The following is a 56017-nucleotide window of genomic DNA, read 5'->3' on the forward strand; positions in this document are numbered from 1 at the left end:
CCATATCCGCTTCCGCGCCCAGGACGCCGACATCGACGAACTCGGCAATGTCAACAATGCTGTCTGGGTGACCTGGATCCAGGATGCGTCGGTGGCGCACTGGCTGACGGCCGCGAGTCCGCAAGATCGCGACCGGTTCGTCGCGGTCGTGCTGCGCCATGAGGTCGACTATCGCGGCAATGTCCGGGCGGGAGACGCGGTCAGCGCGATCACCTGGGTCGTCGGAGTGCCGCGCGGTGCGCGCTATGCACGATGCGTCGAATTCCATGATGAAGACGGGCGGACGCTCGTCGCCTCGCTGACCCAGTGGGCCCTTGTCGATCGGGAAACCGGCAAGCTGGCCCGCGTCCCGGTGGAGGTGGCGGCTCCGTTTCTTGGTGACGATACCGCGCAGAAGGAGATTGGAATGAGCGATATCAGGAAAGTGGCGGTTCTCGGCACGGGCGTCCTCGGGAGCCAGATAGCCTTCCAGACCGCCTATAGCGGCTTCGACGTTACCGCCTACGACACCAGCGAGGAGGCGCTTGAACAGGCAAGGCAGCGTTTTGCCATGCTCGTCAAGACCTATGGCAAGGAGGTGGCCGGTGCGGCCGACGGCAAGGCCGCCGAGTCCCTGCAGCGCATCACCCTGTCCGCCGATCTCGGTTCGGCCGTCGCGGACGCGGACCTCGTGATCGAAGCGGTTCCGGAGCTTCTCTCGATCAAGCAGGCGCTCTACGAGAAGCTCGCGGGGCTTGCGCCGGAAAGGGCGATCTTCGCTACCAATAGCTCGACCCTGTTGCCGAGCGACCTCAAGGCCTTCACCGGCCGCCCGGACCGGTTTCTGGCGTTGCACTTCGCCAACAGCATCTGGAAGTTCAACACCGCCGAGGTGATGGGCACCGACGACACCGATCCGGCCGTGTTCGATGCCCTGATCGCCTTCGCCTCGGCCATCGGCATGGTGCCGATCCCGGTGCGCAAGGAAAAGGCAGGCTATGTCCTCAATTCCCTGCTGGTGCCGTTCCTGAACGCGGCGGCCGATCTCGCCGCCGGCGGCTATGCCGAGCCGGAAGATGTCGACAAGGTCTGGCGGATCGCCACCGGCGCGCCGATGGGGCCGTTCCAGATCTACGACATCATCGGCTTGAACACCCCCTACAACATTCTGTCGCATGGCGATGAGCACGCCCAGTCGCTCGCGGCATGGCTGAAGGAAAACTACATCGACAAGGGCAGGCTCGGCATCGCCTCGGGCGAAGGCTTCTACAGCTACAAACCCTCCGCAGACTGATCCCAACAAGAAGAACAGGAGTTCGCCATGCACTATAGCAGTGGAAACTATGAAGCCTTCGTGCGTCCCCGCAAGCCCGAGGGGGCCGACAAGAAGACGGCCTGGTTCGTCGGCTCGGGGCTGGCGGGGCTCGCCGGCGCCGCCTTCCTGATCCGCGACGGCGGCGTTTCGGGCGATCGCATCACCATATTGGAAGAGCTGGGAATCCCCGGCGGCGCGCTCGATGGTCTTGATGTGCCGGAGAAGGGCTTCGTCATTCGCGGCGGCCGCGAGATGGAGGAGCATTTCGAGTGCCTGTGGGACCTCTATCGCTCGATCCCCTCGCTGGAGATCGAGGGTGCCAGCGTCCTCGACGAATTCTACCGGCTCAACAAGGACGACCCCAACTTTTCGCTCCAGCGTACGACGCAGAACCAGGGCCAGGACGTGCCCGACAAGGCGCTGCTGACGTTGAACGACAAGGCCCAGAAGGACCTGCTCTCCGTTTTCCTGGCGACACGCGAGGAGATGGAGAACAAGCGCATCAACGAAGTCTTCGGCGAAGATTTCCTGAAGAGCAATTTCTGGCTCTATTGGCGCACCATGTTCGCCTTCGAGGAATGGCATTCGGCGCTGGAAATGAAGCTCTACCTGCACCGCTTCATCCATCATATCGGCAGTCTCGCCGACTTCTCCTCGCTCAAGTTCAATCGCTACAATCAGTATGAATCCATGGTCCTGCCGCTGGTGAAGTGGCTGACCGATCACGGCGTCACGTTCCGCTACGGCGTCGAGGTCACCGACGTCGATTTCGACATCCAGCCCGGCCGCAAGCAAGCGACCCGCATTCACTGGAAAGAGCGCGGCGTCGAAGGCGGCGTCGATCTCGCGCCAGACGATCTCGTCTTCATAACCATCGGCTCATTGACCGAGAATTCCGACAATGGCGATCACAAGACGCCGGCGAAGCTCAACGAAGGACCGGCGCCGGCCTGGGACCTGTGGCGGCGGATCGCGGCGAAGGATCCGGCCTTCGGCCGCCCGGACGTATTCGGGGCCCATATCCCGGAAACGAAATGGGCCTCGGCATCGATTACCGCCCTCGATGCCCGTATTCCGGCCTATGTCGAGAAGATCACCAAGCGCAACCCCTTCACCGGCAAGATCGTCTCGGCGGGTATCGTCACGGTGAAGGACTCGGCGTGGCTGCTGAGCTGGACGGTTCATCGCCAGCCGCATTTCAAGAAGCAGCCCAAGGACCAGATGATCGCCTGGTTCTACGCGCTCTTTGTCGACAAGCCCGGCGACTATGTGAAGAAGCCAATGCAGGAATGCACCGGCGAGGAAATCACCCAGGAGTGGCTCTACCATCTCGGTGTACCGGTCGAGGACATTCCGGAGCTCGCAGCCTCCGGCGCCAGCACCGTGCCCACGATGATGCCCTATATCACCGCCTTCTTCATGCCGCGCCAGGCGGGTGACCGGCCGGACGTGGTGCCGGAGGGCGCGGTCAATTTCGCCTTCATCGGACAGTTCGCGGAATCGAAACAGCGGGACTGCATCTTCACCACGGAATATTCGGTGAGGACCCCGATGGAGGCCGTCTACACCCTGATGAATGTCGAGCGCGGCGTGCCGGAAGTCTTCAACTCGACCTACGATATCCGTACGCTGCTGGCAGCGATCGGTCCGCTGCGGGACGGCAAGGGCATCGACCTTCCCGGACCGGCCTTCCTGCGCAAGCTGCTGATGAAGAAGCTCGAAGGCACCGAGATCGCCAAGCTGCTCGAAGAGTTCCATCTGATCGAGGAGTGAACAGAGACCGGAAGGCACGCGCGGCGTGTGAAAGGTGATGAATGGCCGACGACGATCAGAAGAGCGAACGCGCCGCCGAGGTGACTGGGGCGCACGGCCATCATCACCATCATGAGCCGGACGGCGAAACGCCGTCCGGTCACGTCGACCATGATCCGGTCTGCGGCATGGTGGTCGATCCCGCCAGTGTCGGATGGCACTTAACCGGGTTCTTCCTCACTTTGTGTGGAGCCGCGGCAGCATTCGTGCCTTCAGCAATTCAGGGCCTGCCCGACCGTACATTGCTCGCTTGAGGGTCTTGAGGCGGTTGATCTGGCCTTCGGCCTGCCCGTTGCTCCAGGGCAGCTCGATGGCGTTGTTGACGGCATCGATGTCCCTGCGAAGGACGCGAGCGAACCGCATGATAGGGATGAGCTCGGAGTCGATCGCATCGTCGATCCATGCATCCAGTGGTGGCGATCTCTTGCCGCGAAGGATGCCGTTGAAGCGCATCGCCAGGCGTCGCATCTCGACAAACGCCTCAGATCCCTGCTTCAGGGCGTCGACCTTCCTTGCCTGCCGGTCCGTCAGCAGGCCTCGCGGCTTGATACATAGCGCCGCGGCAACCACCGGAGAGATTGCATGACCGGTTTCGGGATCTCGAACCGGTTCCGACTTCAACGCGGCGGGCGGTACATCATCGGCCTGTCCCCTTTCGGCCCGCCGCCAAGCTCCGAGCAACCGCTCCAGATTGGCGAAGCTGCCGGTGTAGCCGCGCTGCTTGACGTCGTGAAACAGATGCCGTCCGCGCCGGTTCCCATCCTTCCAGCATTGCGCAAGGAAGGCTTCGAAATACCATGGTGATGTGGGGTTCAGTGCTGCTCGTCGCCTGTCTTGTGGAGCCTCGAACTTGAGCCACTTCGTTATGCTGCGACGCTCATAGCCGGTCCGTCTGGCGATCTCGCTGTAGGACAGCCCTTGCTGGCGCAAGGCATGGAGCATGTCGAATATCTCCTGGCGAGATTGCCTATGCGCAAGACGGGCGCGCCGGCGATGTGTCGCAGCGTCAACAATTGCGTCCTCCGAAAGAATGGCCCTGCCGGTGGCACGCCCGGAAAGGCTCATCTGTTCTTCGATGGCCGAACGAAGGTTCTGGACCAGATGAAACCGATCGGCGACCTGCCGGGCCTGCGGTGCGCCTTCACGGGTGGCCTGCGCATACAGGCCGCAGCGGTCGCGGCTGACAATCTCGATGGAAGGATGACTCCGAAGCCACTTGGCCGCATTCTCGACGCTACGGTCATCCAGTATGTCAATAACCGAGCGGCGCTCGAGGTCGACCATGATGGTCCCATAGCTCGTCGCGCGCCGCCAACTCCAATCATCGATACCGACCACCCGTATCTTGGAATTGCGTTGGGCAACTGCAGCATCCCGTTTCAGTTGCCGCAGGATAGTGTCGTCGCTGACCGGTATGCCGAGCCGTTGCATCAACCGCTCGCCAGGACGGCCGCCAGTGCTATGGCCGAGCAAGCCAACAATCTCTCCGACCCTTCTTGTCCGACGCGCGTATGGATCAGCTACCATCGGAAGACGGTCGGTGAACGTTCGTCGTGCGCATTCCCCATGTGCACATCGCCAGCGGCTCAGCAGGAGCTTCACTGTCACGGGCTTGCCCTGGACTGGCAGATCCTGGAGGCTGCGGCAGGACCAGCCATGCCGACTTCGGCTTCGACATCCACAATCGGGGCATACTCCGATCTTGGATCCAGCTGCGGAAACAACCCAACCGTGATCAACGGTGAGCGCGACACCCAGTACTTTGACCCCTGGACCGGGCGACCATTTCGATTTCGTTCGCATGCCCGCCCATAGCCAAAACCTCGCTAACGGCGAATGAACCACACAAAGTGAGGAAGAACCCTTAATCGTAAGAATGCGGATGTTTGGATCTCGTTTGGCATTTAATCTGAGAACTTCGTCAAGTGCCGTTGCAAATCAGTTGCAGGTATGGGCTATCCCGAGTTGGCCTGGACGAGCTGCCAAGTTGTTGAAGAAACGAGGTATTCCAAACCTCTATTTCCGCCGCAGCGATTGCGAAATCATCGAAGTTCATCTCGACGTCGTGGCCCGCTGTTTCTCAAGTTAGATGCCATATTCCATGCGACATTCTCAGATTAACTGCCGTGTATCAAATTAGGTGCCGCGCTATCTAATTGAAAATGTTGAGGCAGATTCTTGCGGTTAACTGCCAAACGACATGTCTCGTCGCATGTGAGGAGCGTCGGGCAGCAGCTGATCACCGCCGTCAAGGTCGTGCGTCATTCGATAAAGCTGACGCCGATCTCATTAAGCTTTTGCCACCTGATGACGCATCGACGCATCCCGTCCGGATGCTGGATGACCGTCTCGGCGGGAATGACAACCTCTACCTCGGTGTTCACCCTCAAACCTCCCTCCGCCACATCCGATACAGCACAGTCAACTGCTACGCCGTCAGCAAGCAGTCGGCCGCTCCATATCCGGACCGTTCGGGGGTGCCGTCTGCGATCGGCAGTGGGTTCCATTGTTACCTCATCGATTTCTGGCGTTCTGCCTCAGAAGTTGCAACATGGGCTTACTGAGTTCGATCGAATTTTAGCAATGACAGTATCGAGTGGCGCGCTGATCTCCCAACTGCGCCCGATGAGCAAGAGCGTAATCATCATCGTTTGCAACTCGATCAAGAAGGCGGCCCAGGAGGCAAGCACGGAACTTAGAGCCCCTGTCAGGTAGTACTTCCGCCGATAACAGCTGTCGAACGCCGTTGGCTTAGCAGGGCGGCATTGCTGCATGATATTGAGAAACTCGGTGTCAGCAACAACCTCGGGCGATAGGTCTTAACCGAAATCGCACCGCGACCCGGGAGGCTGCCATTTTTGCTCTGAGGCGGATTGTATCTGCGAACAGTCACGTAGCATCCTGCTGAACCCAACCCGCGTCTTCCTGAGTGTCCTTTCGGCTCTCCATCGCGAGGTCATGCAGACCATGTACTGTGCCGGGGCGATCGCTCGAGGCCATGATCACGGCGTAGAAGGCGCCACGGGTGATTTCCTTCTTGGTCGCCTTGGGATGTACCTGACGCACTGCTTCGAAAAGCTCCTTGGGCCGCATCTTAGGCTTGGCCATTTGCGAAACTGTCTTCGCAATCTTCTCGATCTCGGACATTTTCCCTCCACTGTTGCCCAGTATCTTGAACGGCATCTATGTGTCATAATCAAGCAGACGGGATTGAGTGCAACCTTTGCGGCCCCCTGAGAAAACGCCCTCACCGTCTGAATGCGTCATCGCAACGGGCGGCGTCGACGTAGTCGAGAGGTCTTCTTTGAAGCTATCGACGGCACCGGGGAGGGTTTGCGAGAAAGAGGCCCGATAAGGTCAAAGGCTTCGAAGTTGCCGATCTTATAAGCAGGATGCCCGGCTACAGGTCCGCGGGCGCATAGATCCCTCTCTCGTCGAATCGTGTGTTGCCGTAGCATTGCCATGCGCTCCTTGCGTTATAGGAACTTCATAGAAACTTCATGTTTCGCAAAGGGATTGTTGACGATTCTGGGTAAGGCTCCGCGTCTGTTCTGGGCTGTTGCGGCGTATCGGAGTAAATTATGAGTTCGGCTTCCCTCATCGAGCCTGGCGTTTTCCGGCGTTATGCGGGAGACCAGTTGCTCACGCTCTCCAAGCTGGTTCTGGAGACCGCGTTCCAGCCCATTGTCGAAGTCGCGACGGGCACGGTGTTCGGCTACGAGACCCTGATGCGCGGCTATGACCGTATCGGCTTTTGCGAACCGCTCGAACTCCTGGATCAGGCGGCCGAAGCGGGCCAACTGCTGGCGCTGGAACAGATGATGGCGGGCCGCTCGCTCGCCAAGTTTGCGACGGTGCCGGACTTCGCCTCGGTTACGCTGTTTCTCAATCTTGACGTCCGTCTGATCAAGGACGGCGACTACATCATCGAAAGGCTTGTCCAGCACCTCAGTAAACTGAACATCCCGCCGTCGTCCGTCTGTTTCGAACTCTCCGAGCGCTTCGACAACACCACCATTCCGGAGTTTGCCGCGCTGGTCCTGAAGCTGCGCAAGGCGGGCTTCAAGCTGGCGATCGACGATTTCGGTGTCGGCCACGGCGAAATGAAGCTGCTCTGCGATTACCAGGTCGACTACTTGAAGATCGACCGCCACTTCATCGACGGCATGGACAAGAGCTCGCGCAAGCGCCACCTCGTCAAGAACATCGTCCACATCGCCCATGTGCTGGGCGTCCGCGTCGTTGCAGAAGGCATCGAGACGGAGGCCGAGCTGATGGCCTGCCGCGAGTATGGCGTCGACCTCGTGCAGGGCTATTTCATAGCCCGGCCGACGACCTTCCTCAACGAATTGCAGCCCGCCTTTCCGCATTTGGCGGATATCGGCCGCGTCCGACGGTCCTCCCAGTCGCTCGACGAGATCCTCATCCGCAAGCAGATCGAGAACCTGCCGACCGTCTACGAGCACGAGAGCATCGATACCGTCTTCGAACTCTTCCGGCGCAATCCGCGCCAGGCCTTCTTCCCGGTCCTCAACGCCAACCGCGAACCGCGCGGCGTCATCAACGAGTATCACCTGAAGGAATACATCTATCAGCCCTTCGGCCGCGACCTCCTCAAGAACAAGGTCTACGAGCGGACGATCTCGCATTTCGTCGACATGGCGCCGATCATCGGCCTGGATGCCGATGCCGAGGAACTGATGAGCCTGTTTGCCAGCATGGACAACAGCGACTGCATCATCCTGACCGAAAACATGCGCTACGCCGGCGTCGTTTCCGCCGCCTCGCTGATCAAGGTCATCAGCGAAAAGCAGCTGAAGATCGCCCAGGACCAGAACCCGCTGACCAGCCTGCCGGGCAACCGCGCAATCACCGACTTCATCCACGAATCCGGTCGAGACGACGATGACAACCGCTTCTTCTGCTACTGCGACTTCGACCATTTCAAGCCGTTCAACGATAACTATGGCTTCCACGTCGGCGACCATGCGATCTCGCTGTTTGCCGCCCTGCTGCGCCGCTATTTCTTCTCCGACGATCATTTTTTGGGGCATGTCGGCGGCGACGATTTCTTCATAGGCGTGCGGGACTGGACCCGCGAAGAGCTGACGGAAATCCTCGAGCGGTTGCTGAGCGATTTCCACGACGATGTCGTGACCCTCTACTCGCAGGAGGAGCGCGAAGCCGGACGGATTAAGGGACACGACCGCACCGGCATCGAGCGCTTCTTCCCGCTGCTCCGCTGCTCAATCGGCGTCCTGGAGCTTCCCAAGGGCCTCCTGCTCGATGACGGTGCCCGCATCGCCAGCAGCATCGCCGCCGTCAAGGCACAGGCGAAGCAGTCTTCATCGGGGCTCGTTTTCACCACTTTTGTGACGTGAAAGCAGCAGCACCCTCATGATTATGTGGTGAACCCTAAACACAGCATGAGGCCGCGTCACAAGGTTCGGCCACCTCAGGGAGCGGCCGCAAGCGGCAAGCTGGACAAGGCTGCCTTGGAAAGGTCGCGCAACGCATTGGAGGCAACGGCTGAAGAGGATGGCCGCGCACCTCGGGCGCGTCGGGAGGGCACCTGGCGAACAATCACCTGACTTCGAGGCGCGAACTATGGATACGCCTGGTTAATCGACCTTGCAGAGGCCTCTGGCATTCTTGTGGTGGAGCGAACAGGAGAGCAGAACAAGGTTGTTAACGCGCTGCTGAGAACGAAGACGCAAAGGCCGGGGGCACAGGTTTTATCAACCTCTGCTACCTAATCACGCCCTCGGCGGACGGTGGACTTGACTTACGTCGGAAGGAATACTCAGGTGAGCTGCCTCTAGACCAACAGAGGTGAAACGGAAGTATGGTTCCGCGGGTTAACGATCTTCCGCTGTCGAGCTTGGCGGCAACGAACCAAACGATACCGCATTAGCGCGTCCTTAGTGCAGCTGCGTCTCCTCGAGGAAAATCGAGTCCGTGGAGGATCTCCTTCACGGCCTCGATCAACTCCACAACCGCGGCTATCCGATTTCGCGGCGAATGCGACGTTTCCGCGCCGTCGACGAGAATGCCGCAAAGGTATTTTCGGAGCACTATGAAAACGCCGTCGACCTAAACCGAATGGCGAGCCGTTGTGCGATGCTCAGCGCTCGAACCTCTCGAGCATCTTCTTCAGCTGCGCGTTTTGGATCTTAAGTCTGCTCGCCAATTGCCCCTTGAGCACCTTGATCTCCTCGTCGAGGCTCATCGTCTCATCCGAAGGAGTAGGTGGCCTGTCAGAAACTTGAGCAACAACGACAGCCGGTCTGCTGCCCTTGCTGGATCTCTGCTTGCGTGATGAGTCTTCGACAGCCGGTTGGACTTCCGTAGCGTCATGTGCAGCGGTGACAGCGGCGCCTGGTTCCCTACCTGATGCCGAAGCGCCGACTGTTCGTATGCTGGCGAAATCGCCGTCGGCAGTGTCGTCGGTCTCAGCTCCAGCTTCGTCTACCGGCGCAGTTTTCTCTGCGGAGACAGCCCCGATTGGATCCTGATGGGATGGCTGATGTCGCTTTGCAGTTAATCGGGTTCTTCCTCACTTTGTGTGGTTCATTCGCCGTTAGCGAGGTTTTGGCTATGGGCGGGCATGCGAACGAAATCGAAATGGTCGCCCGGTCCAGGGGTCAAAGTACTGGGTGTCGCGCTCACCGTTGATCACGGTTGGGTTGTTTCCGCAGCTGGATCCAAGATCGGAGTATGCCCCGATTGTGGATGTCGAAGCCGAAGTCGGCATGGCTGGTCCTGCCGCAGCCTCCAGGATCTGCCAGTCCAGGGCAAGCCCGTGACAGTGAAGCTCCTGCTGAGCCGCTGGCGATGTGCACATGGGGAATGCGCACGACGAACGTTCACCGACCGTCTTCCGATGGTAGCTGATCCATACGCGCGTCGGACAAGAAGGGTCGGAGAGATTGTTGGCTTGCTCGGCCATAGCACTGGCGGCCGTCCTGGCGAGCGGTTGATGCAACGGCTCGGCATACCGGTCAGCGACGACACTATCCTGCGGCAACTGAAACGGGATGCTGCAGTTGCCCAACGCAATTCCAAGATACGGGTGGTCGGTATCGATGATTGGAGTTGGCGGCGCGCGACGAGCTATGGGACCATCATGGTCGACCTCGAGCGCCGCTCGGTTATTGACATACTGGATGACCGTAGCGTCGAGAATGCGGCCAAGTGGCTTCGGAGTCATCCTTCCATCGAGATTGTCAGCCGCGACCGCTGCGGCCTGTATGCGCAGGCCACCCGTGAAGGCGCACCGCAGGCCCGGCAGGTCGCCGATCGGTTTCATCTGGTCCAGAACCTTCGTTCGGCCATCGAAGAACAGATGAGCCTTTCCGGGCGTGCCACCGGCAGGGCCATTCTTTCGGAGGACGCAATTGTTGACGCTGCGACACATCGCCGGCGCGCCCGTCTTGCGCATAGGCAATCTCGCCAGGAGATATTCGACATGCTCCATGCCTTGCGCCAGCAAGGGCTGTCCTACAGCGAGATCGCCAGACGGACCGGCTATGAGCGTCGCAGCATAACGAAGTGGCTCAAGTTCGAGGCTCCACAAGACAGGCGACGAGCAGCACTGAACCCCACATCACCATGGTATTTCGAAGCCTTCCTTGCGCAATGCTGGAAGGATGGGAACCGGCGCGGACGGCATCTGTTTCACGACGTCAAGCAGCGCGGCTACACCGGCAGCTTCGCCAATCTGGAGCGGTTGCTCGGAGCTTGGCGGCGGGCCGAAAGGGGACAGGCCGATGATGTACCGCCCGCCGCGTTGAAGTCGGAACCGGTTCGAGATCCCGAAACCGGTCATGCAATCTCTCCGGTGGTTGCCGCGGCGCTATGTATCAAGCCGCGAGGCCTGCTGACGGACCGGCAGGCAAGGAAGGTCGACGCCCTGAAGCAGGGATCTGAGGCGTTTGTCGAGATGCGACGCCTGGCGATGCGCTTCAACGGCATCCTTCGCGGCAAGAGATCGCCACCACTGGATGCATGGATCGACGATGCGATCGACTCCGAGCTCATCCCTATCATGCGGTTCGCTCGCTTCCTTCGCAGAGACATCGATGCCGTCAACAACGCCATCGAGCTGCCCTGGAGCAACGGGCAGGCCGAAGGCCAGATCAACCGCCTCAAGACCCTCAAGCGAGCAATGTACGGTCGGGCAGGCCCTGAATTGCTGAAGGCACGAATGCTGCCGCGGCTCCACACAAAGTGAGGAAGAACCTGGTTAAGTGCCACGCGACACCACCGTCCAATGCGGATCAACTCCCAGAAGGTGTGCGTGTTCGTCGCGTCGGCCATCTTGCGCAGGCCGAGGTTGATCCCTTCCGCAAGGATGACGTTCATCAGCCCGATCCGGTCGGCGCAGGGCGCTCCGGTGCGCAGATGCGTGAACGCTTCGGTGAAGCCGGTCGCTGCATCCACCTCCAGCAGGAGATCGGTGATCCGCGTGGGCGGGATCTGCTTGTAGAGATCGAGCACCAGATCTTCGGCGCCGGTCGGTACGGCAGCTTCGAGCTTCTCGATATGCAGAACGCCGTTTTCGATCGACCCGCCGGGAATCGTGCCGGTGCGCGCGGCGCGGCCCAGTTCGCGTAACCGGATATCGAGGCGAGCTTGCCGATCCGCCAGCCATTCTTGCGGCCGCAATGGCACGGCGAGACGACCGCCTTCCGCGACAGCCTGCGCCGGAACGAGCGCATGCTTCAGGTCGCCATAGCGCCGGGATCGGGCCAACCAAATATCTCCGGATCGGAAGGCATCGCGCAGATGGAACAGCACCGCTATCTCCCAGAGGCGAGTGTCGCCGACCGCCTGGGCACGAAGATGGCGATGCCATTTCGAGCTGGGCCGAAGGAAGCCGGTATGTGCGGCATCGCTCAAGCCAGTACGCAAAGCCATCACCGCTTCGAGAAGCGGGAGCGCGATCGGCGCAGCCCGCAGATCGAGCAGGCGCAACATGCGCGGAGCGTACCGCCGGAACCGATGATAACCGTCGAGTACATGATTGAGAGGATCGTCCGCCATGGTGGCGGTCAGCCGGGTTGCCATTGCAACAAGGGTCTTGAAGCCGTCCCACCCTGATCCGCTCGCGATGACGTCGCCCAGCGGCTGGCCATCATCCTGTGCGTCGACCAGAGCGCCGCCGATTTCGGCGAAGGATTTTAAGGTGTCGCGCACCGCGTTCGCTTCGTCGGCGACTTTCGCTTGGCAAATGCGCTCCGATGCCCGGTAGAGCCTGCCGACGATCCGGTCATGGGTTTCGACCACGGCGTCAGCGAGCAATCGCTTGCCATTCCGACGCGCAAACGGCCAGAATCGCAAGCCGCCTGTCTTCCGGAAGATCGCGCATGCCGTCGGCATAGTACCGTTCGCCTTGCCTGCGCAGGCGTGTCACCCGATGAGCAGCAACACCGGCCAGCAGTTCCTCGGGGAGATCGATACGTTGCAGGTATTCGAGCCGGTCGAGCAGCCGGTTGGCTGACGAAGAGTTCGAGCCCGGCTCGAACTGACGCAGCCACACGAAGCGGGTCACCCGATCGTCGGCCGTCTCCTCGAGCAATGCCAGCAACTGTTCCCGGATGGGCACGGACAGCCGACTGGCGATCCTCGTCTCGATCCGCCGCTCGGCATCGACCAGGGCCGTGGCGCAAAGCCGCTCGATCGTCGATGTTGCAGGAAGAACCGTGCGGGTGCGTCGGCACTCCGCCACGAAGCGACGGGCGATATCTTCGTTTGACACCGCCATCTCGGCTTCCCGAAACAGCCAATCCTTCAGCTCGCGCGCACCACGTCCGGAGAAGGTGCGGAATCCGTAGAGCGCCCGCAGTTCGGAAAGATGCTCGTGCCGCGTTTCCTCGCGGGCGGCGTAGTCAACGAGATCGTCGGCAAGCAGGCCGAGCTGTGCTCCGATGAATTCGACGATCTCTGCTGGGATCAGTTCGCCCGGAGCCAGCACCCGGCCGGGATAGCGCAGGACGCACAATTGCAGGGCGAAGCCGAACCTGTTGTGAGCGCGTCGGCGCAGCCTGATGTGTCCAAGGTCTTCATCACTCAGCGTATAGTGCTTGAGCAAATCCGCCTGCGAGGTCGGCAGGCGCAACAGCGCGTCCTTCTGCCGATCGGTTAGAGTGACGCGACGCGGCATCCATGTTCCTTTTTCAAAATCCGATGATGTTCAAGACGCTTTGTTTATGAAGCTGGTTGAGATACATTTCCAGCGAACAAATCATTCGTGGCCAGCGCGCCCCCTCAAACCACCGTTTAAGAAACATGCTGATCGGATACGCTCGCATCTCCAAAGCCGATGGCTCCCAGTGGTGATGTCACGTTGTTGGGTAACGATGGAAGGAAGCGTGTCGGTGGAAACTCAGACCAGCCCGGCTGTCACAGCATTCCACTGCGCCGTTGCGCGGACACGGTGAATGTGAGTGGTGAGAGCTGAGCGTTTTTTGTGCGATGCGACGAAGAGATTTCGAACTGCCGAGAAGATTGAGATGAAGCGTTGCAATCCGCCGACCGATCGGAATCCCTGCATTATCCGTTCTCGTTTTCGCAGCGGCAGGTGAGAGTTCTCTGCTCGATTGTTGAGGCCTTTGTGCGATCGATGTTCAACATTGGGCATGACGTCCCGCCTTGCCGCGCTGTATGAGCGCAATTTGTCGGTGATGATGCGCTTCGGCGCCATCCCTTGCTTCTTCAGCAGCCGGATCAGTAATCGCTTGGCAGCCTTTGTATTGCGGCGGGTCTGAACGATCTCGTCGAGAACATAACCGTCCTGATCGACGGCACGCCACAGCCAATGCTTTCGGCCAGCAATGGAGATCACCACCTCGTCCAGGTGCCAGATATCTTTTCGCGACGGCTTGCGTCTGCGCAATTGCCTTGCGTAGGCAGGGCCAAATTTCCGGCCCCACCGGCGGATCGTTTCATAAGAAACGACAATACCGCGCTCCAGCAGCATTTCCTCCACCATCCGCAAGCTCAGAGGGAACCGGAAATACAACCACACCGCACGGGCGATAACCTGCGGCGGAAAGCGGTGGTTCTTATAGCTGATGGTGGGCGTGCTCATCTCACCGCCACTATCCGCCAATCGTAAAGCCAACGACAACGTGACATCACCCGATAGACTATTGCCTCGATCCGCACCAGCCGGTTAAGGCGACGCCTCCGTTCTATCAGCTTTTGTCCTATACAGATGACATCGACCTCATTCAAAAACTCAGCGAGTGGGAGAGGTTCTACAATCTTGCAAGGCCGCATGGCGCTTTCAATGGAAAGGCACCTTACGAAATCCTCCGAGAACGCTTATAATCCAGATAAGGATGTCTCATCGCCCTTCAGAAGATTACACGCGACCTTGGTGAGCTTCGAATCCGTGCCCGCGGACTTGAACGCGAACGCGGCCCCGGCTGCCGCGGTGCTGGCGACGGCCGCTCCAACGAGCACCTTCTGCTTCGTGTCCATCAGACTGTCCCTCTCTCAAGCGGCCGCGCGACCGACGTGTTCCTGCTCGTCCTCTCCTCATCACCAGCGGATGCAATCTTGAACGCCAAGATTTGTGCGCGGTGGATCTGGGGAGGCTCGGCGAACAGCGAAGCAGCGCTTCCGGATAGCGCCGTGCCGATTTCGCCCGACAGATGCGTCTCGCGCCCTGCCTCGTCGGCGAAGGTACCGAGGATGGCGAACCGAGTCTTTCCGAGACGCAGAGCGTACCACGACAGGGTGCCAGGCTCCCGCTCCACGGCCGATCGGGCTCCTTGGAGGAAGCGGGCAACCTCTTCCTCCGCACCGTCCCGTGCTTCAAGCGGAACATGCAGGGCCAAGCGCGGCAGGGCGTCCGCCGCCGGCACCTTGAGGGCGAGGATGTCGGCCGGCTCGATCTCCGGCAATCCGTTGAGGATGGTGAAGGTCTTCACCACCAGCGCCCGGCCGACCGTGCCGAACAGATGCTTCAGCCGGCCGGCATTGCCGGGGAAGGTATCGAAGATGGCGAAGTCGGCGGGGCCAAAGCGCAGCGCGTACCAGTGCCGCGTGTCCTGCTCATGCTCGACCGGCTCCAGCGCACCCCGGAGGAATTCAGCGGCATCTTCCTGGTGGGTCGGCCCGGCTTCAATGCCTACGAACAGTGCCTTGTGCATCTTTTCTCTCCTTGTTCCGATGGTAGCGCCTCGAGCTCCACGGAAGGCGTCCTGGGCCTAAATCATGGGAAGTTCGCGCGGCCGGGCGCCGAGCGGGAACGCCGCGTCGATCATGCCGAGTTCGGCGTCCGTCAGCCGCAGCGCGCCGGCGCCCGCATTGTCGGCAGCGTGCTCCGCGCTGGACGCCTTGGGGATATCGAACAGCGATGGCCGACGCACCAGGAAGCGAAGCGCCACTTGGCGTGCGGTCGCGCCGTGGCTGGCCGCGATCTCCTCCGATCGGCATCGATAAGCGTCCTGTTCCCGGTTATTCCGCCAATCAGCCGTGCGGGCGCATAACAACCTTGATCACACCTTCTTCCTTGTCGCGGAATTTAGCGTACATTTCTGGCGCGTCTTCAAGACTGGCCGGATGCGTGATCACAAAGCTGGGATCGATCGCGCCCGCGACGATTTTTTCCAGCAACGGTCTAGTATAGCGCTGCACGTGGGTTTGGCCGAGCTTGATCGTTAGTCCTTTGTTCATCGCTGCACCGATCGGAAGCTTGTCACCCATCCCCACGTAGACGCCGGGCACGGAGACCGTGCCGCCCTTGCGGCAGCTCATGATCGCCTGCCGCAGGACGTGGACGCGATCAGTGGCGAGCATCATGCTTGCCTTCACCTTGTCCATGACCGCGTCCGCCGCCCCGTGCGCGGCCGCCTCGCAGCCGACAGCATCGATGCAGCTGTCGGGGCCCCGGCCCTTGGTTCGCGCCTGCAGCTCGTCACAGACATCGGTTTCGGCGAAGTTAATCGTCTCAGCGCCACCGGCCTCCGCCATGGCGAGTCGCTCGGGCACCTCGTCGATCGCGATCACGCGGCCGGCGCCCATCATCAGCGCGGAGCGGATGGCGAACTGGCCGACCGGACCGCAGCCCCAGATCGCGACGGTGTCGCCATGCTCGATCTGCGCATTCTCGGCGGCCATGTAGCCGGTCGGGAAGATATCCGATAGGAAGAGGGCCTGCTCATCGGTAACGTTGTCGGGAATCTTGATCGGACCGACATCCGCCATCGGCACGCGGAGATACTCCGCCTGGCCGCCGCAGTAGCCGCCCAGCATGTGGCTGAAGCCGAACAGCCCGGCGGGCGAATGGCCCATCGCCTTGGCGGCCATCTCGGCGTTCGGATTGGTCCGATCGCAGGCCGCAAACAGACCCTTCTTGCAGAACCAGCAATCGCCGCAGCTGATCGTGAACGGCACCACCACCCGGTCCCCGATCTTGAGGTTGGTGACCTCGGACCCGAGCGCCACGACCTCGCCCATGTTCTCGTGGCCGAGGATGTCGCCGGCCTCCATGGTAGGCTGATATCCATCCAGCAGGTGAAGGTCCGACCCGCAGATCGCGCAGGCGGTTACTTTGATGATCGCATCGCGCGGGTGCTTGATCTCGGGATCCGCGACGGTGTCGACACGGACATCGCCCTTACCGTGCCAGCATAGTGCCCTCATGTCGTTTCTCCATCTAATCGGACGTCCCCGTCGTAAGGACCTCATCTGAAGCGCTCAACGCCTTGGCTGCGGGATGGTTCCCGTCTGTCGGATCCGTGAACGAGTAGCCATTTTCGGGCAGCGATCGGCGAGCTCACCCGCGACATCAGGCTCAAACTGTTCGTAAAACGGCCGTTTAATGCACACTGCCTACAGCGGCGGGAAAGCTGGCGTTTTGCTGCGTTGAATTGTTCAACAACCCGGGCGAGAAACTGCGATCAGAAAACCCCTGCCGCAGGTTGAATGTTGAACATAGCTGTTACCCCCCTCCCCGGGCATGCCGGCACACGCCGGATCGGATATGCGCGCGTGTCCACGGCCGACCAGGACCTCGCTCCCCAGCTCGACGTGCTGCGCGCCAAGGGATGCCATCCAATTTATTCGGAGCATGCATCCGGCAAACACGCCGATCGGCCCGAGCTGGCGCAGGCGATGAAGGCCTTGCGTGCCGGCGACACACTGGTGGTGTGGCGGCTCGACCGGCTTGGCCGCTCCCTCCCGGACCTGATCGCGACGGTGAACGAGCTGGCGGGCCGCGGCGTCGCTTTCGAGAGCGTCACCGAGGCGATCGACACGACCACGGCATCGGGCAAGCTGGTGTTCAATATCTTCGCCAGCCTCGCCAATTTCGAGCGGCACCTTATTGGCGAACGTACCCGGGCCGGCCTGGCCGCAGGGCGTGCCCGCGGCCGTATGGGCGGACGCCCCCCTGCCCTCACCTCCAGGCAGCTCCGCGAAGCCCGGTTGCTGTTGACTGACCCGGAGGCGACGGTGACAGCCGTGGCCGAGCGATACGGGGTGAGCCGCACGACGCTCTACAAGGGATTGCGAGAGCTGGCGGCCAAGGAGGCGGTGGCATGAGGGCCGTATTCATCCGTCATGGCCAAAGCACCGGCAACGCTGGCGTGCCCTGCCATGACCTCGCATCCATCGAGCTGACCGAGCTGGGATGGCGCCAGGCTCGCGAGGTAGCGCGGGCGTGGACCGAGGCACCCACGCTGATCGTGACCTCTCCCTACCTGCGCACCCGTCAAACGGCCGAGGCCACAATCCAGCGCTTCCCCGATGTGCCGGTGGAGGTATGGCCGATCGAGGAGTTCACCTATCTCCAGCCTTCCCGCTGGAACGGCACGCGCAGCAGCGAGCGGATGCCCCATCTGGAGCGGTACTGGACCGACGCCGATCCGACCTACGGCGATGGCGACGGCGCAGAGAGCTTCGGGACATTGCTTTGCCCCGGCGAAGCGGCGCTTGCGCGGCTTGCCGCCCTGCCCTCCCCCGGCCTCGCCTATGTGTTCAGCCACGGGCAGTTCATCCAGGCGGTGCGTGCCGTCGTCACGGAATCCAATCTGGATGACCGAGGCAAGATGCTGCGCTTCTGGCGAAAGGGCGAGCCGCCCGCGATCGGCAACGCCGAACTGGGGGTCGTTTGCGGGAGGGGGCGAAATCCTACGCTAAGCCAAGAACGCGCTTCCCATAGTCCCTGAGTTCGCCTTTTGGGCCGACGTAGCGATAGAGAGTGACGCGCTCGATCCCGAGTTCCTTGCACAGATCGGAAACGGAAGTATCGCGCTGTGCCATGGCCGCCTGGGCGAGACGCACCTGTGCCTTGGTCAGGGCGAATTTTCGGCCGCCTTTGCGACCGCGCGCTCTTGCGGCGGCGAGGCCAGCCATGGTCCGTTCGCGGATCAGGTCACGCTCGAACTCGGCCAGAGTGGCGAAGATACCGAACACCATGCGGCCGGATGCGGTGGTGGTGTCGATCTGGGCGCCCTTTCCGGTCAGCACCCGCAGGCCGATATTGCGATCCGACAGATCCTTCACCGTGTTGACCAGGTGAGCGAGCGATCGCCCGAGGCGGTCGAGCTTCCAGACCACCAGCACATCGCCGTCGCGCAGGGATTTCAGGCAGGCGGCCAGTCCGGGCCGATCGTCGCGGCCGCCGGAAGCTCGATCCTCATAGATATTGTCCTGTTCGACGCCGGCGGCGCGCAGGTCGTCGTGCTGCAGATCGAGGGACTGGGAGGGTGATGTCACGTTGTCGTTGGCTTTACGATTGGCGGATAGTGGCGGTGAGATGAGCACGCCCACCATCAGCTATAAGAACCACCGCTTTCCGCCGCAGGTTATCGCCCGTGCGGTGTGGTTGTATTTCCGGTTCCCTCTGAGCTTGCGGATGGTGGAGGAAATGCTGCTGGAGCGCGGTATTGTCGTTTCTTATGAAACGATCCGCCGGTGGGGCCGGAAATTTGGCCCTGCCTACGCAAGGCAATTGCGCAGACGCAAGCCGTCGCGAAAAGATATCTGGCACCTGGACGAGGTGGTGATCTCCATTGCTGGCCGAAAGCATTGGCTGTGGCGTGCCGTCGATCAGGACGGTTATGTTCTCGACGAGATCGTTCAGACCCGCCGCAATACAAAGGCTGCCAAGCGATTACTGATCCGGCTGCTGAAGAAGCAAGGGATGGCGCCGAAGCGCATCATCACCGACAAATTGCGCTCATACAGCGCGGCAAGGCGGGACGTCATGCCCAATGTTGAACATCGATCGCACAAAGGCCTCAACAATCGAGCAGAGAACTCTCACCTGCCGCTGCGAAAACGAGAACGGATAATGCAGGGATTCCGATCGGTCGGCGGATTGCAACGCTTCATCTCAATCTTCTCGGCAGTTCGAAATCTCTTCGTCGCATCGCACAAAAAACGCTCAGCTCTCACCACTCACATTCACCGTGTCCGCGCAACGGCGCAGTGGAATGCTGTGACAGCCGGGCTGGTCTGAGTTTCCACCGACACGCTTCCTTCCATCGTTACCCAACAACGTGACATCACCAGCCATTCACTTGGCGTGCCGATCCAGACGAGATCATTAAAGCTCGAAATTGAGGGTTCCAAGCGTTCGAGTCACACCACTGGCGGCGGCGCTTCCCCCTAGCCGGCTTCAGCGCCTCCCGCTGAACAGACTTACCTCATGCAGAGGCCGCCGCGCGCTTGTCTCATACACATGCAAAAGCTTATTGTGCCCGAATGACACTATACAAGCCTTTTCTGTCGCCAGAACGAAACGCGATGGTCAAGCCCTTCGAACATGCCGACCGAATCGCCGTGGGCTTCGCGATGGATTACTCTGGAGGACTGACGACGGGGATGCATTACCACCCCCGTGCGCAGCTGATCTATGCCATCACTGGCGTGATGAAGATCGAGACCGAAGACGCTTTCTTCGTTGTCCCCCCTACCAACGCCTTGCTGCTCCCAGAAAATGTTTCTCACTCGATCACGATGGAGGGAGATGTAGCCATGCGCGAACTTTTCCTGCATCAGGATGTTGCTAAATCCCTAGGACAGCAGATCCGCGTCATGACGGTCGGCGCGCTCTTTCGCGAACTCATGGTCGCGATCTGCAAAGAGCCCGTAGATTGGAACGTTAGCGGTCGAGCTCAGCATATCGTCGCGTTGATCATAGACGAAATCAATAGGGCCCAGTCGCTGCCAACACAACTACCGCTTCCGAAAGACGCACGCGTGTTGAGTGTGGCCCGCGAAATCATTCAGAAACCATATGATGTGCGCTCGCTCGAAGACTGGGCCGAGATCTGCGGTGCTTCGTCGCGTACCGTTGCACGGCTCTTCCTGAGTGAAACGGGTATGAGCTTCGGCCAATGGCGGCTCCAGGCCCGGCTGAACGCAGGCTTCGTCCTCCTGATGATCGACGGCAACATTCCTCGAATCGCGGAAGCCGTTGGGTTTAGCAGCCAGTCCGCCTTTGGGGTCGCCTTCCGTCGAACCTTCGGCCTGACACCCGGCCAGGCGCGAAACCTACATGTCAGGCCGGGCAGGCTTTCCAGTTGACCGTTTCACGACATTTATTGTCATTTTGATTACCAGATCCTTCTCTCATAGTCGCCTGACACCGCTTGTGAATTAGGAGTGAACTATGACGACCGGACTGTTCAAAGAGATTGGCTATGTTCGTCAGGAAGATATGCAGGACGGCCCACTCACACCCGGTCAAAACCGGCGCAAGGCCCTCGAAGCGGGTGACCTTTGGGTCGGCCAATGCCATGTGACGGCATTGGATACCCCCAGCCAATGGCACCACCACAAGGATTTCGACAGCGTCATGTATATGTTGTCGGGCAAGATCCGTGTCGATCACGGCGTGGACGGCACCGAATCTTTCGAGCTTGGCGAAGGTGAATATGCCTACTTCCCCCGACGCAAGATCCACCGCTGCCAGATCCTCGCAGGCGGCGAGAACGTGCATTACGTCTTCGTCCGGGTCGGCAAAGGCGAGACGGTCGAAAACGTCGACGGCCCTGAAACCCAGACTCGCTGAGGGACATGATGCTGCGTCAAGGCTTTCCTAAACCAACGAAGACCACGATTGAGGGCACGCTCGTTCGGCTCGATCCGTTGAGCGCGAACGTCCATGCGGAAGATCTCTTCGAGGCCGGCCATGTTCCCGACCGCGACGTAAAATTCCGGTACCTCGTAGATATTGCCCCGGATGACCTTAGCATTGTCCGGAAATGGGCGGAAAACGCTGAGGCAAGTGAAGATCCTATGTTCTTTGCTGTAATCGATCAGGAGACAGGCAAGGCCGTAGGACGTCAGTCGTTGATGCGCATCGACGCAACGCATGGCGTCGCGGAGATCGGCAATATCTATTGGGGTCCGGGCATGTCGCGTAGTGCCAAAGCAACAGAAGCCATGTTTCTTATGATGCAATATATCTTTGAAGAGCTTGGCTACCGTCGTCTCGAATGGAAATGCGACAATGCCAACGAGCCTTCCAAGGCCGCGGCCAAGAGGTTTGGGTTTGCCTTCGAGGGCCTGTTCCGCCAGCACTTGATCATAAAGGGTACGAACAGGGACACGGCTTGGTATTCGATCATTGATCGCGAATGGCCCTCGTTAAAACCAGCCTTCCTGACATGGTTGGCACCGACCAACTTTCACCCTGACGGCCGACAGTGCACCGCCCTTTCCGACCTTACCTCGGTAGCGATGAACCCTTTGCGGTGAAACTGCGGAAGTCAGCGTTTCGCTGCGGTGGCGGAACCCTAGCCTTGCCGGGGTCAAACCACTCGTTCGGCGTCACGGCTAGGCCGGCGTGGTCGTGCGGCGGAAGAGGTCGATGTTGGCGTCGCCCCATTGCTTCAGGACCATAAGGACGGGTGCCATGCTGCGACCGCGCTCGGAGAGGCTGTACTCGACTTTCGGGGGAACCTGCGCGTAAACAACGCGGTCCAGGAGACCGTCTGCCTCAAGCTCACGCAACTGGTTCGTCAGCATCCGCTGGGTGACGCCCGGCAAGCGCCGCCGCAGCTCGTTGAATCGAGCAACACCTTCCTGGTGGAGATGCCACAGGATCACACATTTCCACTTCCCGTCGATCAGGCTGATGGCTGCTTCGACTGAACACCCGGGATTGCAGTCGAGCCGGGAGTGCGGAAGCTTGGCCATAACGGTATCCTTTTTGACACTATGGGCGGACGTTGTGTGTATTACGGCGGATGATCCTACATGCTAACTTTGGCTCCATCAAGTTAGGAGCAAACCATGCGAGCTATTGGATACAACACCCCCGGAGCCATCGATCGAAAAGAAGCTCTACTCGACATCGATCTGCCGAAGCCCGTGCCGGGGGGGCGGGACCTTCTCGTCGAAGTCAGAGCCGTTTCGGTCAATCCGGTCGACTACAAGGTCCGCCGGAGCACAGGACCACAGGACGGCGACTGGAAGGTCCTCGGCTGGGACGCGGCGGGCGTCGTCGTTGCTGTCGGTCCGGACGTTTCGTCGTTCAAGGTGGGCGACGAGGTGTTCTACGCCGGCTCCATCACCCGGCCCGGCGCCAACGCTGAGTTCCACCTTGTCGACGAACGCATCGTAGGCCGTAAGCCGCAAACGCTTGACTGGGCTGAGGCAGCAGCGCTTCCGCTGACTGCGCTTACCGCCTGGGAGGCGTTCTTCGACCGCCTCAACGTTGCCAAACCCGTGCCGGGGGCTGCACGCGCCATCCTGATTGTCGGCGGCGCTGGCGGGGTCGGCTCGATCGCCGTCCAGATCGCCCGGCAGGCGACGGACCTGACAGTTATCGCCACCGCCTCGCGTCGCGAGACGACGGAATGGGTGAGCGCGATGGGCGCCCACCACGTGATCGATCATTCGAAGCCGCTTGCGCCGCAGGTCGCCGAACTCGGCATCGGCGCTCCCGCCTTCGTCTTCTCGACGACCCATACCGAACAGCACGTCGCCGATATCGCCGAGCTCATCGCTCCCCAGGGACGGTTCGGACTTATCGACGACCCGAAAGGGTTCGAGGTGATGCTTTTTAAGCGCAAGGCGGTGTCGATCCACCACGAGCTGATGTTCACGCGATCGGTCTACGGGACGCCAGACAAGGACGAGCAGGGCCGGATCCTCAACGAGGTTGCGCGGCTGGTCGATTCCGGGCAGATCCGCACCACGCTGACCGAGCGCCTCTCGCCCATCGATGCCGGGAACCTGAAGCGCGTCCACGCCTTGATCTGAGAGCGGCGGTGGAAAAGTCGGCCACGGTAGCGGCGGCATAATGCTGGCGCGGGCGGAGTAAAATTCGGCCACCTATTTCCTTTCTGCATTGATGGCAGGAGGGACAGGGGATCTACACCGTGGAATTATATCTGAGGGTTCGCCTGGCAGTTTCGGAAGGGATGAGCCGGCGACAGGCAGCAAAGCATTTCAACATATCGCGCGACAGCGTGGCCAAGATGGTGGCCTATTCGACACCGCCTGGCTATCAGCGGCAATTGCCGATCCGGCGCCCGAAGCTGGACGCGTTTGTTTCGACGATCGAGCATTGGCTTGATGAAGACCTGAAGGTGCCGTGCAAGCAGCGCCATACGGCCAAGCGGGTATTCGACCGGCTTCGCGATGAATGTGGCTTCACCGGCGGCTACACGATCATCAAGGATTACATGCGCGAGCGCGATCAGCGCCGCCAGGAGATGTTCGTGCCGCTGGCTCATCCGCCGGGCCATGCGGAGGCTGACTTCGGTGAGGCGACGGTCGTGATTGGCGGCGTGGAACAGAAGGCCCGTTTCTTCGTGCTCGATCTGCCGCATAGCGACGGCTGCTACGTTCGGGCCTATCCTGCGGCGGTGGCCGAGGCCTGGGTCGACGGCCACATCCATGCATTCGCCTTCTTCGGGGCCGTGCCGCAGTCGATCGTCTATGACAATGACCGTTGCCTTGTGGCCAAGATCCTGCCCGACGGCACACGCAAGCGGGCGGCGTTGTTCAGCGGCTTCCTGTCCCACCACCTGATCCGGGATCGCTACGGCCGTCCCGGCAAAGGCAACGACAAGGGGAATGTCGAGGGTCTCGTCGGCTATGCCCGACGTAATTTTATGGTGCCGATCCCACAGTTTGCGACATGGGACGCCTTCAATACCTTTCTGGAAGAGCAGTGCCGCAAACGCCAGCGCGACAAGCTGCGCGGTGAGAGTGAGACAATCGGGGAGCGGCTACAGCGTGATCTGGCGGCCATGCGTCCGTTACCGGCGTCTCCCTTCGATGCCTGCGACCAGGCCAGCGCCAGGATGACAGCCCAGTCGCTGGTGCGCTACAAGACCAACGACTATTCCGTACCGGTCGCCTATGGCCATCAGGATGTTTGGATCCGGGGCTATGTCGACGCGGTGGTAATCGGCTGCCGCGGCGAGATCATCGCGCGTCATCCGCGGAGCTGGGAGCGTGAGGACGTCGTCTTCGATCCCGTTCATTACCTGCCGCTGATCGAGCAGAAGATCAACTCTCTGGATCAGGCCGCTCCTCTCCAGGGCTGGGACCTGCCCGAGGAATTCGCGACGCTGCGCCGCCTGATGGAAGGCAGAATGGCCAAGCATGGCCGGCGGGAATATGTGCAGGTCCTGCGCCTCATGGAAAGCTTCGACCTTGCGGACCTGCACGCGGCCGTGAAGCAGGCCATTCGGCTCGGCGCGATCGGCTTCGATGCTATCAAGCATCTGATCCTGTGCCGGGTCGAGCGCCGGCCGCCACGGCTGGACCTGTCGATCTACCCATACCTGCCAAGGGCGACGGTCGAGACGACCTCGGCGAAGGCCTACATGCGCCTTCTATCGTCTGATGCGGGAGAAGCCGCATGAGCACAGAAGCACCAGAGATCCTTCTCGCGCACTATCTCAAAACCCTGAAGCTGCCGACCTTCCAGCGCGAGTATCAGAAACTGGCCCGGCTATGCGCCACCGAAGGCGTCGATCATGTTGGATACCTGTCCCGGCTTGCCGAGCGGGAGATGATCGAACGGGATCGCCGCAAGGTCGAGCGTCGGATCAAGGCGGCCAGATTCCCCGTCGTCAAAAGCCTCGACAGTTTCGACTTCACCGCCATCCCCAAGCTCAACAAGATGCAGGTGCTGGAACTGTCCCGATGCGAATGGATTGAGCGAAGGGAGAATGTCATCGCCCTTGGTCCCAGCGGCACGGGCAAGACCCATGTTGCACTCGGTCTCGGCCTGGCCGCATGCCAGAAAGGCCTGTCCGTCGGGTTCACGACAGCGGCCGCCTTGGTCAGCGAGATGATGGAGGCCCGCGACGAACGGCGTCTTCTTCGCTTCCAGAAGCAGATGGCCGCCTACACGCTGCTGATTATCGACGAGCTGGGCTTTGTGCCGCTGTCGAAGACCGGCGCGGAATTGCTGTTTGAACTGATCTCCCAGCGCTACGAGCGTGGCGCGACCCTGATCACCAGCAATCTTCCATTTGACGAATGGACGGAAACCCTGGGATCGGAGCGGCTAACCGGCGGTCTGCTCGACGCATTACCCACCACGTCAACATCCTCGAGATGAACGGCGACAGCTATCGGCTCGCCCAGAGCCGCGCCAGAAAGGCTGGCTGAAACCCTCCTCCAAAATCTCCGCGCCGGCCTGAGACCCCCGCTCGGGCTATGCCCTCCCGGCGGTCTCAGGCCGGCACCATGGTGGCCGACTTTTGCTCCGCCACGTGGCCGGTTTTTACTCCGCCGTTGACACGTGTCGCCTCGACGTCGAGGATAACGCCGTGGTCTGTGTCGATCAGGTAGTTGGTGGCATAGGCGAAGAAGGCATGGCCTTTGTGGGCACCGGTCCACTGCGCTGCCGGATCGGACGGAGAGATGAACTTCGGCGTCACCCGCGAGGCAGCCCCGAAAGCGGCATCATCGAGAACAGCCAGATACTCCTGCACCGAACGCCCAGCGTCCTCTTTGGCTTCCCATTCAGCGCCCGGTACCGAGCGCTGTTTGTTGGCATCTGCTGCAATCAGGCTAGCGTCGACGGCAAATCCTTCCGCACCGACCAACCCTTGCGCAAGGCAGCGCTCCACGACCGTCTCAAACATATGTCGCAGGATGTCGCTCCGCCGGAACCGGCCATGGCGGTTCTTCGAGAAGCTGGAATGATCAGGCACTTTGCCGTCCAGTCCAAGGCGGCAGAACCAGCGATAGGCGAGATTAAGGTGGACCTCTTCGCAGAGCCGCCGCTCAGATCGGATACCCATGGAATAGCCGATGATCAGCATCCGCATCATTAGCTCCGGATCAACCGAAGGGCGACCAGTGGTGCTGTAGAAAGGCTTCAACTGCGCTCGCACGCTGTCGAGTTTGAGATGGCGGTCGATCCCGCGCAGCAGATGATCTGCAGGAACGTGATCATCAAGACAGAAGTCGTAGAAGAGCTGCGCCGGAACTGCCTGACATCCCATCATCGCTCAATCCTCCGCAAATCATTGCGGCGATTGAATCACGGCTACCCAGCACCGACAACGCGATTTTTTCAACAGTATCGGCCGAGGCTGTGTGAAAACTCTAGCGCAATCGTCTGAATGGGCGTTTTGAGCCCGACGTGGCGGGATCGGCTGAATTTTGCGCTTGTCGCGAACTGGGAGGCGTCTGAGTCAGTCGTGAAGCGCTTTGCGTGCGGCTTTTGGACCTAAAGCCTGTGTAGCTGCTCCCCTCAAGCAGCAGTTATTGCTTTCAACAGCGCTCCTGCACCAATCATGTTGATCATCCTTTTGATCTTGTAGGCCGGTGATGTCACGTTGTCGTTGGCTTTACGATTGGCGGATAGTGGCGGTGAGATGAGCACGCCCACCATCAGCTATAAGAACCACCGCTTTCCGCCGCAGGTTATCGCCCGTGCGGTGTGGTTGTATTTCCGGTTCCCTCTGAGCTTGCGGATGGTGGAGGAAATGCTGCTGGAGCGCGGTATTGTCGTTTCTTATGAAACGATCCGCCGGTGGGGCCGGAAATTTGGCCCTGCCTACGCAAGGCAATTGCGCAGACGCAAGCCGTCGCGAAAAGATATCTGGCACCTGGACGAGGTGGTGATCTCCATTGCTGGCCGAAAGCATTGGCTGTGGCGTGCCGTCGATCAGGACGGTTATGTTCTCGACGAGATCGTTCAGACCCGCCGCAATACAAAGGCTGCCAAGCGATTACTGATCCGGCTGCTGAAGAAGCAAGGGATGGCGCCGAAGCGCATCATCACCGACAAATTGCGCTCATACAGCGCGGCAAGGCGGGACGTCATGCCCAATGTTGAACATCGATCGCACAAAGGCCTCAACAATCGAGCAGAGAACTCTCACCTGCCGCTGCGAAAACGAGAACGGATAATGCAGGGATTCCGATCGGTCGGCGGATTGCAACGCTTCATCTCAATCTTCTCGGCAGTTCGAAATCTCTTCGTCGCATCGCACAAAAAACGCTCAGCTCTCACCACTCACATTCACCGTGTCCGCGCAACGGCGCAGTGGAATGCTGTGACAGCCGGGCTGGTCTGAGTTTCCACCGACACGCTTCCTTCCATCGTTACCCAACAACGTGACATCACCCGTGAGACATATCCTTGATACGGAGCACCGAATAGGCCAGCCCCAGGAAACCACCGATGTTCAGAGCGGTGAACACCTCATCGAGATTGTAACTCTCATGATCACGGAAGGAATGGTCCAGAACCTCATGGGCATTAAAATACGAGGCAAGGCCGTAGAGCACAACGAATGCACCGATCCAGATAAAGATCTCGACATTGGCGCGATTATGACGGAAGTTTGGCATGGACCCTCTGTGCGCGGACTTGATAGTAGTTCAAGCGCGTGCGGTGGAAACTACTTTCGATTTTACTCAAATCCGTTGTTTTTCGGTTAAAGCCCGCGACGTTCTTTGCGTTGAACTGGTTTGTCATGGCGTTCTTTAGTCGGGTGTATCACTTGGCCCGCTGGACCAAAATTAGCGCCATGGATAATCATAAATTAATCAGTTCGTTAGATAGTGAAGGCCTAATTCTTAAGGCGGAGGCTTTCGTGAACCTGAACACCATCCTGGCCGGCAGTCTCTATTCTGTCATGCAGGCTTTCGAACGATCGCAAGCCATTATCTCGTTCAAAACCGACGGCACGATCCTCGACGCCAATGAGAACTTCTGCAAGGCGGTCGGTTATAGTCGTGACGAGATTATCGGCAAAAGCCATCGGATTTTTGTCAAGCCGGATGATGCCCAGTCTGCAGAATACACAGCATTCTGGAAACGTCTTGGTTCCGGTGAGTTCGTCCGCGACCAATATAAGAGGATCGGCAAGAATGGTCGGGAAATTTGGCTGGAAGCTTCCTATAATCCTGTCATTCGCGGCGGGAAAGTCATCAAGGTCGTGAAGATCGCAACCGACATCACAGAGAGCAAACGCGAGAGCCTGGAAAGCAAGGGCAAGCTTGATGCCCTGTCTCGTGCCCAGGCCGTGATCGAATTCACGCCTGATGGCAAGATCCTGACGGCCAACAAGAACTTCCTCGACACACTTGGTTATTCCCTTGACGAGATTGTCGGTGAGCACCATCAGATTTTCTGTGAGGCGGACTATCGGGCATCAAAAGAGTATGCCGACTTCTGGCCACGCCTTGCCAAAGGTGAGTTCCTCAACGACGAATTCAAGCGCCTGAGGAAGGACGGAAGTTCCGTCTATATTCAGGCAACATACAATCCAATCCACGACGACGAAGGCAAGGTCTTCAAGGTTGTCAAATTCGCCACCGATGTCTCGGGCCGAGTGACCGCACTACAGCAGATCGGAGCAGGCCTTGAACGTCTCTCGGATAACAACATACGCATCACGATTGACGAGCCGTTTGTCGATGAGTTTGAGCACCTTCGGCACAATTTCAATGAGTCTCTGGCGAATTTCCAGGGCACGCTGGAAGAGGTTCTCAGCCAGACCTCAATGTTGACGGAAAAAAGCGGGGACATGAGCTCCAGCGCCAACGGAATTGCTCATCGTTCAGAACAGCAGGCGGCGGCTCTCGAAGAAACATCTGCCGCTCTGGAACAGATTACGGTCACGGTCCGGCAGTCAGCCGAACGGACTGCCGAAGCCCATAGACTGGTCACCGAAGCCAACTCTGTCGCGGCAAATTCTGTGCAAGTCGTCACAGCTACCGTAGATGCGATTGGACGCATCGAATCCGCTTCAAAGGAAATCACCAGCATCATCAGCGTGATCGACGAAATTGCCTTTCAGACAAACCTTCTCGCACTCAACGCAGGCGTTGAGGCGGCGCGTGCCGGCGAAGCGGGTAAAGGCTTCGCCGTTGTCGCACAGGAAGTCCGCGAGCTCGCACAACGCTCGGCCAGTGCTGCGAAACAGATTTCCGGTCTTATTGCCAATTCTTCGGCTGAGGTAAAGGAAGGTGTTCGGCTCGTTGGTGAAACAGGTCAAGCCCTGAAGCATATTGAAGAGTATGTGAAGTCGATCAATGCTAACATCGAAAGCATTTCCGTCGGCGCGCGAGAACAATCGACCAGTCTGAACGAAATCAATGCCGCGGTGAACTCGCTGGACCAAATGACGCAGCAAAACGCTGGCATGGTCAGCAGCATGGGTGCCATTGCCGAATCCGTCTCTGCCGCCGCAAGCGAGCTGGAAACCCTGGTGAAACGCTTCAAGCTCAACCGGCGCAAGTGGATTCGCGATCCCGGCTCTGAAGCGTCCAAACTCGGCCCAGAGGCAAGGGGATACGGCAAGAAGACGATCTACCAAAATCGAGCGAACGGTGCAGCTCCGCAAATCGGCGGCGAGAAGAACCAACGATCAGCGGCTTAGACGAAGTCGTGTTTTGGTGGTTCCGCATGGAAGATCAGTTCACTTGAATGGTGGCGTCGCCTTAACCTGACGTAGGACGCAATCATTTCTTTGTCCTGAATTTCAGGCTTGGATCGGCAACGCGATCTCACGCCAGGTGGCGCTGGCGAGGGCGCGGAGTTGGCGATGATCAGCGGCATTCAGGTGTTTTCGATGAAGTTGGAAAAGATTGGCAATTTGGCCGTGGGTTGAGACGAAACGTTGGCATTGACCTGCCGACTTGAACCGCATCATGCGTCGCTCTCGTCGTCGAACGGGAAGGTGAGAATTTTCTGCGAGGTTGTTGAGCCCTTTGTGCGAACGGTGTTCGATCCCCAGCATGATCTCTCGCTTTGCGGCGGAATAAGAACGCAGCTTGTCTGTCACCATCACGCGCGGCGCAACACCTTGGCTCTTCAACAATTTGCGCATCAGCCGAAGAGCGGCTCCCTTGTTTCTGCGGCTTTGCAGCAGAGCATCGAGAACGTAGCCGTTGGCATCGACGGCGCGCCACAGCCAGTATTTCTTGCCCTTGATCGATACGACCATCTCATCGAGATGCCATTTGTCTGCGAAGTTGCCGATCGACCGCCGCTTGAGTTGGTGGGCGAATTTCAGGCCAAACTTAGTCGTCCATTCTGAGACGGTCTGAAACGAGACGGCAATGCCGCGCTCGGCAAGCAGGTCTTCGATATCGCGCAGGCTCAGCGGGAACCGGTAATAGAGCCATACCGCATGCGCGATGATCTCGGCTGGAAAGCGGTGGCGTTTGTATCGGGCGGACGCATCGTCAGTCATGCCGATAGACTATTGCCTCGATCCGCACCAGCCGGTTAAGGCGACGCCTCCCGGCCGCAAGCAATGTGGCTCTGTTGCAGATCATTGTAGGGGGCTTCCTCGAAGTGGCAGCTCGCCCGTGGCTGCGGCGGCTGATACGCGGATTGCCATCGTTCCGCCGGCCGGTTTGACCCTCTGGTTCGGAGACGGCGGAACGGCGCGACCCCTGATCATCTCGCAAGTTGTGCTCGGCCTCCAGCTTCGTTTAAGGCTTTCTCGCTCGTTTTGCTCACGTTACGCCGCCAACAGATAGGCCGTTGAGGGCGTCGTCCTGGCTGACCGCGGGCGAATGGCTCAACGTGTCCTCATCGCGCTGCTCACCGTTAAGCTGCCCGTGGATTTTGTTTAGGCGTAGCCAACCAGGAAGGAACCGCCGCGGCCCTCGCGCTATTACTCGATGTGCATGCAGGTCAGGAGACGACTATGGATCGAGAACAGGCGGCTATCCTTGAGGAATTGGGGGTGGCCTCAGAATTCGACGCGGCTGCGGAGTCCGAAAGACGGGTGTCGTTTCTGGTGGAATATTTGAAAGCGGCGAGCCTGAGGACGCTCATCCTCGGGATCAGCGGCGGCGTCGACTCTTTGACCGCGGGCCTGCTTTCGCAGCGCGCGGCCGAGAGGCTGCAGAGGGAAGGCCTGCAGGCGAGCTTCATCGCCGTCAGGCTGCCCTACGGCGAGCAGGCCGACGAGGCGGACGCGCAGCGATGCCTGTCGGTGATCCGCCCTGACAGGACCGTTAACATCGACATCAGACCTGCCGCGGACGCCATGATCGCGGAGATTTCCGCGGAGGCGGCGGACCTGCTTTCAGGGAGCAGGTTCCACTTCCACCTTGGTAACATCAAGGCCCGCCAGCGCATGATCGCCCAGTTCGCGCTCGCCGGAGCGTCCGCCGGTCTGGTTGTCGGAACCGACCACGCGGCGGAGGCCCTGATGGGCTTCTATACGAAGTTCGGCGACGGCGCCGCTGACGTGCTGCCGCTCGCGGGGCTGAACAAGCGCAGGGTGCGTTCACTGGCGACGCATCTGGGGGCGCCCGCGGACCTGGTGTTCAAGGTTCCGACGGCCGACCTCGAGAGCGACGCGCCCCTGAAGCCCGACGAGGAAGTTTATGGCGTCACCTACGACGAAATCGACGACTTCCTGGAGGGGCGGGAGGTAGCGCAGAGTTCGAGAGCGAGGATACTGGCGGCGTACAGAGCCAGCGCCCATAAGAGAGAGCTGCCTGCCACTCCCCGCTGACCTGCTGGCCGGCGGCTGGAGCCTCTTACCTGCACTGCCGCCGGTCTTGCGGTAGGACCGCAGCTCTTCGAGCCAGAGATAACTCTCGATCCCGATGCAGACGGCGAGGGCCTCCGACGCCGTCGCCAACCCTGGCCTCCAGCTCGCCGTGCCCCGCCGTTCAGGAAACTTCTGCAAAGGCGAAGTTCACGAGCATGAAGCGGACCGCCGAGAGATGGATCATCAGGAAAGCGCCTGCGATCGCATGACGGATTTTGTATCATGGCGGCTCGCGCTAGCACCGCCATGCAGTCGAAGATAATCAAGCTTCTTGTGCAGCGGGGACGGCATTTTTTCCAGAATGGGCTTGCACCTGTAGCTGCTCAAGGTTCTAGGATGCCTACGAATCGGGCTCGGATCGGGCGAGGAGTCGCACGACCCACGCTTCTCGTGTATGAGACTATGCACTGGATGGGCATTCAAGACCGCAGGATCCGGTTGCCTTGTGAAGGTGGAGCAGCAGTGCCGCGCATAAATTGGATATTTGGTCTCTCCCGCACAACGGGTGCGCGAGGCGTGTGGAAGGCCGTCCTGCCGCTGTCGCTGTTCGCAGCGGCCACGGCGGCTCTTTCGGGATGCGTGGCGGCTGACATTGCGCTCGACGACATCTCCCGCGCGCCTCCGACGATTCCCGACAAGATGCTGGCCGACATGTCACGCAAGGGCATGAAGCCTGAGAGCCCGGTGCTCGTGAGGATCTTTAAGCGGGAAAGCGAGCTCGAGGTCTGGAAGCAGACCGGGACGGGACGCTATGCCTTGATGAAGACCTATCCTATGTGCCGCTGGTCGGGAAAGCTCGGACCGAAGACGAAAGCGGGAGACCGCCAGGCTCCGGAAGGCTTCTACCATGTGTCCGCCGGGATGCTGAACCCGAAGTCCCAGTACTACGTCTCCTTCAATTTGGGCTATCCTAACCGGCTGGAGTCGGCGCTTGGCTACAGCGGAGAGGCGCTGATGGTGCATGGGGCCTGCTCGTCGTCCGGCTGCTACGCGATGACGGACCAGGGCGTCGGGGAGATCTATGCGGTGGTCTCCAAGGCCCTGGCCTCGGGGCAAGACCGCTTCCAGGTGCAGGCCTATCCGTTCCGCATGACAGCGGAGAACATGGCCCTCCACAGGAACGACGAGAACCTAGCATTCTGGAAGACACTCAAGGAGGGTTACGACGCCTTCGAGCTCACGAAGCTGCAGCCCAAGGTCTCCGTCTGCGGACGCCGCTACGTGTTCAACACGGAGTTCCACGGCGGGGAGCCTCGCGATCCGCTCGCGGATTGTCCGCCTGGCGTTGCTCCGTACGACACGCAGCTCGTGGCTCAGATCACTGCGGAGAAGCAGAAGGTCGACGCAGCGCTGGCCACGGACGCCACCGTTCCGGTGAGCGCCTATGTCGATGGCGGGATGCATCCGAGTTTCCGAGCGCTCTTGAAGAAGGCTGGCGCCGAGAAGCTCGCGGAGCGCATTTCCGGGATCAAATATCCGGTCAGCAGGCCAGATGCCGCGCTTGCCGATCCTTTCAAAGGCGTGGTGAAGCGGAGCGGCGCCGGAAAAATTGCCGACTCTTCTCGCGCAGACTGACCGGGTCCCGTCGGACCGTCCCGTATGATTTGCTGCAGGCCTGCGAGCGCTGCGCTTCCGTCTTTCACTCCCTAGCCGTCACAATGAGATTTTCGGGCTTTGCTATGAGGAGGTTCACGGCGGGCGAACTGAAGCTGAGACGATATGGATAAAATTCTTCGCTCCGCTGCGGCCATATTCCTGCTAGGTGCTTGTGGCTCGTTGGCCCGTCTGCGGGAAGAATAGCTTGAAAAGAAAACGCTCTTCCGAAGCTGCGGAGCACGCGCGTTTGAAGAAGTATCACGCGGCGGAGCGTTCTTCTATCTTCTTTGAGAAAGCCTGAAAAACGACCAGCATAACTGCGCCAACGCTAATCCATACGTCTGCTAGATTGAAAACGAACGGGTGCCAATCTCCAAAATGTAGATCGAGATAATCTGTCACAGCGCCATCTACTGCACGGTTAAGGAAATTGCCGAGCGCGCCCGCGATGATCACCGAGAGCGCTAGACGCTCCCGAGCATGCGGTATCCTCCAGGCCCAAGTGGCGAGGCCGAGAGTTATAAGGCCTGTGAAAACCAGCAAGGCAAGCTTACCTCCATCGTGTTCGAATGAAAGCAGGCTGAATGAAACTCCCTTGTTGAAGGTTAGGCGCAGCGATATGAAGGGCAGGAAGTCCGCCGCAGAACCATAAGGTTCGAGAGTGGCCCGCGCCCACGCCTTAGTGGCGAGATCGAGCGCGGCACCAGCCAGAACGACGATGATGCACCAGCCCTTCAAGCGCGCCCCGCTTGCGCTAGGTCTTGCCGCGCGTCGCGAATGATCGACCATGCCGATTGCAGGAACAGCCCTGCAACCGCGAACGCGACGATCAAATCCGGCCACGGGTTGTTGAGCCACCAGACGACAACCGCCGCGGCGAGCACGGCCAGATTGCCAATGGCGTCATTGCGCGAGAACAGCCACACGGCGCGCACGTTGGCATCGCCCTTGCGGTGAGGGATCAGCACCACGGCCGCGAGGATATTGACGATGCAGGCGACGAGGGCAAAGCCGCCCATTAGCAACGTTTGCGGCTCGTGCTCGACAAAGGAGCGATAGACCGTCGAGCCGATCACGCCGAAGCCGAGCAGGGCGAGGAACACCCCTTGCAGCAGCGCGGCCTTCGCGCGGGCGGCAAGGCCCCAGCCCACGGCAACCAGGCCGAGGAAGGAAATCGCGCCGTCCCCGATGAAATCGAGCGCATCTGCTTGCAGGGCCTGCGATCCGGCAAGGAAGCTGCCGACAATCTCGATGACGCCATAGGCCGCATTAAGAAGGACGACGATCCACAGCGCGCGCTTATAGGCGGGCGTGACATGCGACAGGTCGGGGATTTTGTCGTCGTCGTCTGCATCCTCGCCCGGAGCGCCGATCCGGTCGAGCTGATAGCCCAAGCCCGTCACCGCCTGCTCAACGTCAGGAAGGCGCCTCGCCGGATCGTCGACGTCGAGCGTCATGATCTGCGAGGCGATGGACACTTTAACGTCCGCTACGCCCTCAACCTTGCGGGCCGCGCCCTCTACTTTCGCTGCGCAAGACGAGCAATCCATGCCAGTGACGTTGTAACGGATAGTGGTGGCAGCACTCATTTAAGAAAAACCTCGAACCTTTGGAGCTTTTATCGTAAGACCTGTAGTGACTACAGGAGCAAGACAAAAATTGCAGATCGGTGATTTATCTCGTGCCACAGGCGTCAATATCGAAACAATCCGCTATTACGAGCGGGCTGGTGTTCTGCCGCCGCCTGTGCGCCAGTCCAACGGACGGCGAAGCTATGGGGCGGCCGATGCGCGCCGCTTAGGCTTCATCCGCCATGCCCGTGAACTCGGCTTCGATCTATCGAGCGTCCGCGTCCTGCTGGCTTTGCAGGAGCAGCCAGAGGCCTCGTGCGAAGACGCAAGCAGGATCGCGCAGAGCCAGCTTGAGGCGGTTGAAATCCGCCTTGTACGCTTGTTGGCGCTGCGCGACGAGCTATCACGCATGATCTTGGGGTGCGCGCGCGGCAAAGTGTCGGAGTGCCGTGTAATAGAGGCGCTTGCCGCAGGCCAGACACAGCCGCAGGAGTAGCGTGCTGAAAAATGCAAACACTGCGTTGTCGGTTCCAAAATAACATGTGGTGACTCAATCGCTGCATCTCTTTGCAGAGGATTGAGCGATGACGGGATGTCAGCGAAATCTGCGCATTAAATGCAGTCGCACCTACCGTCGCAGTTCCATAATTGTTATTATCTGACTTTTGTTAAGAGATTGAATTTATTAGGTAATTTAAGTATTCTCGAGGTCGACGTCGCAATGTGTTAGGAAGGCGAACCTATGGCACCGCCTCCGGGCTCTGCATCCAAGAGGTTCGCAGGCGTGTCCTTTCCTACCCATCCATACCTATCGGTATCGGCACCCAGATCGCCGACATCGAATCCCCGTAGGCTCTTGCCTCCCCGTCAAGTGCGCAGGCTCCTACCCAAGCGCACACCATGGCATCCAGCATATCCTCGAACGCCTTCATTTCGTATCCTCGAGCTTCCAATGGAGGAAACGACAAAGCAGCCGCAACGCCACTGATCCTGGCATCCAGAAGAACTACAATCTGCATCCAGACCTCGAACAGCCGTGTCCGCCGCAAGCTGGGCGGTGCGTCCGGCCAGTATTTCCACATCTTTGAATGCTTGTACGCCAGATGACGTTCTGCTGCCGCGAGCTCGATCAGCGCTGGATGCGGATAAACTTCAAGCAGTGCTTTGCCACTGAACTCAGACATGACCAGCGGATAGCCGATAGCATCAAACCCTTTGCGGAGTTCATCGCTCAATCTACCCGGCCTCGTCGCGCTCGGCGTATGTGTGCTGGCATGTCGAGCGCCGTATAGTGACGAGATCATATTGTCGGAGGCGCGACGCCCTGTAATCGGGGTCATCGACAGAGGTATGTCGATCGCCACGACATCCACATTAGTACCGATCTTCGAGCGCGCAGTGTTGACGATCGATTCCGAATCCGGAACGCTACCGCGATGCCGAATGTACGTACTAGGCGTGTCGCCTTCTGCAAGAAATGCCGCATAGGATGCGGCGACTTCTACGAGCCGCCAGCCTGATCCGTCATCCGCAATCAGTGCGACGACGCTCGGCTCTCCCTCAGTCCAAGCGGCGTCGATGCCCAGCACTGACCTCATGCGGAGCCCGCCTCACCTCCGACGATCAGCATTCCGTTGGACTCTGCCAGTCTGCCGCCACCCTTCAAGGCTTCGATCCGCTGGACGATTGTGTCGCGCAATTGGCTGCTTGTGGATTTGAACCCCAAAGCTCGGGAAACGGCGTTCACCGCCTGATCGGAGGTCGCTCCAAGGCTCGCGATGATGATGTCTATTAGACCTTGGTCAATCTCCATGGGAGGGATCAACTCAATTCTCCTGAGGCTCTGGGATGTGACCTGGCTTCGGTCACGGAGATTGATGGGAGCGTCCGACCACAACAAGAAACGGCCGTCCCGGACAACATCTCCGGACCTGACAGTGACGTCGATCGCCGATGCCACGTGCGCTTCTATCCGCCCGCCGGCGCGTTGCAGCCCCCATGCCGACCTGATGCGTGTAACGACCTCGTCCTGATGGATCGGCCCTTCGGCTTCAACGGTCTGCTTGACCAACGCAGCGACCGTACCGAGCGGCGCTTCATGAAGCTCGCTTGTGATATTTGGACGGAGCTGTGCCTCCTGATAAATGGAGTGGCCGATCGGTGAACTTCTTGTCGGCTGGCCATAGTGTCGGATCGAGATCGCGATACATGAGGAACTTGGCGAACGAGAAGAAACCCAGGACGATCTCATCCGGCTGCACCGACCACGTCGGCTTGACGGCTATGGCCTCGGAAACCTTCGACGTGTAGGTCTCGAAATCGAAATCTTCGGAGGCCTCGAATTCGGGCATTCTGATCTTGTGGATGCGATCAAGGAACGCTTCAAGCGAGAGGTTTGACGCAAAGTCTTCCTGTCGCGCTCGAAGCTTGAACCGCTCGGCAGCGCTTCCACGCTCGAGCGAGACCGGGACAAGAATCAGGGGTGCGTAGCGAATGTTCTCGGCGTTGTTGGGATCGACCCATTTCAGCGTCCCCAACCCGAGGTAAAGGATGTTGACCCCCTGCTCCTCCTCCAAGGTCCTCGCATCAAAATAGAGATCTAGCAGCCGTTTCTGGAGTCCATTGGGCGTCATACGGGTCTGCAGCTTTGTGTCCGCGTGACGGGTCAGGCGGCCGCTCTCGTCCTTGTCGTCATCATCGGGAAGCGCCAGCTCTATGAGGGCATCGCCGTCGTCGTTGTCTTGGGATTCCCTACCCTTTGCTCCAGCAAGGAAGGTCATTGCCTTCCCTTCTGAAACCAGAATCCGGAAAACCTCGGTCGACTTCTCATCTACGATGTCGACCGTCTTTGCGCTCTTGGAAAATCGTGGCACGTTAAGCAGCCTGTTGCGCGCGCCTAGATCGAGAAGCTCCATGCGGGCTCGCTCGATCTTCGCCTCTACTGACAGGCTGCTTTGAAAAATAGATTGCTCTGAATTTTCCGGCGTTACTGATACGTGTTCATCCATGACCCAGTTCCCCTGTATGCCGGATCATGCATAAACAGCGAAATCGGTCCAGAGCCGAACTGAGGATCGTGTCCCATGGAGTGGTGTAGCTGGATTTCATAGCCATCGGTGATTTCCGGTAGGGTCGGGTTGCTTATGACCAACCTGAGGGACACCACCGATGACCGACGACATGATGAACCTGCGCTCACTCGTTGAGAAGAGCGCCGACGCCGATTTGCTGCGCGAGATGATCGGCTTCGCTGCCGAGAAGCTGATGGCGCTGGAGGTCGGCACAAAGACGGGCGCGGGTTATGGCGAGAAGAATGGCTTCCGACTTGCCCAGCGCAACGGCTATCGCGACCGGGACTGGGAGACACGGGCGGGCACCGTCGAGCTGCGCATTCCAAAGCTTCGCACAGGCAGCTATTTCCCGAGCTTTCTCGAACCACGCCGCATGGCAGAGAAGGCCCTGACGGCGGTGATCCAAGAGGCCTATATCCAAGGCGTCTCGACCCGATCCGTCGATGACCTCGTTAAGGCCATGGGCATGTCGGGCATCTCCAAGAGCCAGGTATCCCGGCTCTGCGAGGAGATCGACGAGAAGGTGAAGGCCTTTCTCGACAGGCCCATCGAAGGGGAATGGCCCTACCTTTGGATCGATGCGACCTACCTCAAGGTCCGGCGCGGCGGGCGCATCGTCTCCGTTGCCGTCATCATCGCCGTCGGCGTCAACACCGATGGTCGACGCGAGGTGCTCGGTATGGAGATCGGCACATCCGAGGCCGAGGCGATCTGGACCGAGTTTCTTCGAAAGCTGACCAGGCGGGGTCTGCGTGGCGTCAAGCTCGTCGTCTCCGATGCCCATGAGGGCATCAAAGCCGCAGTATCGAAGGTACTTTCCGCCACCTGGCAGCGCTGCAGGGTTCACTTCATGCGCAACGCGCTGGCCCATGCTGGAAAGAGCGGACGCCGTGTTGTCTCCGCCTTCATCGCCACGGCCTTTGCCCAGGACACGTCAGAGGCTGCAAGTACCCAATGGCGTAACGTCGCCGACCAGATCAGGCCGAAGGTGCCCAAACTCGCCAGTCTCATGGACAGTGCCGAGCAAGACGTGCTCGCTTACATGACCTTTCCCAAGCAGCATTGGGCCAAGCTTCACAGCACCAATCCAATCGAACGCCTCAACGGCGAGATCAAGCGGCGCACCGAGGTCGTCGGCATCTTCCCCAACGACGACGCAATAGTCAGACTGGTCGGTGCCTTGCTCCTGGAGCAGAATGACGAATGGGCCGTCCAGCGGTCCCGCTACATGACACTGGAAACCATCGCAACAATGAGCGATGATCCGCTTATCAGCCTGCCAGCAGCAAGCTGACACTCATCCGGCCCTCGGGAATGAGCCGTGGTCGTCTAAGCTACACCACGTCCTGGGACACGATCCGACTGAGGAATATTAAACAAATACTTAATACGGGAAACAGGGGCCTAGATTCAGGGATTAGCTGGTCGAACCTAACGCGCCCGCATTCTTCTTGAAATCACACCGGTACCGAAAGGCAGCGTGCCTCGAATGACCGATAACAGACTGATGTCTCATGGCCCTGCTGAGCGGTTCGAGTTTCCTACACGAAAGGTGCTTCTGGACAACAAGTACAATGTCTTCCCGAAAAATGGGATATGGCCGAAGGCAAAATCGCACAGACAGGCGATGCGCTTGGACAGACGACCGTCGACGCGCTGCTTGAGGTTTTCGATGGTCTCATCGTCGCGGACGACACCAGAGAAATATTATGTTGGGAAAGTTTTCTGACTGTACAACGCAACGAATGCGGAAATTATTTCCGCATTCCATCCCTGAATGATCAATCACCGATGTGAATCAAACGGCCCTGATCGATTCATATTAGTCGTTGGACCGATGACGTGCCGTCGCCGATCATTGGGCCATGGAAACTGACGAGCTTGGCATTTATCTCCAGCGTATTGATCCTGACCGCAACATGGCGCGCTTCTACCATCTGTTCGCGCTGACCGATCTGTTCGGAGGGATCGTCGCGGTGCGCCGATGGGGTCGAATCGTTCGATCTGGCCGACAGATCACCTGGCGCTGCGCGTCAGCCGCCGAAGCCACCATGCAACTGAAGCAGTTCGCAAACCTCAAACGCCGGCGAGGCTATCGCGACGTGTGTACCGCCGAGCCGGTGGAAACGAATGCGACACGGTGCAGAGGGGGCTGAATGCGGCGTATGGCTCAAGATTTGCGATTCTTTTGCAAACGTCGTTATCAGGAGTAACGGGGGGAGTAGGCATATTTTTGATCAACGCCGTTTGCGTCGGGAAGGTGCCTAGCGCTCCAAACTGAGGTAAGAAGCTGGCCGCCGTCGGGCCGTCTGGGCGATCCGCGACATTAGCGGAAAGGCGGCCCTGTCTTGCATATGAACCGCACAGACGTCGCCGGTCGTCGCGTTAGAGACGATGCCACGAGCCCTCAATTCCGGCAGCGCGCCACGGCAAGTCATCCCGAAGGCCGCCACGGCACGACCACAGACTTGAGCGCCGCCGCAACTCCACGTCCCGAACCGGGGATGCCGTAACTCCGTGTGACGCTCATGCTGGCCCGTTTCAGCGATCAGCGCTCACGTCATGTGTCCTCACCGCCTAGACAGGTCGGCGGGCTAACCTTCCAGTTTTGCTGGCTGCCGAGCAGCCTCGCCCATTAGCACGATCGCCCGAACACCATTTTGGAGATGACCGCTTGCTGTCACGGCGTTTGCACAGGAATCGCTAATCTTGAGATCGGAATCGAATATTCCGCGTTTTGAATCGCGGCAGCGTAAATTGAGCCGATTTGCATCGATGTGCCCGCACGGTGTCATGCCTCGCCGGAACGTCGATCTACAGTCAGGCGACCGATCTCGGCAGCACCGGACGAAGGTCTGCTTGGCCATCGTACGGTGCTCCCAAGATGCTGGCCGATACGATCCTGTTGCGACCGGAAGACTTTGCCGCATAGAGCGCGGAATCCGCCGAGCGAAACGCATGTCTCAACGCGTCCGGGCCGGACGTCACCTCGACCGCACCGCCGCTGACCGTGACCGGACGGTCGAGACCAAGCATTTTCCAGTCTCGCTCCTCGAGGGAGACACGAACGAGATTGGCGATCGTGATGCCCTGCCCCAGTGTGACATGCGGCAGGAACGCGATGAACTCCTCGCCGCCGGCTCGCGCAACATATCCCGTGGCACCGGTGGTATGTCTGAGCGTGTCGGCAAGCTGGACGATCGCCCGGTCGCCGACCTCATGGCCATAGCTGTCGTTGACCTGCTTGAACCGATCGATGTCGAACAGCAGCGCCACACCGCTCGGAATGCCGCTTGCGTGATCCCTCTTGATCGCGGTTTCAAAGCCCCGGCGATTGAATAGCCCGGTCAGGTGGTCGGTCTCGGCCTCCTTGCGATGCCGTTCGATGGCCGCCGAGGCGATGGCTCCGAGCGCGGTGAAGGGAAAGACCATGCAAACGGAGATGGTCGAGACATGGACGGCCAGATTGTAGGCGGAATGCGCGAAGTCGCCGAGACTGTTGCTTGAGTCGGTGAAGAAGGTGAAGAACGCGGTGCGCAGCACGGAGTCGAGTAAGACGATACCGCTCGCGGCGACCAGCGCCATATCGATACGCCGGGCGGCCCGTCGGGCCACAGCAGAGACGGCCATTCCCAGCATGAGCGCGAACCCGACATCTGTAAGGAAGAGCTGCCAGACGAGGCTCTGTTCCACGAACACGAGGTAGGCCAGGGTGGGCGTGTAGATCACTATGAGACCGGTCCGTGCTGCCCGCAGGCGCGGTGCATCGAAGTAGATCAGCAGGCCACTGCCGTAGCACCAGGATGCGCCTATGAAGACCATCCCGGAACTGAAAGCATCGAACATCGGCTGAATGGAGAAGGTCGACAACACGAAGCCGAGGGCTGTCTGGGCAAAGCCTGCCGCCCAGTGCCATGAGGTGATCATTCCGGTTCGCCAGAGCATCAGGAAGGCGAGCGCGACAATGCTGAACAGTGCCCGTGGCACATAGGCGATGATATTGCTTGCCCCCAAGACGTCACCCCCGGCATTCTTCGGTATGTCTATGCCAAGTTGTAGCTGTCAGGCGTTAAGCGTTGGTTGCGCCCGTCGTCATCTCAATGGGTTAGGTGCATCCATCGAGCTACGCAGCTATGCGCGACCTGCCTTACTCAGTGGGCACAATGCAAACTGCCACGTAAACAGAGAAGCGTGATCGGGCATACGCATTGCCATCATCCTGAACGTGTCGGCTCAGATTCCGCGATTCCACTGCAAACGCCGTTATACGAAGTAACGGGGGGAATACGCTTGAAAGAGAAACGACGTTTGCAGATGATCACGTGGCCGGCACACCTTTCCTGGCGCATTGTGGGCTGGAATGGGAACTAGTTTCGCGCGTGATTAGACAGAGTTGGCCATGACCTACCCACATGGGCGCGCTTCACTCGGTGGTGTCGTCCGGCGTGGACTTGCCGAGATGACGCTTCGGGCGGAACGGATAGAGGCCGTCGCTGTACTTGCGGACGAGGCTATCGAAGACATCGTAGCTTTCGCGATCGTTAAACTTCTGGTGCTCGAGACCCTTTACGATAGAATCGGCCATCTTCGAGATCAGAGCGCGCCCCGCGTCGCCATCCTTGTGCGCATTGGAAATCGTCTGCCAGAGGAACATCCGAGCGATGTCGTCGCGCGACGGACGGCGCTTTTCCTTGGCTCCGTCCCGGACGTCCTGCTGGCGCACCCTCTGCTCGGCGCTGCGCTGCGTCTTTGATTTGCGGGGCATCAACCCATCTCCATCTGTGCCAGCCGCAGCTTTTCATCGGTCAGGAACGACCTCAACCAGCCAAGCGACCACGCACCCGTGATAGCGCGCCTGCGTTAACGGGCAATCAAGTGCGGCAATGATCTGCGCCCTCGTCGGAATTGCGCACAGAGGAATCGCAAATTGGGAGATCGGAATCGAATATCCTCAGGTCGGAATCGACCTTCCCGACTTCGGAATCGCGCCATGGTAAATTGAGATGACGTGTTTCAAGGTATGGAAACCTTGGGTCAATGTATTGGCAAGCTGTCCCACATCATCTCGACGTTAAAGACGTCGAGATGATGTGCCTGTCATCCCCACGCCGGTTGACGGTTGCCGACCGCCGTGGCTCCGGACGTGCTCACCTGTCGATCCTGACGCCGTTCAACGCCTGATCGCTCGGGCGGTCGGAGTTTCATTTTCTAGGTTGGCTGAAGCCATGCCCGCGGCTGCGCACGATATCAGGAATCGCCGATCCAGAATTTGGAATCGATTTCCCCGAGACTGGAATCGAAAATGTCGACATCGGAATCGGTTACAGGGGACCCTGAATCGATCGAGCCGCATACGGAATCGAAGTTTCTGAACCTGGAATCGGCCTCCCGGAGTTCTGAAGCGCTTTCACGGCGCCGTTCCACCAGCATTTTCCGGGCACCGTGCGTCGACGCCGAGGACATCGAGAACATCGGTCCCCTCAATGATACCCCTGCCCTTCAGCCGCCGCGCGATTTCGGTCAACTCCGTGCGCCGGGGTTCCAGCAGCGTTCGCGCCATCGCTTCGGCCGTCATCAGCCGCTCGTTCACCTGTGCCGACAGTTCCCGATCGAGACTGAGAAGATCGAGATTTCCGGTCGGATTGCGATAGAGCAGTGGCCGGTCTTCGGAGAAGCCGAGGGTCGTCTCGGCGGCAAGTGCGAGCGCCGTCGCCTTGGCCAGATCGCTCTCGCCGCCGCCCCCTGCCCCCGCGACGACATCACCAAAGACGATCAATTCTGCGGCACGGCCGGCCAGCAGACAGGCCAGCGTCTTCATCAACCAGTCTTCCGTCTGTGGAATATCGTGGCGAGACTGCGTCATCACCTGACCGAGCTCGTCGCCGCCGATCATCACCGAGATAACGTCGCCAACGTCGAACACGGTCCAGGCGATCGCATGTCCGGCCTCGTGAATGCAGATGCGCCAGAGCAGCGCCTCCGACATCGGCTTGCGGTCCCCGTGCAGGGCATGCTCGATATCCGCCCAGGTGACGGCACGCCTCTGCCGCCGCGCAACCTGCCGTGCCTCGCGCACCAGCCGTTCGATATCGGCGCCGGTTCGGCCGAGCGCCAGCAAGGCGAGCGGGCGCAGCGATTGTGTGTTCGAGGGTGTCGCATCAGTCATGAGCAGGTCCTTTCCGGTCTGTGGAGGAATTGGGCTGCCGCACCTTGAGGGATGCGCCGTCCCTCGCCGCACGAGGCCGCATACGCCTTGCTTTTTGTTCAACCGGAGCCGTCGTAATGACACCTGCCAGATCGTTGCCGAGGTGATGAGCCAGGATGCCCGTCAGCGCCGCGATGTCGGGACGCGGAATCGGGACATGTTTCTCCAGCCGTCCGGAGCGCAGCAGCGCCGGATCGATCCGGTCCGGATGGTTGGTGGCCGCGACGACAATGACGCCTTCGGACTTGAGTGCGCCGTCCAGCAATTCGAGTAGTCGATTGATCAGAGATGTCCAGTAGTCATCATATTGCTTCCTGCTGTCACTACCGCTGCGACTGCCGATGCCATCGATCTCGTCGATCAGAAGGATGCAGGGCGCATGCTCGCGGGCGGCGGTGAAGGCGGCCGACATCCGCTGCAGCACATCACCGAGATAGCCGGGCTCCAACCATGATGTCACCGAGCTGATCACCAGCGGGATGCCAAGGGAGTTGCAGAGCGCACGCGCAAAAGTCGTCTTGCCGGTGCCCGGCGGCCCCGACAGCAGAAGTTTCGTGCTCATATCGCTCCAGCCGATCGCCCCTTCCCGCCAGACGGCGAGATCGAGCTGCAGATCACGCGCCCAGCCGGTCGCCGCGCCGTAACCCGTGAGTGTCTCGATGCGAAGCGCCCTCGCGACATGACCTGCCGGCGCACTTGCCGCATCGGGATTGGGCGTGGGGACTTCACTGTCGATGCAGGGCTCCGGCTGAACTATATCGACCGCCGGCGACGACGCGGGCTTGCTACTCCCGCCCTTCCCGCTCTTCGCCGTGCTGTCTGTGCCGCCGCTTCTTTCGCCATCGACGTCCTCGAATGGCTGCAGCAACGCTCGAAGCGTCTCCAGAATGAGATCGAGGCTGCGGCTCGGTCGGATGGCCATGGACAGATCGTCCAGATGCAGGTGCGACAGGTCGAGATCGGCAGCTTCGATCCTGCTGATCGTTTCCGAGACCGGCAGACCGAGAGAATGGAACAGCAGCTCGGCCAGCATGGCATTGTCAAAACCATTGCATTCGAGAACCAGATCGGCGGCATCGACGATGCTGCGGGTGAGAGCCGTGGGCAGTTCGTCGGCGATGACCAGCGGCACGGTGTTTTCCGCGAGCGCCTTGCCGAGGCGACGACGGATCTGGCTTTCCCTCGTCCCGGCGATGGCCCTCCCTGATCCAAGCATCAATTTCCGGCGAAACACACCCTTGCGCATTTCGTCGTAACGGTCGAGCCAGGCGATGCTGTTGAGGAAATCGACCATGCTTACCCAGAACGGAGCGATCAGCCCGTCTTCCATCGCATGGCAGAAGCGTTGCTCGAAACCGCCGACCGGCGCCTTGATCAGGACGATCGGACGGGGATGGACAAGAGCCGCCCTGAGCGCCTCCAGATCCGGCAGGCTGTCTTGAGCGGCGCGCGCGACGAGAAGCGACACGGCGACACGCGTAACGTCCGGGCGTGGTACGAACCGTTGGATGATCGGCAGCAGTCCCGCGGTCGCGGCAGAGATATCGCGATCCGTGAACACCCCCTCGCCCGCCGCCGCCGTGACCTGGCGCTTGGTCTTCGACGACTTTGCCGGGGGCGGCGTGAAGTCGAAGCTGGCGTGGCGGTCGGCCGGATCGACGCTGGTCGAAACAGCAACGGACGACTTGAGCAGGCGGCCGATGGTGCTGCGATCACGGACAGGGTCGCCGGTCATTGCCGCGATCACGGTCGGCGATGCGCGCCAGGACGTCCCATGCCGCCGGTGACCGTCGATATGGTTGACCTCCAGCACATCGGCCTTGTGGGCACTAACGAACAGGTCGAGCATGGCGAGGCGACGGATGCGGCGTAAAAAATAGCGCATCAGCCGCGCCTCGACGGTTTCCGGGGGCGTGCGCATCATTGTGCCTCCTCCTCGATACCGGGGATGGCGAGGAACGGGCGATTGCCGGTCAACCAGTCGCGCACCATCAGGCAGGCCGGCTGGCCGCGATCGCATTGCTGCAACAGCATGTGGCGAAGCGCCGGCGGCAGGCTTGCGAGCGCCACACCCTTACGGCGGGCATGGCGGATCGCGGCGCGAACCAGCGTCGCGGCATTGAGCCACTCTTCCTCGGTAGCATCGTAGGCGCTGCCATTCCACATCGAGACAACCGCTGGCGGGGAACTGGTTGTTGCAGACACCTCGACCCCATTGGCGAGAGGAAGAGCAGCCACATCGCCAGCAGAGACGCGGCGGACGGGGAAGGCAATAATGTTGGAGACAGGCGTCGTCATGGACACGTCCTTTCTGGCCGCGTGCGGGTGGCGGCAACAAATCCGGAATGAAGAGTTGGCTGCGATCTGACTTGGCTGTCAGCCCGTGCGCGCGGGAACGCGGGCAAAGCCGATCCGCGGCACGGGCAGGGAGTGCCCTCTCCCATCGGTGTCATTTGCGGCGGGCATGCCGTTCGGGGCCGTCCCTTCCGAGAGGTGTTCCATGGAGACGCCGGTGACAGTCTCGTCCGAAACAGGTTCGTCGTTTACCCTCGCCGTGACGCAGACCCGTGCAGCCGCCCAGTTTGCCTCGATCCGCTCACGAAACAGCTGGCGCAGGCGGATCATAGCCTCCCCTGCCCCGGAGATCTCGAGGAGATGGTCGAGATGGCCGAGCGGCCAGATGCCGCCGTCGATATCGCTGCGCTGGCTTTCCGCATTGACGATGACGACACGGACTTCCTCGGCGACCAGGCGACGGTGCTCGCGGTAGAGCAGGTCCGGCACGATCAGCGCCGAGGCCAGCATGCGGTTCTTGAGCTCGGCGATACGCGAGGCTTCGTAGGACGACAGGCTGCGCTTGACGTCGACCACATGGGCGATCTTGGTGCGACGATTGAGGAGCAGCATGTCCGGGGTGTAGGATTTGCGGCCGCCCGCATCGGCATCGAGCGTTAGCGTGCGATAGAGATGCGACGCGTTCTTCTCGACGAGCTGCATCGCGGCCGCGGTTACCGGCAGACGCAGATTGTCGGTGAGGACGACGAGATCGGGATTGGTCTCGGCGATCAGGCCGATGCCCCGCTCGAGCAGCCTCCCTTCATGGATCGGGATGGCGCGCAGGATCGACGCGAGACTGTCGACGCCGGCGTCGAAAGCCCCGGTGAGTACCTCGGTAGACAAGGCCGCTGTAATCTCGGCGACGAGGGCGTTGAAGCGGGGATCGAGCGTATCCGCATCGACACGGTGCGTGTAGCCGGCATGCGGGGCGCCGTCAGGCGTGGTGGTAGACGAAGTCTTCATGGAAATATCTCCTGGGATACAGTGTCGTTCAGACATCGCTTGGACCGGGGCACGCGCCAGCCAAAGCGGAAATAATTTCCGCATTGCGATCAGCCGGAGATCCGGCGATCGACTGGAACAGCCATGGTCGAAGACGATGTTTCGGTCAGCGCGTCGGGCGCAACGTGACCATGGACGGCAGTGCAGGCATCGGGAGATGCGTGGACGCAGCCATCACGGCGACGGCAGTATCAACAGGAGAGTTTTGGAAAAATGCTTCCGATGCGGAAGCGAAGCGGATAAGGGTCGACATAGCCCAATTCCTTCGCGAACAAGGTTGCGGGTCAGGTCTTCGTCGGTGTTACCAGCACCGGCGAAGACCGCCTAAGTGACTGCAGGAGCACGTTTTTCCTGCCGACCCTTTTGACATAGCCCGGAGACGGCATCCCGGCAAGGGCCTGGAACGCATCCGGAACAAAGAGCTCCGGCATGGTTAACGGGCGACGCGGGTGACTATGCAGGAGCCCGGCCAGCGGTTATCCCAGACCGGTTTGCCCGTTGCCGTCAGTATATTATTCCCAAGCTCGAGGGTGCCCCAGACAGGCTGACAGACCTGAGCTGCCGTGATGCCGCTCTTCCCTTCACCTGCGAAGCGAAAAAGGAAGTGCGGTTGCATAGGCCATCGTGGTGAGTGACCTAAGCGAGACTATAGGGACCGTCACCCGGAGACGGAAACAGTTCGAGGCTGATCTCCATCGCTTCAAGCTGCTCCCTAACGAACTCGACAGTATGCGCCATGGCCTCGTCTCGTCGCAGGAGTGCCCAGACCGCAGCATCATCCGGAAGATCAAGCAGATCGTTGACGGCGTTTACGAGCGGTGCGGCCGCCGTTTTGTCGGCCAGATAGCCGCCAAGCGCCGTCTGGATCTCGTCCAGGAGTTCGATAGAGCTGTAACCTGCGTTGCGAAGCCGGGGGAGCGAATAGCAGGTGTCGATGCTCATCGCGTCGCGAAACGCAACAGTCGCGACCCGCGCCATGAGTGCCGCGTTTTCAAGAGGGAGAGCATGTGAGAAGACCTCTGCCTGATGGATCGTCATGCGGACAATGCTGAGCTCGCCTTTCTCCTGCTTGATGAACGGGCGCAGCTTGTCACGGATGACATCCGGCTGCGTTGTCACCGGGAATACCGCGGAGAACTGTCCACGAGATAGTCTATTCAAGCCGTTGCTGAGGTCTGTCGAGAGGTTAGCACTTGGCCCGCTATACCAATGGATTCCGACGATGAGGTGCGGCTCATCGCACCGGATGTAAAGGCCATCGCCAATCAACGCGGCCGATGCAACGAGCTTGTCGAACGCCTTTACCTGCGTTTCGATCAGGTCGTCATCGCGTTGGCGGATCGGTACCTCGTTCAGGTCGAGAAGCCTGATTGCACCAAAAATCGACGATGGAGTTGTCAGCGCGTTAAACCAGTCTCTCCCATTCGCGCGCAAAAGATTATCGCGACGATCGTAGAACCCGAGTGCCGTGAGAAGGCGATCTCGACCTCGTTCGGACAGATCGAACGCTGCTCGGTCCGGCCGGTCGCAAAGCCGCTTGAAGAACCGTCCGTCGGGGGACCGCGCAACGTCCAACTCATAACCCGTGATAACAGTCGGGGCCTCTTCCACGCTGAATTCCTCCGCGTCGAGCACGACCGGCTGCATGCCCAAAAGCACTTCCGGCTTGCGCGCCTGCCCGGTCAGCCCAGTCGTCAACACCGGCAGTTCGATGATTGCCGGCGCCGACGATTTTTCGATCGTCTGTGCGATGGAGGTTTCGTGGGAAGGGTGTACATCGTTGAGATCGATCGGCATGTCCGTTCCGTCCTTTTGTCACTGTTTCGGAGATCGAAAGTCGGGATGGCGCGTCGCGCTCATGTCATGGCGCCGTCCCGACAGAAAGAGCGGCCGAGGCGCAAGCCCGCCGCGCGTCACGTGCTACCAGTTCGACTGACAGTAGACGCTATAGCCTTCGTGGATCGCGGTTCGGGCCTTGGCAACGAATTCCAGGTCGTCCTCCATCTCGGAACCGTCGCTGATTCCGAACGTGAAAATGACCGTCTTCGGCAGCAGCTTTTCCTCGATTGCCCGTTCCAGACGATCGAGGTCGTCGAGCGTCAGACGCACATTCACCTTGTTGAACAGGTGCGCTCCACCCTTTTCCAGGTAAAGCTCCTCGATCCACGTGTGCAGATCGGGATGCTTGTGCCAAACGTGAAAGTACTCTCCCTGTCTGTCTTTAAAGTCTACAGACTTGCGGATCTGCTTCGGTGTTTTGATTGCAAACATAGCCAGGCCCATTCGGATCCTCCTTTTTGTCCGGCACGGTCTTTCATTGGCGTGCCTGAAACTGTGATTAGTGCTCCTGCCGGCGCGGACGCCGGCAGGAATGACGGTGTGAGATCAGTCGATCGTGGCTTCGTCAGCGATCACCAGTTCGACCGCATCGCCCGGAACGAGCGACGGCGGTGCGACAAGGTGAAGGCGACGCGAGGGGGCTGCTTCGACGACAGTGGAGAGTGCATCGAGCGCGTCGTCGCCAAGGGTTTCGCCCTCCCCTTCCCCATCGCTGCCAGCGACATCAGCTTCCGTTTCCGCGGCAGCCGTCGGCGTACCGTGAACCACGAAGCGAAGCGCCGGCAGAACCTGCTCGGTGACCCATGCCGGGAATTCACCCTTGGACGGCCAGCGCGGAGAGTCACCGAGGCGGGAGATGATCCGCCTGACCTGCTCCCATTCCGCAGGGGTCGTCGCCACCGCCTGAACCGGCTCGACGACCGAGCTCAGAAGCGCACCGGCCTTCTGGCAGTGTCGCTCGACCGCATCTGCAAGCCGGGTCTTGGGCACGGACTTGCCCTTGTCGATGTCGGCCGCGATCTTCTCTACCGCCTTCAGCACAATCCTGACGATCTTGTTGAAGGCCTCCGTCTCGGCCCGGAACTTTGCCTGAGCCGCACGCAGGAGACCCGCGGCGCCGCCGGGATTGGCAGGCGACTTCACCGGCGCTTCTCCACGGATCTCATTCTTGAGCTTACCCACCGTGAACCGCTCGCCGGCTTCCATGCGGTCGAGCAGCACGACGATCTTCTCGGCTTCCGCGGTCGCCAGCGTCGCCATGACCGTCGGCTTGACCGCGAGCTCGATCAGCCGTTCCTGCTGTTCGGCCGTGTACATCCGAACGCAGACGGTGTAGTTCCACGCCTGACGAGTGGTCAGCCCGCATTCCTGCTTCACCCACTTGCCGAAAGACTTCCCCGGCAGGACCTCCTGGGCATTGGCGAGATGGCGGCCTGCCTCAAGGGCAGTCGCAGTGTCGCGGCGACTGAGGCTGGCGAAAAAGCCGCTCACCACCGCGAGTCGCGGCCGGTGCTCCTCGGGGGCGACGAACCACGCCGGCCCCTTCCCCTTCTCCGGCTTGGTATTCTGTTCAGTCTGCATAGTGACCTCCTTTGGTGCTGCAGATGCGGAAACATCGGGACGATGCTTCCTCCTGGCGCCATCGCGGTCGATGGCGTCACAATGAAGCATTGCGGTTGGAATGGTGGCGCGCGGGGCAGGTGGCATATCTTCGTTGCCGCCTGCCCGCTGACAGAACCTAGTTTGGCGGCCCGCCCTCAGAGCGGCGCGCGCGCCAGGCGGGAGAAGCCAGGATGTGCTCTGCCAGCCGTTTGACCCAGTCCCGGCGGACCAGACAGTCCAGGAAAGCTCTTTCGCAGACCTGGACGAGTTCCTGTTCCTGATCGTTCAACCCGATATCGCGGGCGCGCGCGAGCCGCAGGATTTGCAGCATTAGGGCCGGCAAAGGGTAAAACCACATGGCAATTGCCAGATCGGTTACTGTCGTTCCGGCCGGAATTCTGATCGCGATCGAATCCGGGTCGGTCGGCCCGATCCGCACATGCAGCGCGCTTGCCGGCGTGATGACGAGCGCGGCACCAACAGCGATGTCGCTCTCGAAATTACTCTGATGGCGAAAGAAATCCTGGGATGATCCAGGGTCGCTGTGAGCCGACAGGGCGCGCGAGTAAACGTCGTAGGTGATCATCATACGTTGTCCTTCCGGGATCTTGACTGGCTGGTGAGGCTCGTTTGCTCTGGGCCGTCAGCGGTGCTTACGGCCTGGTCGCCATGACCCGAGGCAGTCACCTGATCCCAGCAGCTGCGAAGCCATTCGAGAACATGGTCTGCAGCACCGTTTGCGATCGTGTCGACGAACTCAGCGACGTGGAAATCAACAGTCGATTTCCATCGTGGCGCATCGGGATCAAAGTCTGGAATTTCGCGGAGGCTGAAGAGCAAAGCTGTCGGTGCCGAGCAGACATGCATTGCTCCCAGCAGATTTCCGAGGTTGCTCGACAAAGGCAGCGCGATATAAGTCGCGTGCTCGCTTCGACGGCTGCCGCTGTTCACCAGTTTAAACCCATCAAGCGCAGAGACTTCGAGCAGCCAGCCGTGAAGGCTGTAGCAGTATTCGTAAGGCTCGTATTTTGTGATGAAGTCCTGCGTGCCACCTGGCAAACAGTAGAGCTTCAGTTTGAGTTCAGAAATGTCCCCTGCGGACATTTCCGATGTGTTGTCGTTCGAGTTTGCAGGCATAGTTTCTCCTTCAGCAGTGTGATGCCGTTCTGAGTGGTGTTGATGTGCACAAGCTTGGGGTGGCTCGATCCTGACGGATCATGCCCGGCGGGTCAGGGCGGGTTGGCCACGCGCATTGACCGCCGTGTCAGCGATACTTCGAGACGCTGCCTTGCGATTTGGGCATAGGCACTTTCCTTCTCGATCAGGATCGAGCGGCGACCGTTTCGGTTGCAGACAACACCGACTGTGCCAGCTCCGGCAAACGGATCGATCACGAGGTCGCCTGGCGCCGTGAGAGCACGAACTAACCGCTCGACAAGTGCCTCCGGGAACTGGCACGGGTGGGCGGTTTTTTCCGGATGGTTGTGTTTGACGTTCGGGATGTCCCAAACGTCGCCCGGGTTCTTTCCGAGCGGGTTTCCGCTCAACTGACCTTTTTTCGGGCCCTTGAAATGACGTTTTCCAGGATACTTCTGCGGCACCCGGATCGCGTCCAGATCAAACCGATAGCTGTCCGATTTCGTTGCCCAAATGACAGTCTCATATCGCCCGGAAAGACGATGCGAGCAGTGCAGACCGTGTCCGAACGTCCAGATCACGCGATTGCGCACTTTCATGCCAAGCGCGCGAAGCATTGGAATGAAGTAAAGATCCAGCGGAATCACCTCACCGGCGCTTACATAATTTCCGAGCTGCCAGCACATCGCGCCATTTGCTGCGAGAATGCGGTGGCATTCGCGAAGGATGGCACCCATCCATTCAAGGTAAGCTGCCAAAGAGAGCGCGTTCTCGTATTCTTTGCCGATATTGTAAGGCGGGCTGGTGATGACGAGGTCAACGCTGCCGTCTTCAATCTCCGGAAGAATGAATTCGGCTCTTCCGTTACGAATGTCGCACAAATCGTTCGCGGCCAGCGATGGTTGCTCGTCGATGGGAATAGGGCAACACGCGCCTGCTACGCCTTTAGCATTGCGACCGGCCTCGGTCAGACCCAGGTTTGGGCGCACAGCGTAACCCTGCTGCTCCTTCTCCTGTGTAACCACATCTCGTACGTTAATCTGCACCGTCATCATTGACCCCGTTCTTGAACCACGGGTGCTAGATAGAAAATAAGGGGGGGTGGGAATCAGAGGCAGACTGGGAAAAGTTGGGATTCTTTAGACGATGGGTTCTTCAGGATGGATTGCGCAGTTTGGGGGCGGCCGACCGCCGCGGTAGCAAGAGGCCTTGTAAAACATCGGGTTAGTGTTTGCTAAGGATGGCCGTTCAGAGGTTATTAGGCTGCGTTGTCCAGAATGTTCTCGATTTTGGAGACCATGCAGATGACGTTTGATTTTTCGAGAATGAGGAATATGCCAACGTCCGTTTGGTATGATGAGGACGGGCTTCCTATTGAGGATGTGCAGGAATTCATAAAGCAGCGCCGCGAGGAATTGATCGAGCGGGCACGATCAGGAGAGCTTTCTCCCGAGCAGGCCGAGAAAGAAGCTGCTGATAAATTCTATGGGCGGCTTGAAGTGAAGTTCGTCTCACCAGATACCAGCCCAGTGGTCGCGCTATGGTCACCGGAGATGGTCGCTGCATGGATAGTGAAAAAAGACTTCAACGTGGTGCTCCGCCACAGCGAAGAGTTTTATAAAGGTAAGTCCCTTTGGGTTTCTTTTGAACGGACCGTTCCCGCGGGGCCAGGCGAACCTCCATTTGCGACGCGCCGCCAAAAGGGGCACGACTTGATCGTTTTTGGACAAACTAGCCTGTTCACGCCGGGTTTCGATTTTACCGGTCGCCCTTTCGACTACAGCGATATGCGATGGTTCAAGAAGCTGCGAGAAGTCCTCATAGACGGAACGACATTGAAGGCCCATGGCAAAGATATCGAACATGGGCTAACCAAGCTGATAAAACCTGAAGAATGGCAGTTCTTGACCTTCTCTCAAGATGGCGCCGGCCGCACGATCTTGAGCGATGAGGAGGGCCATCCGAAGTTTCAGAATATCACCTTCCTTTCGCGCGAGGTCAGACGATGTTTTCCCAAGCACTCTGGAATGATAGAAGAACGCGTCAACTTGCGTGAAGTTCGTCGGTGGAAAGTTCACATCGACAAGGAACCTAAGGGAAAAAGGCGGTTCCTGTACAATCTTCTTAGGACAGAGTTCAAGGATGGCTTTCCATTGAATTTTCATTCAGACGCAGAGCGTCTTGAGACAGTTAAGAACCTGATGGGAAAAAACTATAAGTACGTAGAGCCTGATTCTTTTAAGCGTTTCCTAAATGGAGTTTTGAAAGAGTATTGCGAAGACTGAACAAGGCGCCAGAAAATGGTATTGCGCATTCTTCACAAACGGATCATCGGCCGGACTGAAGTGTATAAGTGGCCCTAGATTTATAGACGGCTAAACCGAAATCGCCATTAGGCAATACGCCAAGCGGACGGCTTGCTATGCAGTGACTTGAGAGATCGCGAATGGTGACCGGTTCAGCCTTTACTGCCGGTTTCCCGCCGCTTAGGTCGCCGTCGCGCAGATGAATTACGAGAGGCGGTGAGTGCTGCACTCTACATCGCCACCACGTGACGCCGATAGTGCGCGTTACCGAAGGATTTCCTGCCCTGCTCAAAAGTCCGGCTCGCAGATCGGCGAGTTGGGTTAGAATCGTCAGTGCAACCGATTCTCTAATTGGCTAGTTGTCAACGGCGGAGTAAAATCCTGCCACGCGGCGGCGCAAAAGTCGGCCACTTGTGGCGCGCGCATGAGACCGCCGGGAGGGCTTAGGCCCGAGCGGGGGTCTCATGCGCGCGTTGCGATTTTCGAAGGGCGTCAGCCGGCCTTTCGGGCGCGGCTTTGGGCGAGACGATAGCTGTCGCCGTTCATCTCGAGGATGCTGACGTGATGGGTGATGCGGTCGAGCAAAGCGCCGGTCAGGCGCTCGGACCCCAAGGTTTCCGTCCATTCGTCAAAAGGAAGGTTGCTGGTGATCAGGGTCGCGCCTCGCTCGTATCGTTGCGAGATCAGCTCGAACAGCAATTCCGCGCCGGTCTTTGACAGCGGCACGAAGCCCAGTTCATCGATGATCAACAGCTGGTAGGCGGCCATCTGCTTCTGGAACCGGATGAGACGCCGCTCGTCGCGCGCCTCCATCATCTCGCTGACCAGTGCGGCCGCTGTCGTGAACCCAACGGACAGGCCCTTCTGGCAGGCGGCCAGGCCGAGGCCGAGCGCCACATGGGTCTTGCCCGTGCCGCTGGGGCCGAGAGCGATAACGTTCTCCCTGCGCTCGATCCATTCGCAGCGCGCCAGTTCCAGCACCTGCATCCTGTTCAGCTTTGGGATGGCGGCGAAGTCGAAACTGTCGAGGCTTTTGACGACCGGGAACCTGGCCGCCTTGATGCGACGCTCGACCTTGCGACGGTCCCGTTCGATCATCTCCCGCTCGGCAAGCCGGGTGAGGTATCCGACATGATCGACGCCTTCGGTGGCGCACAGCCGGGCCAGCTTCTGGTACTCGCGCTGGAAACTCGGCAGCTTCAGGGTTTTGAGATAATGGGTGAGAAGGATCTCGGGTGCTTGGGTGTTCATGCGACTTCTCCCGCATCCGAC

The 56017-nt window shown here is 59.7% G+C and carries 53 protein-coding genes and 5 pseudogenes (2 of these 58 only partly in view); 25 read left to right on the top strand and 33 right to left on the bottom strand.

Annotated elements, in window-relative coordinates; all coding sequences use genetic code 11:
- A protein-coding gene (locus tag GA0004734_RS26645) for a 3-hydroxyacyl-CoA dehydrogenase (protein ID WP_245292653.1) crosses the window boundary here: on the top strand, positions 1–1273 show its 3' portion. 77 nt of this gene lie to the left of the window's left edge; 1273 of the gene's 1350 nt are visible here — the last part of the coding sequence; the start codon falls outside the window, past its left edge; it ends in the stop codon at positions 1271–1273.
- Between the two features lie 27 nt (positions 1274–1300).
- Positions 1301–3067, top strand: coding sequence for an oleate hydratase (locus GA0004734_RS25410; RefSeq protein WP_092938817.1), 1767 nt, complete (start codon positions 1301–1303; stop codon positions 3065–3067).
- A gap of 216 nt (positions 3068–3283) precedes the next feature.
- On the opposite strand, the gene GA0004734_RS25420 is transcribed toward GA0004734_RS25410, so the two are convergent.
- Positions 3284–4909 carry an ISL3-like element ISRsp8 family transposase gene (locus tag GA0004734_RS25420; RefSeq protein ID WP_235864270.1) on the bottom strand — a complete coding sequence of 542 codons (1626 nt, stop codon included), beginning with the start codon at positions 4907–4909 and terminating at the stop codon, positions 3284–3286.
- 1086 nt (positions 4910–5995) lie between these two features.
- Entirely contained in the window at positions 5996–6253 is a 258-nt protein-coding gene (locus GA0004734_RS25425; RefSeq protein WP_139056355.1) for a hypothetical protein, read from the bottom strand.
- A gap of 434 nt (positions 6254–6687) precedes the next feature.
- Here GA0004734_RS25425 and GA0004734_RS25430 point away from each other — a divergent pair, with 434 nt between their 5' ends.
- Positions 6688–8487: a bifunctional diguanylate cyclase/phosphodiesterase gene (locus tag GA0004734_RS25430; RefSeq protein WP_092938825.1), complete on the top strand. Its 1800-nt coding sequence runs from the start codon at positions 6688–6690 to the stop codon at positions 8485–8487.
- Between the two features lie 1226 nt (positions 8488–9713).
- Positions 9714–11339, top strand: coding sequence for an ISL3-like element ISRsp8 family transposase (locus GA0004734_RS25435; RefSeq protein WP_245292654.1), 1626 nt, complete (start codon positions 9714–9716; stop codon positions 11337–11339).
- 29 nt (positions 11340–11368) lie between these two features.
- Here the strand turns inward: GA0004734_RS25435 and GA0004734_RS25440 are convergent.
- Both GA0004734_RS25440 and GA0004734_RS25445 read right to left on the bottom strand, forming a co-directional pair.
- A pseudogene (locus tag GA0004734_RS25440) lies at positions 11369–13271 on the bottom strand (Tn3 family transposase); the annotation flags it as partial.
- Between the two features lie 222 nt (positions 13272–13493).
- Positions 13494–14198 carry an IS6 family transposase gene (locus tag GA0004734_RS25445; RefSeq protein ID WP_139056356.1) on the bottom strand — a complete coding sequence of 235 codons (705 nt, stop codon included), beginning with the start codon at positions 14196–14198 and terminating at the stop codon, positions 13494–13496.
- A gap of 101 nt (positions 14199–14299) precedes the next feature.
- Here GA0004734_RS25445 and GA0004734_RS25450 point away from each other — a divergent pair.
- Positions 14300–14440 (top strand): annotated as a pseudogene (locus tag GA0004734_RS25450) (IS481 family transposase); the annotation flags it as partial.
- Here the strand turns inward: GA0004734_RS25450 and GA0004734_RS26255 are convergent.
- The 4 genes from GA0004734_RS26255 to GA0004734_RS25470 are packed head-to-tail and all read right to left on the bottom strand — an operon-like array spanning position 14435 to position 16762.
- A complete protein-coding gene (locus GA0004734_RS26255; protein ID WP_175386696.1) occupies positions 14435–14593 on the bottom strand; it encodes a hypothetical protein in 159 nt (52 codons plus the stop codon). The pseudogene GA0004734_RS25450 and the gene GA0004734_RS26255 overlap by 6 nt on opposite strands.
- On the bottom strand, positions 14593–15267 hold the full coding sequence (locus tag GA0004734_RS25455; protein ID WP_092938827.1) for a putative quinol monooxygenase: 675 nt from the start codon (positions 15265–15267) through the stop codon (positions 14593–14595). Before GA0004734_RS25455 ends, GA0004734_RS26255 begins: the two co-directional genes overlap by 1 nt.
- Before the next feature lie 57 nt (positions 15268–15324).
- Positions 15325–15609, bottom strand: coding sequence for an aldo/keto reductase (locus tag GA0004734_RS25465; RefSeq protein ID WP_280949532.1), 285 nt, complete (start codon positions 15607–15609; stop codon positions 15325–15327).
- Positions 15587–16762 (bottom strand): zinc-dependent alcohol dehydrogenase, encoded by a 1176-nt coding sequence (locus GA0004734_RS25470; RefSeq protein WP_092938829.1) that lies wholly within the window; start codon positions 16760–16762, stop codon positions 15587–15589. Before GA0004734_RS25470 ends, GA0004734_RS25465 begins: the two co-directional genes overlap by 23 nt.
- A 282-nt stretch (positions 16763–17044) precedes the next feature.
- On the opposite strand from GA0004734_RS25470, the gene GA0004734_RS25475 reads away from it, so the two are divergent.
- Together GA0004734_RS25475 and GA0004734_RS25480 are read left to right on the top strand one after the other, a co-directional pair.
- On the top strand, positions 17045–17662 hold the full coding sequence (locus tag GA0004734_RS25475; protein ID WP_092938831.1) for a recombinase family protein: 618 nt from the start codon (positions 17045–17047) through the stop codon (positions 17660–17662).
- Positions 17659–18288 carry a phosphoglycerate mutase family protein gene (locus tag GA0004734_RS25480; RefSeq protein ID WP_092938833.1) on the top strand — a complete coding sequence of 210 codons (630 nt, stop codon included), beginning with the start codon at positions 17659–17661 and terminating at the stop codon, positions 18286–18288. The genes GA0004734_RS25475 and GA0004734_RS25480 overlap by 4 nt, the downstream gene beginning before the upstream one ends.
- On the opposite strand, the gene GA0004734_RS25485 is transcribed toward GA0004734_RS25480, so the two are convergent.
- Entirely contained in the window at positions 18251–18838 is a 588-nt protein-coding gene (locus GA0004734_RS25485; RefSeq protein ID WP_092938835.1) for a recombinase family protein, read from the bottom strand. The genes GA0004734_RS25480 and GA0004734_RS25485 overlap by 38 nt on opposite strands.
- A gap of 40 nt (positions 18839–18878) precedes the next feature.
- Here GA0004734_RS25485 and GA0004734_RS25490 point away from each other — a divergent pair, with 40 nt between their 5' ends.
- From GA0004734_RS25490 to GA0004734_RS25505, 4 genes are all read left to right on the top strand, one after another.
- A complete protein-coding gene (locus GA0004734_RS25490) occupies positions 18879–19583 on the top strand; it encodes an IS6 family transposase (RefSeq protein ID WP_139056356.1) in 705 nt (234 codons plus the stop codon).
- A gap of 287 nt (positions 19584–19870) precedes the next feature.
- Positions 19871–20653 carry an AraC family transcriptional regulator gene (locus GA0004734_RS25495; RefSeq protein WP_175386698.1) on the top strand — a complete coding sequence of 261 codons (783 nt, stop codon included), beginning with the start codon at positions 19871–19873 and terminating at the stop codon, positions 20651–20653.
- Positions 20654–20738: 85 nt separating this feature from the next.
- Entirely contained in the window at positions 20739–21140 is a 402-nt protein-coding gene (locus tag GA0004734_RS25500; protein WP_092938839.1) for a cupin domain-containing protein, read from the top strand.
- Between the two features lie 5 nt (positions 21141–21145).
- Positions 21146–21829, top strand: coding sequence for a GNAT family N-acetyltransferase (locus tag GA0004734_RS25505; RefSeq protein WP_092938841.1), 684 nt, complete (start codon positions 21146–21148; stop codon positions 21827–21829).
- A gap of 78 nt (positions 21830–21907) precedes the next feature.
- Here the strand turns inward: GA0004734_RS25505 and GA0004734_RS25510 are convergent, their stop codons facing one another.
- The gene (locus GA0004734_RS25510; protein ID WP_092938843.1) at positions 21908–22270 is read right to left on the bottom strand and encodes a winged helix-turn-helix transcriptional regulator; all 363 of its coding nucleotides are present in this window, start codon (positions 22268–22270) and stop codon (positions 21908–21910) included.
- Between the two features lie 96 nt (positions 22271–22366).
- Between GA0004734_RS25510 and GA0004734_RS25515 the strand changes: the two genes are divergently transcribed.
- The 3 genes and pseudogenes from GA0004734_RS25515 (at position 22367) to istB (GA0004734_RS25525) (ending at position 25708) form a co-directional block, all read left to right on the top strand.
- Positions 22367–23338, top strand: a complete 972-nt coding sequence (locus GA0004734_RS25515) for a zinc-binding alcohol dehydrogenase family protein (RefSeq protein ID WP_092938845.1) — start codon at positions 22367–22369, stop codon at positions 23336–23338.
- Positions 23339–23457: 119 nt separating this feature from the next.
- Positions 23458–24954 (top strand): IS21 family transposase, encoded by a 1497-nt coding sequence (istA, locus tag GA0004734_RS25520; RefSeq protein ID WP_139056357.1) that lies wholly within the window; start codon positions 23458–23460, stop codon positions 24952–24954.
- A pseudogene (istB, locus tag GA0004734_RS25525) lies at positions 24951–25708 on the top strand (IS21-like element helper ATPase IstB). Before istA (GA0004734_RS25520) ends, istB (GA0004734_RS25525) begins: the two are co-directional and overlap by 4 nt.
- Positions 25709–25842: 134 nt before the next feature.
- Here the strand turns inward: istB (GA0004734_RS25525) and GA0004734_RS25530 are convergent.
- Positions 25843–26553: pseudogene (locus tag GA0004734_RS25530) on the bottom strand (transposase); the annotation flags it as partial.
- A 372-nt stretch (positions 26554–26925) separates the two neighbouring features.
- Between GA0004734_RS25530 and GA0004734_RS25535 the strand changes: the two are divergent.
- A complete protein-coding gene (locus GA0004734_RS25535) occupies positions 26926–27630 on the top strand; it encodes an IS6 family transposase (RefSeq protein WP_139056356.1) in 705 nt (234 codons plus the stop codon).
- Positions 27631–27676: 46 nt separating this feature from the next.
- Here GA0004734_RS25535 and GA0004734_RS25540 read toward each other — a convergent pair whose 3' ends face one another.
- Positions 27677–27907: a hypothetical protein gene (locus GA0004734_RS25540; protein WP_092938849.1), complete on the bottom strand. Its 231-nt coding sequence runs from the start codon at positions 27905–27907 to the stop codon at positions 27677–27679.
- 287 nt (positions 27908–28194) lie between these two features.
- Between GA0004734_RS25540 and GA0004734_RS25545 the strand changes: the two genes are divergently transcribed.
- Complete coding sequence (locus tag GA0004734_RS25545) at positions 28195–29943, top strand: methyl-accepting chemotaxis protein (RefSeq protein ID WP_245292660.1); 1749 nt, start codon at positions 28195–28197, stop codon at positions 29941–29943.
- 102 nt (positions 29944–30045) lie between these two features.
- Here the strand turns inward: GA0004734_RS25545 and GA0004734_RS25550 are convergent, their stop codons facing one another.
- Complete coding sequence (locus GA0004734_RS25550; protein WP_052642687.1) at positions 30046–30759, bottom strand: IS6-like element ISRsp9 family transposase; 714 nt, start codon at positions 30757–30759, stop codon at positions 30046–30048.
- A 462-nt stretch (positions 30760–31221) separates the two neighbouring features.
- On the opposite strand from GA0004734_RS25550, the gene nadE reads away from it, so the two are divergent.
- Positions 31222–32040, top strand: a complete 819-nt coding sequence (nadE, locus tag GA0004734_RS25555) for an ammonia-dependent NAD(+) synthetase (RefSeq protein WP_092938853.1) — start codon at positions 31222–31224, stop codon at positions 32038–32040.
- A gap of 450 nt (positions 32041–32490) precedes the next feature.
- Positions 32491–33654, top strand: coding sequence for a L,D-transpeptidase family protein (locus GA0004734_RS25560; RefSeq protein ID WP_245292655.1), 1164 nt, complete (start codon positions 32491–32493; stop codon positions 33652–33654).
- Positions 33655–33933: 279 nt separating this feature from the next.
- Here the strand turns inward: GA0004734_RS25560 and lspA are convergent, their stop codons facing one another.
- Together lspA and GA0004734_RS25570 are read right to left on the bottom strand one after the other, a co-directional pair.
- Positions 33934–34413 (bottom strand): signal peptidase II, encoded by a 480-nt coding sequence (lspA, locus tag GA0004734_RS25565; RefSeq protein ID WP_245292656.1) that lies wholly within the window; start codon positions 34411–34413, stop codon positions 33934–33936.
- Complete coding sequence (locus tag GA0004734_RS25570) at positions 34410–35264, bottom strand: cation transporter (RefSeq protein WP_245292657.1); 855 nt, start codon at positions 35262–35264, stop codon at positions 34410–34412. Before GA0004734_RS25570 ends, lspA begins: the two co-directional genes overlap by 4 nt.
- A 70-nt stretch (positions 35265–35334) precedes the next feature.
- Between GA0004734_RS25570 and GA0004734_RS25575 the strand changes: the two genes are divergently transcribed.
- Positions 35335–35742 (top strand): MerR family transcriptional regulator, encoded by a 408-nt coding sequence (locus GA0004734_RS25575; protein WP_092938859.1) that lies wholly within the window; start codon positions 35335–35337, stop codon positions 35740–35742.
- Positions 35743–36040: 298 nt separating this feature from the next.
- Here the strand turns inward: GA0004734_RS25575 and GA0004734_RS25580 are convergent, their stop codons facing one another.
- From GA0004734_RS25580 to GA0004734_RS25590, 3 genes are read right to left on the bottom strand one after another with little or no spacing between them, the layout of a single operon-like run.
- Complete coding sequence (locus GA0004734_RS25580) at positions 36041–36844, bottom strand: DUF429 domain-containing protein (protein ID WP_092938860.1); 804 nt, start codon at positions 36842–36844, stop codon at positions 36041–36043.
- On the bottom strand, positions 36841–37317 hold the full coding sequence (locus GA0004734_RS26845; protein ID WP_175386700.1) for a DUF3320 domain-containing protein: 477 nt from the start codon (positions 37315–37317) through the stop codon (positions 36841–36843). The genes GA0004734_RS25580 and GA0004734_RS26845 overlap by 4 nt, the downstream gene beginning before the upstream one ends.
- Before the next feature lie 25 nt (positions 37318–37342).
- Positions 37343–38254: a DUF4011 domain-containing protein gene (locus GA0004734_RS25590; RefSeq protein ID WP_348626131.1), complete on the bottom strand. Its 912-nt coding sequence runs from the start codon at positions 38252–38254 to the stop codon at positions 37343–37345.
- Between the two features lie 160 nt (positions 38255–38414).
- Here GA0004734_RS25590 and GA0004734_RS25600 point away from each other — a divergent pair, with 160 nt between their 5' ends.
- The 3 genes from GA0004734_RS25600 (at position 38415) to GA0004734_RS25610 (ending at position 40473) form a co-directional block, all read left to right on the top strand.
- Positions 38415–39611: an IS256 family transposase gene (locus GA0004734_RS25600; protein ID WP_092938864.1), complete on the top strand. Its 1197-nt coding sequence runs from the start codon at positions 38415–38417 to the stop codon at positions 39609–39611.
- A 302-nt stretch (positions 39612–39913) separates the two neighbouring features.
- Positions 39914–40114 (top strand): hypothetical protein, encoded by a 201-nt coding sequence (locus GA0004734_RS25605; protein ID WP_092938866.1) that lies wholly within the window; start codon positions 39914–39916, stop codon positions 40112–40114.
- 68 nt (positions 40115–40182) lie between these two features.
- Entirely contained in the window at positions 40183–40473 is a 291-nt protein-coding gene (locus GA0004734_RS25610; protein ID WP_092938868.1) for a WGR domain-containing protein, read from the top strand.
- Between the two features lie 664 nt (positions 40474–41137).
- On the opposite strand, the gene GA0004734_RS26760 is transcribed toward GA0004734_RS25610, so the two are convergent.
- Complete coding sequence (locus GA0004734_RS26760) at positions 41138–42331, bottom strand: GGDEF domain-containing protein (protein ID WP_092938870.1); 1194 nt, start codon at positions 42329–42331, stop codon at positions 41138–41140.
- A gap of 409 nt (positions 42332–42740) precedes the next feature.
- Entirely contained in the window at positions 42741–43082 is a 342-nt protein-coding gene (locus tag GA0004734_RS25620) for a hypothetical protein (protein ID WP_092938872.1), read from the bottom strand.
- Between the two features lie 272 nt (positions 43083–43354).
- On the opposite strand from GA0004734_RS25620, the gene GA0004734_RS26260 reads away from it, so the two are divergent.
- Positions 43355–43498 (top strand): hypothetical protein, encoded by a 144-nt coding sequence (locus GA0004734_RS26260; protein WP_175386702.1) that lies wholly within the window; start codon positions 43355–43357, stop codon positions 43496–43498.
- Positions 43499–43724: 226 nt separating this feature from the next.
- Here GA0004734_RS26260 and GA0004734_RS25625 read toward each other — a convergent pair whose 3' ends face one another.
- The 11 genes from GA0004734_RS25625 to GA0004734_RS25670 all read right to left on the bottom strand — a co-directional run bounded on the left by GA0004734_RS25625 (position 43725) and on the right by GA0004734_RS25670 (position 53494).
- Complete coding sequence (locus GA0004734_RS25625; RefSeq protein WP_092938876.1) at positions 43725–44483, bottom strand: hypothetical protein; 759 nt, start codon at positions 44481–44483, stop codon at positions 43725–43727.
- Positions 44476–46446: an AAA family ATPase gene (locus GA0004734_RS25630; RefSeq protein WP_175386704.1), complete on the bottom strand. Its 1971-nt coding sequence runs from the start codon at positions 46444–46446 to the stop codon at positions 44476–44478. The genes GA0004734_RS25625 and GA0004734_RS25630 overlap by 8 nt, the downstream gene beginning before the upstream one ends.
- Positions 46443–46820 (bottom strand): hypothetical protein, encoded by a 378-nt coding sequence (locus tag GA0004734_RS25635; protein ID WP_092938880.1) that lies wholly within the window; start codon positions 46818–46820, stop codon positions 46443–46445. Before GA0004734_RS25635 ends, GA0004734_RS25630 begins: the two co-directional genes overlap by 4 nt.
- Positions 46821–46898: 78 nt before the next feature.
- Positions 46899–47822, bottom strand: coding sequence for a hypothetical protein (locus GA0004734_RS25640; RefSeq protein WP_092938882.1), 924 nt, complete (start codon positions 47820–47822; stop codon positions 46899–46901).
- A 145-nt stretch (positions 47823–47967) separates the two neighbouring features.
- On the bottom strand, positions 47968–48114 hold the full coding sequence (locus GA0004734_RS26265; RefSeq protein WP_175386706.1) for a hypothetical protein: 147 nt from the start codon (positions 48112–48114) through the stop codon (positions 47968–47970).
- 383 nt (positions 48115–48497) lie between these two features.
- Entirely contained in the window at positions 48498–49658 is a 1161-nt protein-coding gene (locus tag GA0004734_RS25645) for a hypothetical protein (RefSeq protein ID WP_092938884.1), read from the bottom strand.
- A 123-nt stretch (positions 49659–49781) separates the two neighbouring features.
- On the bottom strand, positions 49782–50144 hold the full coding sequence (locus GA0004734_RS25650; RefSeq protein WP_092938886.1) for a hypothetical protein: 363 nt from the start codon (positions 50142–50144) through the stop codon (positions 49782–49784).
- Positions 50145–50246: 102 nt separating this feature from the next.
- Positions 50247–51281, bottom strand: a complete 1035-nt coding sequence (locus tag GA0004734_RS25655; RefSeq protein WP_092938888.1) for a hypothetical protein — start codon at positions 51279–51281, stop codon at positions 50247–50249.
- A gap of 157 nt (positions 51282–51438) precedes the next feature.
- Positions 51439–51891 carry a hypothetical protein gene (locus tag GA0004734_RS25660; RefSeq protein WP_092938890.1) on the bottom strand — a complete coding sequence of 151 codons (453 nt, stop codon included), beginning with the start codon at positions 51889–51891 and terminating at the stop codon, positions 51439–51441.
- Positions 51888–52439: a hypothetical protein gene (locus GA0004734_RS25665; protein WP_092938892.1), complete on the bottom strand. Its 552-nt coding sequence runs from the start codon at positions 52437–52439 to the stop codon at positions 51888–51890. The genes GA0004734_RS25660 and GA0004734_RS25665 overlap by 4 nt, the downstream gene beginning before the upstream one ends.
- Before the next feature lie 92 nt (positions 52440–52531).
- The gene (locus GA0004734_RS25670) at positions 52532–53494 is read right to left on the bottom strand and encodes a DNA-methyltransferase (protein ID WP_245292658.1); all 963 of its coding nucleotides are present in this window, start codon (positions 53492–53494) and stop codon (positions 52532–52534) included.
- A gap of 243 nt (positions 53495–53737) precedes the next feature.
- Here GA0004734_RS25670 and GA0004734_RS25675 point away from each other — a divergent pair, with 243 nt between their 5' ends.
- Both GA0004734_RS25675 and GA0004734_RS26655 read left to right on the top strand, forming a co-directional pair.
- Positions 53738–54724 (top strand): hypothetical protein, encoded by a 987-nt coding sequence (locus tag GA0004734_RS25675; RefSeq protein ID WP_139056358.1) that lies wholly within the window; start codon positions 53738–53740, stop codon positions 54722–54724.
- Positions 54725–54824: 100 nt separating this feature from the next.
- Positions 54825–54991, top strand: a pseudogene (locus tag GA0004734_RS26655) (IS5/IS1182 family transposase); the annotation flags it as partial.
- Between the two features lie 246 nt (positions 54992–55237).
- Here GA0004734_RS26655 and istB (GA0004734_RS25680) read toward each other — a convergent pair.
- Positions 55238–55996 carry an IS21-like element helper ATPase IstB gene (gene istB / locus GA0004734_RS25680; RefSeq protein ID WP_092930036.1) on the bottom strand — a complete coding sequence of 253 codons (759 nt, stop codon included), beginning with the start codon at positions 55994–55996 and terminating at the stop codon, positions 55238–55240.
- Positions 55993–56017, bottom strand: the 3' portion of a protein-coding gene (gene istA, locus GA0004734_RS25685) for an IS21 family transposase (RefSeq protein ID WP_139056207.1). Its footprint extends 1472 nt past the window's final position; the window shows 25 of its 1497 coding nt (coding positions 1473–1497); its start codon lies off the right edge, out of view — the gene reads right to left on this strand; its stop codon occupies positions 55993–55995. Before istA (GA0004734_RS25685) ends, istB (GA0004734_RS25680) begins: the two co-directional genes overlap by 4 nt.

Origin of the sequence: Rhizobium sp. 9140 (assembly GCF_900067135.1) — a bacterium.
GTDB lineage: Bacteria > Pseudomonadota > Alphaproteobacteria > Rhizobiales > Rhizobiaceae > Ferranicluibacter.

Coding starts and splice junctions, on each gene's coding strand:
- GA0004734_RS25560 (WP_245292655.1), top strand. CDS start 32,491: ATGGGCATTCAAGACCGCAGGATCCGGTTGCCTTGTGAAGGTGGAGCA.
- GA0004734_RS25590 (WP_348626131.1), bottom strand. CDS start 38,254: ATGGATGAACACGTATCAGTAACGCCGGAAAATTCAGAGCAATCTATT.
- GA0004734_RS25420 (WP_235864270.1), bottom strand. CDS start 4,909: ATGCGAACGAAATCGAAATGGTCGCCCGGTCCAGGGGTCAAAGTACTG.
- GA0004734_RS25605 (WP_092938866.1), top strand. CDS start 39,914: ATGGCCGAAGGCAAAATCGCACAGACAGGCGATGCGCTTGGACAGACG.
- GA0004734_RS25495 (WP_175386698.1), top strand. CDS start 19,871: ATGGTCAAGCCCTTCGAACATGCCGACCGAATCGCCGTGGGCTTCGCG.
- istB (WP_092930036.1), bottom strand. CDS start 55,996: ATGAACACCCAAGCACCCGAGATCCTTCTCACCCATTATCTCAAAACC.
- GA0004734_RS25600 (WP_092938864.1), top strand. CDS start 38,415: ATGACCGACGACATGATGAACCTGCGCTCACTCGTTGAGAAGAGCGCC.
- GA0004734_RS25535 (WP_139056356.1), top strand. CDS start 26,926: ATGAGCACGCCCACCATCAGCTATAAGAACCACCGCTTTCCGCCGCAG.
- GA0004734_RS25510 (WP_092938843.1), bottom strand. CDS start 22,270: ATGGCCAAGCTTCCGCACTCCCGGCTCGACTGCAATCCCGGGTGTTCA.
- GA0004734_RS25545 (WP_245292660.1), top strand. CDS start 28,195: ATGCAGGCTTTCGAACGATCGCAAGCCATTATCTCGTTCAAAACCGAC.
- GA0004734_RS26260 (WP_175386702.1), top strand. CDS start 43,355: ATGTATTGGCAAGCTGTCCCACATCATCTCGACGTTAAAGACGTCGAG.
- GA0004734_RS25475 (WP_092938831.1), top strand. CDS start 17,045: ATGTTGAACATAGCTGTTACCCCCCTCCCCGGGCATGCCGGCACACGC.
- GA0004734_RS25480 (WP_092938833.1), top strand. CDS start 17,659: ATGAGGGCCGTATTCATCCGTCATGGCCAAAGCACCGGCAACGCTGGC.
- GA0004734_RS25515 (WP_092938845.1), top strand. CDS start 22,367: ATGCGAGCTATTGGATACAACACCCCCGGAGCCATCGATCGAAAAGAA.
- GA0004734_RS25580 (WP_092938860.1), bottom strand. CDS start 36,844: ATGAGGTCAGTGCTGGGCATCGACGCCGCTTGGACTGAGGGAGAGCCG.
- GA0004734_RS25470 (WP_092938829.1), bottom strand. CDS start 16,762: ATGAGGGCACTATGCTGGCACGGTAAGGGCGATGTCCGTGTCGACACC.
- GA0004734_RS25505 (WP_092938841.1), top strand. CDS start 21,146: ATGATGCTGCGTCAAGGCTTTCCTAAACCAACGAAGACCACGATTGAG.
- GA0004734_RS25650 (WP_092938886.1), bottom strand. CDS start 50,144: ATGGGCCTGGCTATGTTTGCAATCAAAACACCGAAGCAGATCCGCAAG.
- GA0004734_RS25625 (WP_092938876.1), bottom strand. CDS start 44,483: ATGACTGATGCGACACCCTCGAACACACAATCGCTGCGCCCGCTCGCC.
- GA0004734_RS25430 (WP_092938825.1), top strand. CDS start 6,688: ATGAGTTCGGCTTCCCTCATCGAGCCTGGCGTTTTCCGGCGTTATGCG.
- GA0004734_RS25425 (WP_139056355.1), bottom strand. CDS start 6,253: ATGTCCGAGATCGAGAAGATTGCGAAGACAGTTTCGCAAATGGCCAAG.
- GA0004734_RS26265 (WP_175386706.1), bottom strand. CDS start 48,114: ATGTCGACCCTTATCCGCTTCGCTTCCGCATCGGAAGCATTTTTCCAA.
- GA0004734_RS25455 (WP_092938827.1), bottom strand. CDS start 15,267: ATGCACAAGGCACTGTTCGTAGGCATTGAAGCCGGGCCGACCCACCAG.
- GA0004734_RS25610 (WP_092938868.1), top strand. CDS start 40,183: ATGGAAACTGACGAGCTTGGCATTTATCTCCAGCGTATTGATCCTGAC.
- GA0004734_RS25660 (WP_092938890.1), bottom strand. CDS start 51,891: ATGATGATCACCTACGACGTTTACTCGCGCGCCCTGTCGGCTCACAGC.
- GA0004734_RS25635 (WP_092938880.1), bottom strand. CDS start 46,820: ATGACGACGCCTGTCTCCAACATTATTGCCTTCCCCGTCCGCCGCGTC.
- GA0004734_RS25490 (WP_139056356.1), top strand. CDS start 18,879: ATGAGCACGCCCACCATCAGCTATAAGAACCACCGCTTTCCGCCGCAG.
- GA0004734_RS25620 (WP_092938872.1), bottom strand. CDS start 43,082: ATGCCCCGCAAATCAAAGACGCAGCGCAGCGCCGAGCAGAGGGTGCGC.
- nadE (WP_092938853.1), top strand. CDS start 31,222: ATGGATCGAGAACAGGCGGCTATCCTTGAGGAATTGGGGGTGGCCTCA.
- GA0004734_RS25500 (WP_092938839.1), top strand. CDS start 20,739: ATGACGACCGGACTGTTCAAAGAGATTGGCTATGTTCGTCAGGAAGAT.
- GA0004734_RS25550 (WP_052642687.1), bottom strand. CDS start 30,759: ATGACTGACGATGCGTCCGCCCGATACAAACGCCACCGCTTTCCAGCC.
- GA0004734_RS25640 (WP_092938882.1), bottom strand. CDS start 47,822: ATGAAGACTTCGTCTACCACCACGCCTGACGGCGCCCCGCATGCCGGC.
- GA0004734_RS25570 (WP_245292657.1), bottom strand. CDS start 35,264: ATGAGTGCTGCCACCACTATCCGTTACAACGTCACTGGCATGGATTGC.
- GA0004734_RS25675 (WP_139056358.1), top strand. CDS start 53,738: ATGCAGATGACGTTTGATTTTTCGAGAATGAGGAATATGCCAACGTCC.
- GA0004734_RS25655 (WP_092938888.1), bottom strand. CDS start 51,281: ATGCAGACTGAACAGAATACCAAGCCGGAGAAGGGGAAGGGGCCGGCG.
- GA0004734_RS25630 (WP_175386704.1), bottom strand. CDS start 46,446: ATGATGCGCACGCCCCCGGAAACCGTCGAGGCGCGGCTGATGCGCTAT.
- GA0004734_RS25670 (WP_245292658.1), bottom strand. CDS start 53,494: ATGATGACGGTGCAGATTAACGTACGAGATGTGGTTACACAGGAGAAG.
- GA0004734_RS25445 (WP_139056356.1), bottom strand. CDS start 14,198: ATGAGCACGCCCACCATCAGCTATAAGAACCACCGCTTTCCGCCGCAG.
- GA0004734_RS25645 (WP_092938884.1), bottom strand. CDS start 49,658: ATGCCGATCGATCTCAACGATGTACACCCTTCCCACGAAACCTCCATC.
- GA0004734_RS25540 (WP_092938849.1), bottom strand. CDS start 27,907: ATGCCAAACTTCCGTCATAATCGCGCCAATGTCGAGATCTTTATCTGG.
- GA0004734_RS25665 (WP_092938892.1), bottom strand. CDS start 52,439: ATGCCTGCAAACTCGAACGACAACACATCGGAAATGTCCGCAGGGGAC.
- GA0004734_RS26255 (WP_175386696.1), bottom strand. CDS start 14,593: ATGGACACGAAGCAGAAGGTGCTCGTTGGAGCGGCCGTCGCCAGCACC.
- GA0004734_RS25435 (WP_245292654.1), top strand. CDS start 9,714: ATGCGAACGAAATCGAAATGGTCGCCCGGTCCAGGGGTCAAAGTACTG.
- GA0004734_RS25410 (WP_092938817.1), top strand. CDS start 1,301: ATGCACTATAGCAGTGGAAACTATGAAGCCTTCGTGCGTCCCCGCAAG.